This window comes from Azorhizobium doebereinerae UFLA1-100, from assembly GCF_000473085.1.
GTDB lineage: Bacteria > Pseudomonadota > Alphaproteobacteria > Rhizobiales > Xanthobacteraceae > Azorhizobium > Azorhizobium doebereinerae.
Window position 1 is genome coordinate 1 of the sequence record NZ_AXBA01000003.1, and the last position, 55,330, is coordinate 55,330.

51 protein-coding genes (1 of these 51 cut by a window edge) are annotated in these 55,330 nt (G+C 71.0%); 15 read left to right on the plus strand and 36 right to left on the minus strand.

Annotated features, from left to right (window positions below):
• The 10 genes from YU1_RS27890 to YU1_RS0104065 all read right to left on the minus strand — a co-directional run.
• The coding region (locus YU1_RS27890; protein WP_035713895.1) for a transposase at window positions 1-205 on the minus strand (205 nt) is incomplete at its 3' end.
• Window positions 206-274: 69 nt separating this feature from the next.
• Complete coding sequence (locus tag YU1_RS0104025; RefSeq protein ID WP_084539652.1) at window positions 275-1,114, minus strand: ABC transporter permease; 840 nt, start codon at window positions 1,112-1,114, stop codon at window positions 275-277.
• Entirely contained in the window at window positions 1,111-2,301 is a 1,191-nt protein-coding gene (locus YU1_RS0104030; protein WP_245263221.1) for an ABC transporter substrate-binding protein, read from the minus strand. Before YU1_RS0104030 ends, YU1_RS0104025 begins: the two co-directional genes overlap by 4 nt.
• 12 nt (window positions 2,302-2,313) lie before the next feature.
• Complete coding sequence (locus tag YU1_RS27895) at window positions 2,314-3,093, minus strand: ABC transporter ATP-binding protein (protein WP_035713801.1); 780 nt, start codon at window positions 3,091-3,093, stop codon at window positions 2,314-2,316.
• Entirely contained in the window at window positions 3,090-4,184 is a 1,095-nt protein-coding gene (locus tag YU1_RS0104040) for an acyl-CoA dehydrogenase family protein (protein WP_029002965.1), read from the minus strand. The genes YU1_RS27895 and YU1_RS0104040 overlap by 4 nt, the downstream gene beginning before the upstream one ends.
• Window positions 4,181-4,756 carry a carboxymuconolactone decarboxylase family protein gene (locus YU1_RS0104045; RefSeq protein WP_029002966.1) on the minus strand — a complete coding sequence of 192 codons (576 nt, stop codon included), beginning with the start codon at window positions 4,754-4,756 and terminating at the stop codon, window positions 4,181-4,183. The genes YU1_RS0104040 and YU1_RS0104045 overlap by 4 nt, the downstream gene beginning before the upstream one ends.
• Window positions 4,757-4,864: 108 nt before the next feature.
• Window positions 4,865-5,812, minus strand: coding sequence for a dihydrodipicolinate synthase family protein (locus YU1_RS0104050; protein ID WP_029002967.1), 948 nt, complete (start codon window positions 5,810-5,812; stop codon window positions 4,865-4,867).
• The gene (locus tag YU1_RS0104055; RefSeq protein ID WP_029002968.1) at window positions 5,805-6,929 is read right to left on the minus strand and encodes an NAD(P)/FAD-dependent oxidoreductase; all 1,125 of its coding nucleotides are present in this window, start codon (window positions 6,927-6,929) and stop codon (window positions 5,805-5,807) included. The genes YU1_RS0104050 and YU1_RS0104055 overlap by 8 nt, the downstream gene beginning before the upstream one ends.
• Window positions 6,926-8,341, minus strand: a complete 1,416-nt coding sequence (locus tag YU1_RS0104060; RefSeq protein WP_029002969.1) for an FAD/NAD(P)-dependent oxidoreductase — start codon at window positions 8,339-8,341, stop codon at window positions 6,926-6,928. Before YU1_RS0104060 ends, YU1_RS0104055 begins: the two co-directional genes overlap by 4 nt.
• Window positions 8,338-8,607 carry a (2Fe-2S)-binding protein gene (locus YU1_RS0104065; protein ID WP_029002970.1) on the minus strand — a complete coding sequence of 90 codons (270 nt, stop codon included), beginning with the start codon at window positions 8,605-8,607 and terminating at the stop codon, window positions 8,338-8,340. The genes YU1_RS0104060 and YU1_RS0104065 overlap by 4 nt, the downstream gene beginning before the upstream one ends.
• A 183-nt stretch (window positions 8,608-8,790) precedes the next feature.
• Here YU1_RS0104065 and YU1_RS0104070 point away from each other — a divergent pair, with 183 nt between their 5' ends.
• From YU1_RS0104070 to YU1_RS0104090, 5 genes are all read left to right on the plus strand, one after another.
• Window positions 8,791-9,600: a transporter substrate-binding domain-containing protein gene (locus YU1_RS0104070; RefSeq protein ID WP_029002971.1), complete on the plus strand. Its 810-nt coding sequence runs from the start codon at window positions 8,791-8,793 to the stop codon at window positions 9,598-9,600.
• A gap of 75 nt (window positions 9,601-9,675) precedes the next feature.
• On the plus strand, window positions 9,676-10,350 hold the full coding sequence (locus YU1_RS0104075; RefSeq protein WP_029002972.1) for an amino acid ABC transporter permease: 675 nt from the start codon (window positions 9,676-9,678) through the stop codon (window positions 10,348-10,350).
• Entirely contained in the window at window positions 10,350-11,045 is a 696-nt protein-coding gene (locus tag YU1_RS0104080) for an amino acid ABC transporter permease (RefSeq protein WP_035713806.1), read from the plus strand. Before YU1_RS0104075 ends, YU1_RS0104080 begins: the two co-directional genes overlap by 1 nt.
• Window positions 11,017-11,754, plus strand: coding sequence for an amino acid ABC transporter ATP-binding protein (locus YU1_RS0104085; RefSeq protein ID WP_029002974.1), 738 nt, complete (start codon window positions 11,017-11,019; stop codon window positions 11,752-11,754). The genes YU1_RS0104080 and YU1_RS0104085 overlap by 29 nt, the downstream gene beginning before the upstream one ends.
• Window positions 11,755-11,756: 2 nt before the next feature.
• On the plus strand, window positions 11,757-12,629 hold the full coding sequence (locus YU1_RS0104090; RefSeq protein ID WP_035713809.1) for a DMT family transporter: 873 nt from the start codon (window positions 11,757-11,759) through the stop codon (window positions 12,627-12,629).
• Window positions 12,630-12,642: 13 nt separating this feature from the next.
• On the opposite strand, the gene YU1_RS0104095 is transcribed toward YU1_RS0104090, so the two are convergent.
• The gene (locus tag YU1_RS0104095) at window positions 12,643-13,533 is read right to left on the minus strand and encodes an AraC family transcriptional regulator (RefSeq protein ID WP_029002976.1); all 891 of its coding nucleotides are present in this window, start codon (window positions 13,531-13,533) and stop codon (window positions 12,643-12,645) included.
• On the opposite strand from YU1_RS0104095, the gene YU1_RS33360 reads away from it, so the two are divergent.
• Together YU1_RS33360 and YU1_RS0104100 are read left to right on the plus strand one after the other, a co-directional pair.
• Window positions 13,532-13,672, plus strand: coding sequence for a hypothetical protein (locus YU1_RS33360; RefSeq protein ID WP_156921956.1), 141 nt, complete (start codon window positions 13,532-13,534; stop codon window positions 13,670-13,672). The genes YU1_RS0104095 and YU1_RS33360 overlap by 2 nt on opposite strands.
• Complete coding sequence (locus YU1_RS0104100; RefSeq protein WP_029002977.1) at window positions 13,669-14,502, plus strand: SDR family NAD(P)-dependent oxidoreductase; 834 nt, start codon at window positions 13,669-13,671, stop codon at window positions 14,500-14,502. The genes YU1_RS33360 and YU1_RS0104100 overlap by 4 nt, the downstream gene beginning before the upstream one ends.
• Window positions 14,503-14,548: 46 nt before the next feature.
• On the opposite strand, the gene YU1_RS0104105 is transcribed toward YU1_RS0104100, so the two are convergent.
• From YU1_RS0104105 to YU1_RS27905, 8 genes are all read right to left on the minus strand, one after another.
• Window positions 14,549-15,226, minus strand: a complete 678-nt coding sequence (locus tag YU1_RS0104105; RefSeq protein ID WP_029002978.1) for a GntR family transcriptional regulator — start codon at window positions 15,224-15,226, stop codon at window positions 14,549-14,551.
• On the minus strand, window positions 15,223-16,650 hold the full coding sequence (hydA, locus tag YU1_RS0104110) for a dihydropyrimidinase (RefSeq protein WP_029002979.1): 1,428 nt from the start codon (window positions 16,648-16,650) through the stop codon (window positions 15,223-15,225). Before hydA ends, YU1_RS0104105 begins: the two co-directional genes overlap by 4 nt.
• A gap of 353 nt (window positions 16,651-17,003) precedes the next feature.
• Window positions 17,004-17,876 carry an alpha/beta hydrolase gene (locus YU1_RS0104120; protein ID WP_245263222.1) on the minus strand — a complete coding sequence of 291 codons (873 nt, stop codon included), beginning with the start codon at window positions 17,874-17,876 and terminating at the stop codon, window positions 17,004-17,006.
• A 2-nt stretch (window positions 17,877-17,878) separates the two neighbouring features.
• Window positions 17,879-19,879, minus strand: a complete 2,001-nt coding sequence (fhuB, locus tag YU1_RS0104125) for a Fe(3+)-hydroxamate ABC transporter permease FhuB (RefSeq protein WP_029002981.1) — start codon at window positions 19,877-19,879, stop codon at window positions 17,879-17,881.
• Window positions 19,872-20,828: an ABC transporter substrate-binding protein gene (locus YU1_RS27900; protein ID WP_035713813.1), complete on the minus strand. Its 957-nt coding sequence runs from the start codon at window positions 20,826-20,828 to the stop codon at window positions 19,872-19,874. Before YU1_RS27900 ends, fhuB begins: the two co-directional genes overlap by 8 nt.
• Window positions 20,821-22,140 (minus strand): lysine N(6)-hydroxylase/L-ornithine N(5)-oxygenase family protein, encoded by a 1,320-nt coding sequence (locus tag YU1_RS0104135; RefSeq protein ID WP_029002982.1) that lies wholly within the window; start codon window positions 22,138-22,140, stop codon window positions 20,821-20,823. Before YU1_RS0104135 ends, YU1_RS27900 begins: the two co-directional genes overlap by 8 nt.
• Before the next feature lie 110 nt (window positions 22,141-22,250).
• On the minus strand, window positions 22,251-26,273 hold the full coding sequence (locus YU1_RS0104140; protein ID WP_029002983.1) for a non-ribosomal peptide synthetase: 4,023 nt from the start codon (window positions 26,271-26,273) through the stop codon (window positions 22,251-22,253).
• Window positions 26,260-26,478, minus strand: a complete 219-nt coding sequence (locus YU1_RS27905; RefSeq protein WP_035713815.1) for an MbtH family protein — start codon at window positions 26,476-26,478, stop codon at window positions 26,260-26,262. The genes YU1_RS0104140 and YU1_RS27905 overlap by 14 nt, the downstream gene beginning before the upstream one ends.
• A 259-nt stretch (window positions 26,479-26,737) precedes the next feature.
• Between YU1_RS27905 and YU1_RS27910 the strand changes: the two genes are divergently transcribed.
• The 3 genes from YU1_RS27910 to YU1_RS0104160 are packed head-to-tail and all read left to right on the plus strand — an operon-like array spanning window position 26,738 to window position 30,473.
• Window positions 26,738-27,868, plus strand: coding sequence for a GNAT family N-acetyltransferase (locus YU1_RS27910; protein WP_084539672.1), 1,131 nt, complete (start codon window positions 26,738-26,740; stop codon window positions 27,866-27,868).
• Window positions 27,865-29,301, plus strand: a complete 1,437-nt coding sequence (locus YU1_RS0104155) for an MATE family efflux transporter (RefSeq protein WP_245263223.1) — start codon at window positions 27,865-27,867, stop codon at window positions 29,299-29,301. The genes YU1_RS27910 and YU1_RS0104155 overlap by 4 nt, the downstream gene beginning before the upstream one ends.
• A complete protein-coding gene (locus YU1_RS0104160; protein WP_029002985.1) occupies window positions 29,298-30,473 on the plus strand; it encodes a PLP-dependent transferase in 1,176 nt (391 codons plus the stop codon). Before YU1_RS0104155 ends, YU1_RS0104160 begins: the two co-directional genes overlap by 4 nt.
• A gap of 32 nt (window positions 30,474-30,505) precedes the next feature.
• On the opposite strand, the gene YU1_RS27915 is transcribed toward YU1_RS0104160, so the two are convergent.
• The 5 genes from YU1_RS27915 to YU1_RS0104185 all read right to left on the minus strand — a co-directional run bounded on the left by YU1_RS27915 (window position 30,506) and on the right by YU1_RS0104185 (window position 36,862).
• The gene (locus tag YU1_RS27915; RefSeq protein ID WP_051356479.1) at window positions 30,506-31,198 is read right to left on the minus strand and encodes a sigma-70 family RNA polymerase sigma factor; all 693 of its coding nucleotides are present in this window, start codon (window positions 31,196-31,198) and stop codon (window positions 30,506-30,508) included.
• A gap of 52 nt (window positions 31,199-31,250) precedes the next feature.
• Window positions 31,251-32,567 carry a DUF418 domain-containing protein gene (locus tag YU1_RS27920; protein WP_035713816.1) on the minus strand — a complete coding sequence of 439 codons (1,317 nt, stop codon included), beginning with the start codon at window positions 32,565-32,567 and terminating at the stop codon, window positions 31,251-31,253.
• A gap of 22 nt (window positions 32,568-32,589) precedes the next feature.
• Window positions 32,590-35,097, minus strand: a complete 2,508-nt coding sequence (locus YU1_RS27925) for a TonB-dependent siderophore receptor (protein WP_051356480.1) — start codon at window positions 35,095-35,097, stop codon at window positions 32,590-32,592.
• Window positions 35,098-35,208: 111 nt separating this feature from the next.
• On the minus strand, window positions 35,209-36,189 hold the full coding sequence (locus YU1_RS0104180) for a FecR family protein (RefSeq protein ID WP_029002986.1): 981 nt from the start codon (window positions 36,187-36,189) through the stop codon (window positions 35,209-35,211).
• A gap of 127 nt (window positions 36,190-36,316) precedes the next feature.
• Window positions 36,317-36,862, minus strand: coding sequence for an RNA polymerase sigma factor (locus YU1_RS0104185; protein WP_035713822.1), 546 nt, complete (start codon window positions 36,860-36,862; stop codon window positions 36,317-36,319).
• Between the two features lie 363 nt (window positions 36,863-37,225).
• Between YU1_RS0104185 and YU1_RS0104190 the strand changes: the two genes are divergently transcribed.
• The gene (locus YU1_RS0104190; protein WP_156921957.1) at window positions 37,226-38,077 is read left to right on the plus strand and encodes an ATP-binding cassette domain-containing protein; all 852 of its coding nucleotides are present in this window, start codon (window positions 37,226-37,228) and stop codon (window positions 38,075-38,077) included.
• A 2-nt stretch (window positions 38,078-38,079) separates the two neighbouring features.
• On the opposite strand, the gene YU1_RS0104195 is transcribed toward YU1_RS0104190, so the two are convergent.
• From YU1_RS0104195 to YU1_RS0104220, 6 genes are all read right to left on the minus strand, one after another.
• A complete protein-coding gene (locus YU1_RS0104195) occupies window positions 38,080-39,465 on the minus strand; it encodes an MmgE/PrpD family protein (protein WP_029002989.1) in 1,386 nt (461 codons plus the stop codon).
• Entirely contained in the window at window positions 39,462-40,391 is a 930-nt protein-coding gene (locus tag YU1_RS0104200; protein ID WP_029002990.1) for an aminotransferase class IV, read from the minus strand. Before YU1_RS0104200 ends, YU1_RS0104195 begins: the two co-directional genes overlap by 4 nt.
• A gap of 9 nt (window positions 40,392-40,400) precedes the next feature.
• The gene (locus YU1_RS0104205; RefSeq protein WP_029002991.1) at window positions 40,401-41,177 is read right to left on the minus strand and encodes an amino acid ABC transporter ATP-binding protein; all 777 of its coding nucleotides are present in this window, start codon (window positions 41,175-41,177) and stop codon (window positions 40,401-40,403) included.
• A 3-nt stretch (window positions 41,178-41,180) separates the two neighbouring features.
• Window positions 41,181-41,852 carry an amino acid ABC transporter permease gene (locus YU1_RS0104210; RefSeq protein WP_029002992.1) on the minus strand — a complete coding sequence of 224 codons (672 nt, stop codon included), beginning with the start codon at window positions 41,850-41,852 and terminating at the stop codon, window positions 41,181-41,183.
• Window positions 41,849-42,520 (minus strand): amino acid ABC transporter permease, encoded by a 672-nt coding sequence (locus YU1_RS0104215; protein ID WP_029002993.1) that lies wholly within the window; start codon window positions 42,518-42,520, stop codon window positions 41,849-41,851. The genes YU1_RS0104210 and YU1_RS0104215 overlap by 4 nt, the downstream gene beginning before the upstream one ends.
• 299 nt (window positions 42,521-42,819) lie before the next feature.
• Window positions 42,820-43,680, minus strand: coding sequence for a transporter substrate-binding domain-containing protein (locus YU1_RS0104220; protein ID WP_051356481.1), 861 nt, complete (start codon window positions 43,678-43,680; stop codon window positions 42,820-42,822).
• Between the two features lie 233 nt (window positions 43,681-43,913).
• On the opposite strand from YU1_RS0104220, the gene YU1_RS0104225 reads away from it, so the two are divergent.
• The 3 genes from YU1_RS0104225 to YU1_RS0104235 are packed head-to-tail and all read left to right on the plus strand — an operon-like array spanning window position 43,914 to window position 46,842.
• Window positions 43,914-45,029 (plus strand): ABC transporter substrate-binding protein, encoded by a 1,116-nt coding sequence (locus YU1_RS0104225; protein ID WP_051356482.1) that lies wholly within the window; start codon window positions 43,914-43,916, stop codon window positions 45,027-45,029.
• 8 nt (window positions 45,030-45,037) lie between these two features.
• Window positions 45,038-46,042, plus strand: a complete 1,005-nt coding sequence (locus YU1_RS27930) for an ABC transporter permease (RefSeq protein WP_084539655.1) — start codon at window positions 45,038-45,040, stop codon at window positions 46,040-46,042.
• Window positions 46,036-46,842 carry an ABC transporter ATP-binding protein gene (locus tag YU1_RS0104235; RefSeq protein WP_029002996.1) on the plus strand — a complete coding sequence of 269 codons (807 nt, stop codon included), beginning with the start codon at window positions 46,036-46,038 and terminating at the stop codon, window positions 46,840-46,842. Before YU1_RS27930 ends, YU1_RS0104235 begins: the two co-directional genes overlap by 7 nt.
• A 97-nt stretch (window positions 46,843-46,939) precedes the next feature.
• On the opposite strand, the gene YU1_RS0104240 is transcribed toward YU1_RS0104235, so the two are convergent.
• From YU1_RS0104240 to YU1_RS0104260, 5 genes are all read right to left on the minus strand, one after another.
• The gene (locus tag YU1_RS0104240) at window positions 46,940-48,310 is read right to left on the minus strand and encodes an LLM class flavin-dependent oxidoreductase (RefSeq protein ID WP_029002997.1); all 1,371 of its coding nucleotides are present in this window, start codon (window positions 48,308-48,310) and stop codon (window positions 46,940-46,942) included.
• A 423-nt stretch (window positions 48,311-48,733) separates the two neighbouring features.
• Window positions 48,734-49,825 (minus strand): ABC transporter substrate-binding protein, encoded by a 1,092-nt coding sequence (locus tag YU1_RS0104245; RefSeq protein ID WP_029002998.1) that lies wholly within the window; start codon window positions 49,823-49,825, stop codon window positions 48,734-48,736.
• An 11-nt stretch (window positions 49,826-49,836) separates the two neighbouring features.
• Window positions 49,837-51,282 (minus strand): NAD(P)-binding domain-containing protein, encoded by a 1,446-nt coding sequence (locus YU1_RS0104250; protein ID WP_029002999.1) that lies wholly within the window; start codon window positions 51,280-51,282, stop codon window positions 49,837-49,839.
• A 295-nt stretch (window positions 51,283-51,577) separates the two neighbouring features.
• On the minus strand, window positions 51,578-52,150 hold the full coding sequence (locus tag YU1_RS0104255) for a hypothetical protein (RefSeq protein WP_156921958.1): 573 nt from the start codon (window positions 52,148-52,150) through the stop codon (window positions 51,578-51,580).
• Between the two features lie 72 nt (window positions 52,151-52,222).
• The gene (locus YU1_RS0104260) at window positions 52,223-53,275 is read right to left on the minus strand and encodes an aldo/keto reductase (protein ID WP_029003001.1); all 1,053 of its coding nucleotides are present in this window, start codon (window positions 53,273-53,275) and stop codon (window positions 52,223-52,225) included.
• A gap of 610 nt (window positions 53,276-53,885) precedes the next feature.
• Between YU1_RS0104260 and YU1_RS0104265 the strand changes: the two genes are divergently transcribed.
• Entirely contained in the window at window positions 53,886-54,743 is an 858-nt protein-coding gene (locus YU1_RS0104265; protein ID WP_051356483.1) for a nitroreductase family protein, read from the plus strand.
• A 42-nt stretch (window positions 54,744-54,785) separates the two neighbouring features.
• Here the strand turns inward: YU1_RS0104265 and YU1_RS0104270 are convergent, their stop codons facing one another.
• A protein-coding gene (locus YU1_RS0104270) for an acyl-CoA dehydrogenase family protein (protein ID WP_029003003.1) crosses the window boundary here: on the minus strand, window positions 54,786-55,330 show its 3' end. 658 nt of this gene lie beyond the right edge of the window; the window shows 545 of its 1,203 coding nt (coding positions 659-1,203); its start codon lies off the right edge, out of view; its stop codon occupies window positions 54,786-54,788.

The following is a 55,330-nucleotide window of genomic DNA, read 5'->3' on the forward strand; positions in this document are numbered from 1 at the left end:
AGCGACGGAAGACGGTGTTCCATTCTCCAAACAGCTCCGGCAGATCGCGCCAAGGCGAGCCGGTGCGCACGATCCACAGCACCGCCTCGATGAACATACGATTGTCCCGGCCCGAAGAGCCGCGCGTCCGCTCGTCGCCGATGATGTGCGGCGCTATCCGCGCCCACTGCTCATCCCCAAGCACCAGTCGATCAAGAACACCCATCGCTGCCTCATCAAAGGCAGCTTTGAATCACAGATCATTCAGCCCGGGAACCCCAAGAGTCCACACTACCTAGCGTCGGCCGGGCGCGACGCGCTCCACCAGGGCGCGGGCGAGGGCGTCGAGCGCGAAGCCGATGAGGCCGATGACCAGGATCGTGGCCATGAGCTCGGGATAGGCGAGGCGGTCCCGCGTATCGAGGATGAAGTAGCCGAGCCCTGCCGAGACGCCGAGCATCTCGCACGGCACCAGCACGATCCAGGCGATGCCGATGGCGAGCCGGACCCCGGTGAGCACGTGGCCGAGCACGGCCGGCAGGATCACCCTTGAGAGTGTCTCCCAGCCGGTGGCGGCGAGGCTGCGCGAAAGCAGCAGCCATTGCGGGTCGATCTGCCGCACGCCCGCCGCCGTGGAGAGCAGGATCGGCCACACCGTGGCGAAGGCGAGCAGGAAATAGATCGGCGCGTCGCCCACCCCGAACACCATCACCGCGATGGGCATCCAGGAGAGCGGCGAGATCATGCGCAGGAACTGGAAGGCGGGCGTGGTCGCCGCCTCCGCCCGCAGGGAACCGCCCACCATGAGGCCCACCGGCACCCCGACGGCCAGCGCGATGGCGAGGCCGACCAGCACCCGCTTCAGGCTGATGAGGATATGCAGCGGCAGATCGGAGTGGACCAGCAGCCGCCAGAGCGTGGGCAGGGCGGTCGAAGGCGAGAACTTCTGCGCGAAGCTGCCGGGCTTCGCCAGGACATCGGCGCCCAGCCACCACAACAGGAGCAGGAGGATCAGGCCCGCCGCCCCGAGCAGGGCATGGCCCACGCGAGTCTTGCCGCGCGCGGCCCCCGCGCCCTCATGGCCGGTGGCCGGGGCGGTGGGCGCGGGACGGGGCGGGTCGATCCTGGCGTTCACGCGACGATGACTTCCGTCCGGGTGAAGCTGTCCGGCAGGCCGAAGGCGGCAAGGCCGCCGGATTGGGCGAGCGCAGCCTTCACGAAGCGGTCGTCCACCAGGTCCCTGGCGGCGAAGGCGGGATCGAGCGCATCCAGGAAGCCGCGATCACCTTCCACCAGCGTGCCCTTCAGGCGCGTGACCAGTTCCTCAGTATAGCTGGGGAAGGGATAGGGCTGGAAGTCGATGCGCTTCTCGCGCCAGTCAGGATGGCGGATGGCGCCGGACTGGATATAGGCGGTCTCGTCCGCCGGGCCGGGATCGAGCACGCGCTTCAGCACCTCGACGCTGTGCGGGGTGTATTTGTTGGCATTGTCCTTGGACAGCAGTTCCGCCGTCTCGCCGCGATTGGCGCGGGTCCAGCCCTGCGCCTTCACGATGGCGTTCACCACCTTCTGCGACCATTCCGGCCGCTCGGCGAGGTCCTTCTCCTGCATGAAGACCACGCAGCAGGCATGGTCCTTCCATACGTCGCCGGTGAAGCGCAGCACCCGGCCGACCTTCAGCACCTCCGCCGCGGCATTGAACGGCTCGGCGACGATATAGCCGGCGATCTGGCTGGCGGCGAGCGCCGGCACCATGTCGGACGGGGCCATGATGAGCAGGTTCACCTCGTTGGCCGCCGGCGTGCCGGTCTTCTTGGACACGGGGGTGAGGCCGTTCTCGCGCAGCAGCGTCTGCAACACGACGTTATGGATGGAATACCAGAAGGGGATGGCGACGGTCTTGCCGCCCAGGTCCTTCACCGACTGGATGTCCGGCCCGACCGTGAGGCCTGAGCCGCTGGTGTGGTTCCAGGCGACCACCTTGGCCGGGGCCTTGCTGCCGTAGCGCGCCCACACCGTGATGGGGGAGAGCAGGTGGACCACGTTCACCTGGCCGGACAGGAACGCCTCCACGATCTGCGACCAGCTGCGGAACAGCACCGGCTTGTCGGCCTTCAGGCCTTCCGCCTCGTAGAAGCCCTTGCCATGGGCGACAAGCAGCGGCGTGGCGTCGGTGATCGGCAGGTAGCCGACCCGCACCGGCGCATCCTTGTCCTGCGCCCGCGCGGCGCCGGCCTGGATGAAGGGGGCGGCGCCGGAAGCGGTGAGCAGCGCCGAGAGCTTCAGCATGTCGCGGCGGGAGAAGAAATCGTCTGTCAGCACGGCGTGTCCCCCTCAATGATTGCGGATCGCGGCGCGCAAGGTGGTGAGGATCTCCACCCGCACCGCGCCCAATTCTGAAATGAAGCCGCCGCGCGGCTTGGGCAGGGTGAGCGACCACTGGCCGATCTCCCGCCCCGGCGATCCGCCCAGCAGCACCACCCGGTCGGCCACCAGCAGCGCCTCGTCGATGTCGTGGGTCACCAGCACGGCGGCGGTGTTGAAGTCCTCCACCACCTTCAGCAGCAGGTCCTGCATCTCCGCGCGGGTCACCTCGTCCAGCGCGCCGAAGGGCTCGTCCAGCAGCAGCACCTGCGGCTTGCGGGCAAGGCAGCGGGCCAGCGCCGCGCGCTGGGCCATGCCGCCGGAGAGCTGCGCGGGTTTCAGCCCGCGGGCATGGTCGAGGCCCACTTCCGCGATCGCCGTATCCACCCGCGCCCTGCGCTCCTCGCGCGACAGCTTCGGCTGGCGCTTGAAATCGAGGCCGAAGGCGACGTTCCGTTCCAGATCGAGCCACGGCAGCAGCCCGGGATTCTGGAAGGCCAGCGCCAGGCGGGGATGCACCGTGGTGACCGGCGTGCCCGCCATCACCACCTGTCCGCTGTCCGGCGGCTGGAGGCCGGCGAGCACGCGCAGCAGGCTGGACTTGCCGACGCCGGAAGGCCCGAGCAGCGCCACCACCTCGCCAGGGGCAAGGTCGAGCGAGAAATCCGCCAGCACGCGGGCCTGGGCGCCCGGATAGCGCAGGCAGACGGCCTGCGCCTGCAAGGCCGGGGGCACCACGGCGGGGGTCATGCCGCGCTCTCGCGCGCCTTGGCGAGCGCGGTCTTCAATTGCACCAGGCTCGGGGTGATGACCGGGATGAAGGCCGCCTCGCGACTGCGGCGGGCAAAGCCACGGCCGGGCCCGGTGAGATAGGCCTTGCCGCCCAGCGCCTGGAGTTCCAGCGACACCGCCTCGGCGACCACCTCCGCCAGCGCGATGCGCAGCTCGAACAACGGGGCGGCATTGGCTTCGAAGGCGCGGGCGCGCAGGCCGGCGAACAGGGCGGACTGGGCCGCCTCCAGCCGCTGCGTGGCGTCGGCCAGGGGGGCGGCCAGCACGCCGCGGCCGGAGCCTCCGGCGGCCCGGGTCTCGGCCAGCGCCCGCCGGGCGAGGCCGATGGACATGCCGCATTGCAGGCCGGCGAAGGCGGGCCGCACACGGGGCAGCCACGCTCTGGCGTCGGCCGCGATGATGCGCTGCGGCCCGATTCGCACCGCGTTCAGCGACAGGGCCGCCGTGTTGGTGGCGCGCATGCCCATGAGGTCGAGGTCGGCGGAGCGCGCGAGGCCGGCATCGTCATGGGCGAAGGCGGCGACGACAGGCACGCCGTCGGGCCCGTCCACGGCGGCGGCGACATGGAAGCCCTCGCGCCGCAGGTTGGTGACCCAGGGCAGGGCGCCGTCGACGCGCAGCCCGGCGTCATCCCGCCGCGCCACCACCTGAAGCGGCTCCATGCCGGCCAGGTGCTTCATCGCGTTGGACAGTCCGGTCGCGCCGGCGAGGGTGCCGTCCAGGAGGCCGGGCAGCGCTTCGTCGCCGAGCGCGGTGTTCGGGCTCTGGAGCAGGTATTCGATATAGGTGCGGTGGCCCCACAGCACGAAGGCGGCGGCAAGCGACCGGGTCGCCACCTCCGACAAGGCGTCCAGCGCGTCGACGATGGTGCCGCCCGCGCCGCCCCGCGCCGTCGGCACGCCGATCGCCGGCAGGCCGGCCGCGGCGAGGCGCGGCAGCACGTCGGCGGCGTGGTCCGCGCTTGTGTCGAGCGCGTCGGCCGCCTCGGCGAGCCAGAGGGCGCAGCCGGGATCCCCTTGGCCGGGGCGTGGAGCGGAATGGGCGGTCATTCCGCGGCGGCCGGGACGGAGCGCGGGTCCCACCGATAGGCGGCGAGCTGCGCGTTGAGGGGCGGCTGGCCGAGATTGTTGGCGAAGTTGCACAAGGTGGCGAGGCTGACGCCGAGCACCACTTCCAGCGCCTGCTGGTCGTCGAAGCCGGCCGCCTTGAAGCGCGCCAGCGCCTCGTCCGGCACGGCGCCGCGATGGGCGATCACCGCCTCGGTGAAGCGGGCGACGGCATCGAGCCGCGCATCCGGCACCTGCGCCTTGGCGCGCAGGGCGGCGATGGTCTCGCCCGGCAGGTGGGCCTTCTTTTCGGCGATGGCCGTGTGGCCGGCGACGCAGAAGCCGCAGCCATGGGTCGCGGCGGCGGTGATCTGCACCGCCTCGCGCTCGGCAAGCGGCAGCGAGGCGCGGGCGTTGATGCCGGAAACGGTCAGATAGGTCTCCAGCGCCACCGGCGCGTTGGCGAGCACGCGCAGCAGGTTGGGCAGATAGCCATTGGCCTTCTCGGCCGCTTCCAGCGCGGGCTTGGCCGCGTCGGGCGCATCGGCAGGGGTACGGAGCGGCAGGCGGGCCATGGGAGCCTCCTTGTTGATCTTCCTCCTCTATATAAAGTTTACAGAATTAGTCGCAAGCGGCCTGGGCTATACGAGTGACGCTGCGTCAGATTCTCGCAACAAGCGGCGTCAGGCGGCCGTGCGGACCTGAGCGCCGGCGGCGGCGAGGGCGGCGGCGAGGGCAGCGGTCTCGCGGGTGTCGCACGGCGGCTGGGGCGGGCGCAGGGCGTCGCTGCCGAGCCGGCCCAGCAGCTTCAGGCAGGTCTTCAGCCGCGCGGTGGCCCGCCCACCCGGCGCGTCGCGGTAGATGGCGACGGAGAGCGGGTAGAGCGCCTCGTGCACCGCCCGGGCGCGGGTCCAGTCGCCGGCTTCGGCCGCGTCCCACAGGGCGACCACCAGCTCCGGCACGACCGCGGCGAGGCTGACCTGGCTGCCGGCGCTGCCGATGACGTAGCTGGTCAGCAGATGCTCATCGCCGGAGCCGAGCACGGCGAAGTCCGGCCGCAGAGCGCGGATGAGGCGCAGGTTTTCCTCATAGGCCGCCACCTCCCAGCTGCCGTCCTTGATGGCGACGAAGCGCGGGTCCTCCACCAGGCGCGCCAGCACCCGGGGGGCGTAGGACATGGCGCCGGCGCCGACCGGCGCGCCATAGAGCATCAGCGGCAGGCTGGTGGCCTCGGCGATCAGGCGATGGTGCAGCAGCGTGCAGTCGTCCGCATGGCCAAGCGCCCAGCTGTTGGGTGGGAAGACCAGCAGGCCGTCGGCCCCGGCCTGCTCCATCTCGGCCGCCTCGCGGGCGGCCTCCAGGCTGGATTCGTGATTGACGCCGGAGACGATGAGGCAGTCCTTCGGGCTTGCAGCGCGGGCGATCTCCACCACGCGGCGCTTCTCCGCCGGGGACAGCACGAAATTCTCGCCCGCATGGCCGTTGATGAGCAGCCCGCGGATGCCGGGCACGGCGGTGACGCCGGCGATGTGCGCGGCGAGGGCCTCCTCGTCCACCGAGAAGTCCGCGCGCATGGGCACCACGGTCGCCGCATGGATGCCGGAGAGGCGTTGGACGAAGCGTTCAGTCATGGCGGGCCTCGGAGGGTGTCGCCGTGCCGAGCAGGCGATCAATGGGAAAGAGGGGCAGGTCCGTCTCGTGCCCCAGGATGCGCTCGGCCAGCAGGCGGGCGATGTAGGGGCCGCTGGTGTAGCCGGAATGGACGCTGCCGCAGACATAGGCGTCGGGGATGCCGGGGATCGGCCCGGCGGCGGGCAGGGCGTCCGCCGTCTCCGCCTCCAGCCCGGCCCAGGCGCGCGCCACGCGGGCGGCCTTCAGGTCGGGAATGGCGTGGCAGGCGAGGCGCACGTTGCCGATGACGCGGTCCGGCAGCAGCTCCACGCCGCCGCGCTCGCGGTCGCCGATCCCCTGCCAGCCGCCGCCGATGACCACCGTGCCGTGCGGATACTGCTTCAGCGACAGGAGGCCGTTGGCGATGCCCACCACGGTGCGCATCACCGGGCGCACGCGCTCGGTGACGACGAGCTGGTTGATGAGGGTCTTGATAGGCAAGGCGATGCCGAGCCAGGCCAGCATGGGCTCGATCCACACCCCGCCCGCCAGCACGATGCGCCTCGCCCGCACGACGCCGTTCGACGTCTGCACCGCGAAGCCGCCGTCCTCGCGCACAATGCCCGATGCGGGCGTGTTCTCTTGCAGCGCCACGCCGGCGTCGATCAGCGCGCGGCGGAAGGCGAGGCCGGTGAGATAGGCGTTGGCGAAGCCGTCCACCTTGCAGTAGCCGGCGAGACGCACGGTGTCCGAGACGCCGGGCTCGATCCTTCGCGCCTCGGCGCCGCTGACCAGCGAGATGGGCGCCCCCGCCTCCCGCCGCTTCCCCGCCCGGAAGGAGAGCAGTTCTTCCTCCTGCTCGGTGAAGGCGAGCGAAAGGCCGTCGCAGACCACCACGCCCACGTCGTGCCCCAGCCATTCGCGGGCGCTGGCCCACATGGCGTGGGCGCGCAGTGCATAGGGGATGAGCGCCACGCGCGTCATCTGCAGGGTGAGGGTGCCGGCATTGACGCCGGAGGCCTCGCGGCAGAGCGGGCCGCGCTCGATGAGCGTGACCTTCATGCCGCCGCGGGCGGCGAACAGGGCGACGGTGGAGCCGTGGACACCACCGCCGATGACAGCGAGATCGTGAATCATAGCGGGGCCGGAGCGGGAATGGGGATGTCCGCGTAATCGAACGCCCCCATCAGGTCGGCGAGCGGCACGGGGCGCAGCGGCGGGCGGGCGGTGAAGGCACCCACCGCCTCGCGCGAGCCCACCTTGGCGGCGAGCAGTTCGCCCGCCACGTCGCCGCAGAAGCGGCCCTGGCAGGGGCCCATGCCGCAGCGGGTGAACTGCTTCAACTGGTTGAGGTCGCGCGCGCCGTCCGCATGCGCCGCCTCGATGTCGGCGCGGGTGACGTCCTCGCAGCGGCACACCACCGTCTCCGGCGGGATGGCGGCCACCTGCGCCGGGCGCAGGGCCATCATCTCCGCCATGGCGTCGGAGAAGGCACGGGCCTGGGCGATGCGTGCGCGCGCCTGCCCGGCTGCGGCTGCGAACGCATCGGCGGAGAGGGCACCGGCGTCGTGGGCGCTGGCGAGCCCGGCCAGCCGTCCTGCCGCCTCCGCCACGAGCGCCCCCCGGATGCCGACGCCGTCGCCGCAGGCATAGAGGCCATTGAGGCTGGTGCGGCCGCACGCGTCGAGGCGTGGAATGAAGCCGCCGCGCCGGCGGTCGAAGGTCTGGGCGGTGCGGAACAGGCGTGGGATTTCGGCGCCCGGCACGAGCCCATGGCCGACGCACAGCGCATCGGCCGCGAGCGTGATCTCGGGCCCGGCGGAGAAGCCGCCGGCCGCATCCACGGGCGCCAGCCGCACCTGTTCTATCGCTTCGCCCCCGTCCGCCGCGCGCACGCCGTGGCGGAAATGGACCGGGATGCGCGCGCCGCCGATCTTCAGCGCCCAGGCGGCACCGCGCATTAGCAGGCGCGGCTGGCTGGCCAGCGCCGGCAGCGCCTTGAGCCAGTCGCCGGGGCCGGCGAGATCGGCGATGGCCGCGACCGTGCCGCCGGCCTTCAGGATGCCCGCCGCCACCACCGCCAGCAGCGGGCCGCAGCCAGCGACCACCACGCGCGTGCCGGGCAGGGCGCCGTGCGATTTCAGCAGCACCGTGGCCGCGGCAAGGCCGATCACGCCCGGCAGCGTCCAGCCGGGGAAGGGCACCACGCGCTCATGCGCGCCGGTGGCGGCGATGAGGCGCGGCGCCTCCGCATGCTCATTGCCGCCCGGCCCCACCGCATCCACGCGGAAATGTTGCCCCACCGACCAGACGGTGCGGCCGAAGCGGATCTCGACGGCGGAGGCGGCAAGACGGGCGCGCAGCGCATCGCCGCTGTCCTTTTCGGGAGAGGACGGCATGCGGAGCCCGGGCAGCGGCGCGCGCCAGACCTGCCCGCCGGCGGCCGGCTGCTGCTCGAACAGCACCACCTTCAGCCCGGCCTCGGCGGCGGCGAGCGCGGCATTGGCGCCGGCCGGGCCGGCACCGAGAACGATGACGTCGTGGGTCACAGCACCCCCCGGCGTTCCACCGCCATGCCGGCGGAAACCGGCGTCAGGCAGGCCTGGCGGATCGCGCCGTCCACGTGCAGCGCGCATTCCTGGCACACGCCCATGTGGCAGAAGGCGCCGCGCGGCGTGCCCGCGTTCGGGCTCCGGCGCAGGCGCAGCAGGCCGTGCCGGGCGAGCGCGGTGGTCAGCATCTCGCCTTCGCGCGCCCGGAGCGCGGCGCCGTCCACGGTGATGGTCACCGTGGGGCGCTGGTCCGGCTGGGTCATATGCGCACCATCATGTTCGCGGTCATCCGCACGGCTCGCTTTCGGCTCCACGAATCCCCGGGAGAGGGGCGTGATTTGGTCTTTACAGACAGCGCGTTTGTATACAAATTGTCCACCGTTTGGCAAATGGAAGTCGCGAAAACGGCGACGCCGGCCGGGTTCCAGAGGTTGGGAGAAGCACATATGCTGAAGTCTTTGCTCGCTGCCGGCGCGATCGCCATGGCGGTTGCCGGCGCGCTGCTGCCGCAGGCGGTGGAGGCGCGGACGCTGGACGAGATCATCAAGTCCGGCACCATCCGCGTGGGCGTCAACCCGACGCTGCCACCGCTCGGCAAGTTCGACGAGAAGAACGAGATCGTCGGCTTCGACGTCGACTATGCCGCCGAGATCGCCAAGATGCTGGGCGTGAAGCTGGAGGTGGTGCAGGTGGGCTCGCCCGACCGCATCCCCTTCGTCACCGCCGGCAAGATCGATTTCGTCATGGGCGCCATGACGCGCAATCCGGACCGGGCCAAGGTGATCGACTTCACCGTGCCGGTGCACACCGAGGTGCTGGGCGTGCTCACCACCAAGGACAAGCCCTATACCGACTGGAAGCAGCTCGATGATCCGTCGGTCACCTTCGTGCAGGTGCGCGGCTCGACCCCGGTGAAGTTCATCGAGGAAAACCTGAAGAACGCCAAGGTCACGCTGCTCGACAATTATCCCGATGCGGTGCGCGCGCTGTCGCAGGGCCGTGGCACGGCCATGATCGACGTGATCGACTTCATGGGCGAGCACATGGCCAAGTACAAGACGGAGTGGAAGATCGTCGATACCCCCATCGACGTCTATTACTGCGGCCTCGGCGTCGCGAAGGGCTCCACCGGCCTGAAGGACTGGCTCAACGTCGCCATCTTCGAACTCTATCGCAAGGGCAAGACCCAGGAGCTGTGGAAGAAGTGGTTCGGCATGGACATGATCAAGCCGGTGGGCGCCCAGCCCTTCTTCTGATCTGATCGTCCTTCCTCACGTGTGAGAGCCGGCGGGCGCCGCCGGCCGGCCCTTTCACCCTGCCGACGCGGTTCCATGTCCTATACCTTGCAGTTCGGCCAGATCTGGCCGTTTCTCCCGCGCCTCCTGGAGGGCGCCGTGGTCTCGCTGCAGATCGCGGTGCTCGCCTTCTGCGGCGGGCTGCTCATCGGCACGGCCTGCGCGGGGGTGAAATCCTTCGGCCCGCGCTGGCTGGCGCGGATCGTCGGCGCCTATGTGGTGTTCTTCACCAATACGCCGCAGCTGGTGCAGATCTATTTTCTCTATTTCGCGCTGCCCGACATGGGCATCCTTCTCTCCTCCTTCATGGCGGTGGTGATCGGCATGACGCTGAACGCCGGTGCCTATCTCACCGAGATCCAGCGCGCGGGCTTCGAGAGCCGCCGCGCCTCGGAGATGGAGGCGGCGGAGGTGATGGGCTTCTCGCGCCTCCAGCAGATCCGCTACGTGATCCTGCCCCATGTGGCGAAAGTGCTGTTCCCGCCTTTGTCCAACCAGTTCATCATCGTCACGCTCGGCACTTCCATGGCCGCCGTGTTCGGCGTGGAGGAACTGACCGGCGAGGCGTTCAACATCAACGCGCAGACCTTCCGCTCCATCGAGATCTTCTCGGTGACGGCCGGCATCTATGTGGTGCTGACGCTGGCGGCCTCGGTGGGGCTGGCGCTGCTCGGCCGGGTCCTGTTCCGCGCCCGCACGGAGCTGATCTGATGTGGAGCCAGATCGCCGAGGAGTGGCCGCGCTTCGCCACCTATTACAATCTCGTCTTCATCGCCAAGGCGGCGGGCACCACGCTGGCGCTTTCCGCGCTCGGCTGCATCCTCGGCACCGCCATCGGGCTGGCGCTGGCGGTGACGCGGGTGACGCGGAGCCGCTGGCTCGCGCCGCTGCGCATCCTCGCGCTCATCTTCACCGAGGTGTTCCGCCGCGTGCCCTTCCTGGTCACGCTGATGCTCTGCTTCTTTGCCTTCCAGGCGACGGGCTACGACATCCCGCTGTTCGCGGTGGCGGCGGTGTCGGTGACGGTGATCGCCGGGGCGTTCCTGGCCGAGATCATCCGCGGCGGCTTCAAGTCGGTGCATCCCAACCAGTGGGAAGCCGCGGCGACGATGAACTTCTCGCTGCTCGATACCATCCGCCTGGTGATCCTGCCGCAGGCCTGGCGCATCGTGCTGCCGCCGGCGTTCGGTTATTTCGTCATGTTCATCAAGGACACGGCGCTGGCCTCGCAGATCGGCGTCATCGAGCTGACCTATGTGGGCAAGGTGCTCAACAACAAGGGGTTCTCCGCCGCGCTGAGCTTCGGCGTGATCCTCCTGGTCTATTTCGCCATTTCCTACCCGCTGTCGCGCCTCGGCGTGCTCCTGGAGGCTCGACTTGCATCATCTCGACATCGCCGGGCTTGAAGCCCGCTACGGCGAACACACCGTTCTGTCCGGCATCGACCTGACCGTGGGCCGGGCGGACGTGATCGGCCTCATCGGCCCGTCCGGCTCCGGCAAGAGCACCATCCTGCGCGTGCTCATGGGCCTGCTGCCGCCGGTGGCCGGCATGGTGAAGCTGGACGGCGAGGGCGTGAACTATGCCGATGCCACCCAGGTGCGACGCCTGCGCGACCGCATCGCCATCGTGTTCCAGCAATACAATCTGTTCCAGAACATGAGCGTGCTGGAGAACGTCTGCGTCGCGCCGGTGAAGATCAAGAAGCGGCCGCGCAAGGAGGTGGAGGAGGAGGCCCGCGCGCTCCTCGCCAAGGTGGGGCTGGGCGACAAGCTGAAGCGCTATCCGGACGAATTGTCGGGCGGGCAGCAGCAGCGCGTCGCCATCGTGCGCGCGCTGGCGCTGCACCCGGAAATCCTGCTGCTGGACGAGGTGACGGCGGCGCTCGATCCCGAACTGGTCTCCGAGGTGCTGGACACCATCCGCCTTCTGGCCAAGGAAGGCATGACCATGCTCATCGTCTCGCACGAGATGGCCTTCATCCGCGAGGTGGCCTCCCGCGTGGTGTTCATGGCCGGCGGCAAGATCGTCGAGACCGGCGCCCCGGCGCAGATCTTCGACGCGCCGGAGCATGCCCGCACGCGGGACTTCGTCTCCAAGATCCTGCGGCACTGAGCGTGGCGCGGACGGACGCGGCGCCGGCAAGCTCCGCCGGCTCATGGGTGGCGGTGCCGATGATGCTCGGCGCCATGCTGTGCCTGACGCTGCTGGATTCGCTGCTCAAGCACCTCTCGGTGCACCATCCCATCGGGCCACTGGTGTTCTTCCGAAACCTCGTTCAGGTGACGGTGCTGCTGGTGGTGGCCCGGGCCGCCGCACCCCAGGCCCTGCGGACGCAACAACTGGGCCTGCATCTGGTTCGCGGCGCCTGCCTGTTCGCGACCACGGTGCTCATCACCCTGTCGCTCGGCCACCTGCCCATGGCCCAGACCTATGCGCTCACCTTCTCCGCCCCGCTCATGGCGACGCTCCTCGCGCTGGTGTTCCTGGGCGAGCGGCCGCGGACGGCGCAGTGGGTCTGCATGGGCCTCGGCTTCGCGGGCGTGCTGATCGCGCTTGATCCCGCCGGGGCGCTGTCGCTGGCCATGCTGTTTCCGCTCGCCCAGGCCATGGCCAATGCGGTCTTCTATGTGCTGACCCGCCATGCCGGGCGCCTGGAGGGGGCCCTCACGCTGGTGCTGTGGGCGGGCATCGGCGCGCTCGTGACCGGTTCGGTCGGGCTCGTGTCCTTCCAGCCGATGGAGCTGAATGCCTGGCTGCTGCTGTGCGCCGCCGGCCTGCTCGGTACCTGCGGGCAACTGCTGATGGCAGGTGCCTTCCGGCGGGCGCCGACGGCGGTGGTGTCGCCGCTGGTCTATTCGCAGATCGTCTGGGCGATGCTGCTGGGCTTCCTGCTGTTCGACGAGGTGCCGTCCGCCAGCGCCATCGTCGGTGGGCTCGTGGTCGCGGCGAGCGGCATCGGCGTGGTGCGCTTCGGGCGCGTGCGCTGAACGGAACGCGCCATCAGGCTGCGGCGAGGCCCTTGTCGCGTGCGAGCCGCGTATCGCGGGCCGGCGGGGTGCCGAACATGCGGCCATATTCGCGGGTGAACTGCGTGGCGCTCTCATAGCCCACGGCGAAGGCGGCGTTCGACGCGCTCACACCGTCCGCCCACATCAGGCGGCGGGCCTCGATGAGCCGCAGGTGCTTCTGGAACTGCAGCGGCGTCAGGGACGTCACCGCGCGGAAATGCTGGTGGAAGGAGGACAGGCTCATGCCGGCGGTTGCCGCGAGCCGTTCCACCGGCAGCGGGCTGGCAAAGTCGCTCCGCAGCAGCGCGACCGCCCTGGCGATGCGTCCCGCATGGCCTTCCGGCCAGCCCAGGCGCCGGATGGCCGGACCATGCCGCCCGGCCAGCAGCCAATAATGCAGCTCCCGCAGCAACTGCGCCTGCAGCACCGGCAGGGTGGCCGGCCGCTCGAGAAGCCGCAGGAGCCGCAGCGCGGCATCCGCCACCTCGGTGTCGGTGGGCTCGACCCGGACCGGGGCGGCATCGCCCGGGTCGGTCTCGCCCATTTCGGCCACCAGCGCGGCAATCAGGCTGGGATCGAGTTCCAGCACGAAGGACAGGTAGGGGGCGGCGATGCTGGCGCGCGTGATCTGGCTGACGGTCGGCACGTCCGCCGTGATCAGCAGGGAGGCGCCGGCGGAAAAGGCGAAGGCCTGCGTGCCCAGGGTCACCCGCTTGCTGCCCTGGAGGACGAGGCCGGCGATGGGCCGGGAAACCGCGTGCAGCAGGTCGCTCGGTGCCGTGGCGCGCACCATCATCACACCGGGTATCGGCGTCCGGGCAATGCCCGCCGCATCGGCGTGAATTTCCGCATGGCGGCGGACGGCGTCGAGGAGATCGCTCATGCCGCAAGCCTATCGCATGTCCAGCGACACGCAAGCCGGATTGGAGGATTGGGCAAGCTTTGCCGACCATTCGGCAACATCGGCCATCGCCTTTGAGGGATACCAACGGCGTCCCGCCAGCAAGGAGATGGACCCATGACCAAGATCTCGCTCGTGACCGGCGCCAGCCGTGGCCTCGGCCGCAACACCGCCCTTCACCTCGCGGAAAAAGGCAATGACGTTATCGTGACCTATCACAGCAGCGGCGATGCCGCGCAGGCGATGGTCGCCCAGGTGGAGGCGATGGGGCGCAAGGCCCTGGCCTTCCAGCTCGACAGCGGCGACGTGGCCGCCTTCGCGCCGTTCGCCGACCGCCTCAGGATGGCGCTGAGGGAGACCTGGGGACGCGAGACGTTCGACCATCTCGTGAACAATGCCGGCCATGGCGCATATGCGTCCATCGCGCAGACTTCCGAAGCCCAGTTCGACGCTCTGGTGAACGTGCATTTCAAGGGCGTCTTCTTCCTCACCCAGGCACTCCTGCCGCCTTCCGAAGCCCAGTTCGACGCTCTGGTGAACGTGCATTTCAAGGGCGTCTTCTTCCTCACCCAGGCACTCCTGCCGCTGATCGCCGACGGCGGGCGCATCGTGAACATCTCGTCGGGCCTGACGCGCATGAGCCTGCCGGGCTATGCGGCCTATGCCGCCGCGAAGGGAGCGGTGGAGGTGCTGACGCGTTACATGGCCAAGGAGTGGGGTGCGCGCGGCATTGCCGTCAATACCGTGGCGCCGGGGGCCATCGAGACCGATTTCGGCGGCGGCGTGGTGCGTGACAATCCGCAGATCAACCGGGATCTGGCGGACGTGACCGCGCTCGGGCGCGTGGGCCTGCCGGATGACATCGGCCGGATGATCTCCAGCCTGCTGGCCGACGACAATCAATGGGTCAACGCCCAACGGATCGAGGTGTCGGGCGGGCAGGGTCTCTGACCACGGGGCCATCCGAGCCGTCGGCGGCCGCGGCGCGGCCGGCGGCTCAGCGCACCCCGGCGAGCGTGTCCTTGCCGAGGCTGCGCAGATGGCTCTGCACCGCGCGGCGCGCCGCCTTGGCATCCTCCTGCTCCAGCGCCTCGACGATGAGCAGGTGCTCGGCGGAATCCGCCGCCAGCCGGTCGGCGAGGCGGGCGATCTCGAACAGGCGGGTGGTGACGCGCAGCGAGCGGATCATGCCGGCCAGCACGTCGTTGCCGCAGTGGCGGGCGTAGAGCTCGTGCAGGTTGTCGTCCGATCGCCAATGAGCGTCGGTGTGATAGGGCACGGCGGTGCGCAGGGTGTTGATCTCGGCCCGCACTTCGGCGATCTCGCCGCGCGGGATATGGCCGGCGGCGAGCCCGGCCGCCTCCGGCTCCAGGATCTCACGCACCCTCAGGCTCTGCAGATATTCCTTCAGGTCCACGTGCCGCACCATGTAGGAGCGGCCCGTGCCCTTCACCACCAGGCCCTCGCCCTCCAGGCGCTGGAGCGCCTCGCGCAACGGGGTGCGGGAGATGCCCAGCGTCTCGGCGAGGCGCTGCTCGACGATGACCTCGCCGCCGCGCAGGCGGCGGCGGCGGATCATCTCGGACACCGCGCCATAGGCGAGGTTGGAGAGGTTGATGCCCCCGATCCGGCCGGTTTCGCGGACCCCAGCCTCTTCCGCCTCACTCTCGCTCATGCGGCGCCGGGCTCCCGGCGCACCGCATAGGGCGACTTGGCGCGGGCGAGATGCTGGCCGAGGCCCTTCGGCCCCACCAGTTCCCCCTCGCGCACCACGGTCTTGCCGCGCAGCAGGGTCAGCACCGGCCAGCCGGTGATCTCGATGCCCTCGTAGGGGGTATAGTCGGCCCCGTCGCGGATCAGCTCGTGGGTGAGCGTCTGCTTCCTATTGGGGTCCCAAATGGCGATGTCCGCGTCCGCGCCCACCGCGATGGTGCCCTTGCGGGGGTAGAGGCCGTAGGTCTTGGCCGGATTGGTGGCGGTGAGCGCGACGAAGCGCTCCAGGTCGATGCGGCCCTTCATGACGCCTTCGGAGAACAGCACCGGCAGGCGCGCGCCGACGCCGGGGATGCCGTTCGGCACCCAGCGGAAGGAGGTGCGCCCCTTCGGCGTGAGCTTGCCCTGCGGGTCGTCATAGCGGAACGGGCAGTGGTCGGAGGAGAACACGGTGAAGGTGCCCGTGCGCAGGCCCTCCCAGCAGGCTTCCTGGCTGGCGGTGTCGCGCGGCGGCGGCGAGCAGACGTATTTGGCGCCCTCCATGCCGAGGCCGTCCATGTCCTTCTCGGTGAGCACCAGATACTGGGTGCAGGTCTCGCCGAGCACGGTGAGGCCCTTCTGCTGCGCCCAGCGGATCTGCTCCATGGCCTCGCGGTTGGAGACATGGACGATCATCACCGGCACATCCACCAGTTCGGCCAGCGAGATGGCGCGGTGGGTCGCCTCGCGCTCCACCGCGATGGGGCGGGAGGTGCCGTGGAAGCGCGGCGCGGTCTGGCCGCGCTTCTCCAACTGCTCGGTGAGGAAGCGGATGGCGTCGTAATTCTCCGCATGCACCATCACGAGGGCGCCGGTGTCGCGGGCCACCGACATGACGTCGAGGATCTCGCGGTCGTTCAGCGCCAGCCCCTCGTAGGTCATGAAGATCTTGAACGAGGTGTAGCCATCCTCCACCAGCGCCGGCAGCTCCTGGCCGAGCACCTGGTCGGTGGGGTCGGAGATGATGAGGTGGAAGCTCACGTCCACATGGCATTCGCCATCGGCCTTGGCGTGATAATCCTTCAGCGCCGTGCGCAGGCTCTGGCCCTTCTCCTGCAAGCAGAAGGGCAGGATGGTGGTGGTGCCGCCGAGCGCGGCGGAGCGGGTGCCGCTCTCGAAATCGTCCGCCATCACGATGCCCTCGCCGGAGGGCTGGGCGATGTGGACATGGGCGTCCACGCCGCCGGGCAGCACCAGCTTGCCGGTGGCGTCGATGATCTCGGCGGCGTCGGTGAGGCCGCTTCCGAGGGCGACGATGCGTCCGTCCTTGATGGCGACGTCGCAGAGGATGCGGTCGGAGGCGGTGACGACCGTTCCGCCGGAAATGATGGTATCGTAGAGTGCCATGCGCCGTATCTTCAATCCTGGATCAAGGGATCGTATACATATCGTGCGCAATTTGCATCCCTACGGATGGCTAGTGCACCGCATAGCTGCGCACGGCGGCCGGATGTTGCTCGGCAGCTTTCTTCAGGTGCGCCAGTCCGGGCGGCATGCGGGTGCGCATCGCCTCGCGATGCCTGCGTAGGCTCGCGGTCCGCGGGCAAGGTGTCTTGAGATGTCCTGAGGCAAAGCTGTCCCGCGCCGGCGTCCGGGGACGGGCCGGTCGGCTCCCATGCCACGGCGACGGGAGCAATGTCCCGCGAGGTCGTGCCGATGGACTTCCGCGCGCCCCCGCCGTGCGGAGCGGGCGCGTCAGCTCACGGCGCGTCCGGCCCCAGGGCGAAGCGGATGGCGCGGTTGATGGCGATCGGCAGCACCGACATGTGGGTCTCGCCCTCGAACAGCGCGAATTCCGCATGGACGCCGGGCAGGGCGCCGAGCCGCCCGGCCAGCTCGCGGGCATTGTCCACCACGCGGTTGGAAGCGTAGCGCGCGCGCCGCGCGTCAGGGTCCGCGAGGCGCTCGTGGAAGGGCGCCAGCGCCTGCTCATATTCCGCCGCCGCCAGGAACACGCGGGCGGGCCGCGGCGCGGCGGCGAACAGCGCCTCGCTCTTCAGCACCACCGCATCCTCCCACCAGATGGCCGGGCTGATAGCGATGAAGTGGGCGAACGCCGCCGGCCGGGTGAACAGCGCGTGCAGCACGCACAACCCGCCGAAGGAATGGCCGAAGAGCGCCTGCCGGCCTAAGTCCACCGGCAGGCGGCGGGCGATCTCCGGCTTCAGCTCATCCTCGATGAAGGCGAGGAAATGGTCGGCCCCGCCGGTCCGCACCGGAGGCCCGTCGGCGCTGTGCGGCGGATAGGTGGCGCCGGGCGGCGGCCCCATGTCCCAGGAGCGGCGCACGCTGTCATAGGCGCCGTCCGTGGGATAGCCGATGGAGATCAGCGCGCCCTCCCTGATGCCGGTGCCGGTGGGATAGTCCGCCTGCACGCGCAGCGCCTCCGCCGCCGTGCCGGCCACCGCATTGCCGTCCAGCATGTAGAGCGTCGGCCAGCCGCTCGCCGGCGCCGCGCCCGGCGGAATGCGCAGGAAGATGCGGTAGGGCGGGCCGCCCGCGCGGGGGGCGAGGTCGAACTGCACGGTCTCGGGCATCAGGGCGGGCCGTGCGTCCAGGGTGATTGCGTCCACCGTCATCTCCTTGCCAGAAGCCACATCAGCGCCGGGCCGCCGATCAGCGTCGCGATCAGCCCCGCCGGCATCTGCCAGGGGAAGGCGATCATGCGGCCGAGCCAGTCGGCCACCAGCATGATGAGCGCGCCCACCAGCGCCGCCCCGGCCATCTGCGGCAGGGCGCGGCGCAGCCCCAGCCGGGTGGCGAGATGCGGCGCCATCAGCCCGACGAAGGTGAGCGGCCCCACCACCAGGGTGGCCGTCGCCGTCAGCCCGGCGGCGAGGCCGAGCAGGATGAAGCGCACCCGCCCGAGGTCGAGCCCGAGCGCCTGCCCCGGCGCGTCGCCCAGCGGCATCAGGTCGAGCCAGCGCGTGCAAAGAGCGGTCAGGGCGATCAGCACCACGGCGCAGGCGGCGGACCATGCGGCCTGGAGACCGTCCACCTGATAGGTGGAGCCGGTCATCCAGTTGAGCAGCAGCAGGCCGCGCGGGTCGCCGCTGGCGGTCAGCGCGCCCACCAGCGCGTCGAACAGCGCGCCGAGCGCGATGCCCGCCAGCAGCACGCGCTCTGGCGTGAAGCCGGTCCTGCGGCCGAGGATGACGATGATGAACAGCACGCCGAAGGCCCCGGCGCAGGCCGAGGCGAGCTGGATCTCGCGGCCCGCCGCCGTCACCGTGAACAGCGCCACGATGAGGCCGAAGGCCGCCCCCGCGCCCACGCCCAGCACCTCGGGGCTGGCCATGGGGTTGCGGGTGAGGCGCTGGAGGATGCCCCCCGCCAGCGCCAGCATGGCGCCCGCGCACAAGGCGGCGAAGGCGCGCGGTGCCCGCCACGGCAGCAGGCCGGCGAGGTCGCTGGTGGCGATGGCCCAGCCGCCCTCGGGCGTGCGCCCGACGGCCAGCGACACGGCGAGGCCGATCAGCAGCAGGCCGCCGAGACCCGCCAGCAGCGGCGCGGCATGGTCCCGGCGCACGGCGGTGGCGGCTTCGGTGCGGGGCGGTGGCGCGGCGACGCGCAGGCGCGGCAGCAGCCAGAGCAGCAGCGGCGAGCCGAACAGCGCGGTCACCGCGCCGGTGGGCAGGATGCCGCCGGACAGGCCGCCGGTGCGCTGCACCAACTGGTCGGTCAGCCAGAGCAGGCCGGCGCCCATCACCGGCGCCCAGACCAACTGGTCGCGCAGCCGCCGCGCGCCGGCGAGCCGCGCCAGGGCCGGGGCGACGAGGCCGATGAAGCCGATGACGCCGACCCCGCTCACCACGAAGGCGGTGAGCGCCACCGCCAGCGACAGCGCCGCGAGGCGGGTGCCGTGCAGCGAGACGCCGAGGCTCTGGGCCCCGGCATCCTCCAGCGACAGCAGGGTGAGCGGGCGGATCATCAGCGCCACCAGCGCGGCCGCCGCCGCCAGCTGGAGGGCGAGGGTGGCCACCGTCTCCCAGCCCTGCTGGCTGAGCGCGCCGCTGCCCCAGATGAACAGGCCGGTGAGATAATGCTCCTTGAACAGGATGAGGGCGGCGGACACCGCCCCGCAATAGAGCCCGAGCACCAGCCCGGCCAGCACCACCGCCAGCGGCGAGAGCCCCTTGCGCCAGGACAAGGCGAACACCGCGCCGATGGCGAGAGCGCCGCCGCCAAGCGCGATCCATTCCCGGCCCAGCACGAACAGGCCGGGCGCCCACAGCGTGGCCAGCGCCAAAGCGAGCTTGGCGCCGGCCGAGACGCCGAGCGTGGTCGGCGAGGCCAGCGGATTGCGCAGCACCTGCTGGAAGATGGCCCCAGCCAGCGCCAGGGCGGCGCCGCACAGGATGCTGGCGGCCATGCGCGGCAGCAGGGCGTAATGCACCAGCAATTGCCGCAGGTCGCCCGCATCTGGCGTCAGCACCGCGTCGAGCCACAGCGCGGGCGGCAGGGCCTGGGCCAGCGCCAGCAGCGACAGCGCGGCGGCGGGAAGGACGAGCCCCGCCGCCAGCATCCAGGGCCGGGCCGGGCGGGCGGCGCGGCGGGCGAGGGCGACGTCAGCCATGGGAGCTTCCCTCAGGCGCGCCGCTTTCCGGCGCCAAAGCTGCGTCGAGCAGCCGCGCGAAGCGCAGGGCGGAGGGCACGGCGCCGAACATCAGCACGGCCGGCAGGCCCAGCACCTGCCCGGACTTGACGAACGGCTGGCTGGTCCACAGCGGGTTGCGCGCGAGCGCCTGCATGGCGCCGGCGGGCACGGGATCGAACGTGACGAGGCGGGCGCGCGGATCGGGCGCCAGCGCCTCGATGCCCAGCGTGGTGAAGCCCCAGAAATTGGTCGGGCCCTGATAGGCATTGGCGAGGCCGATGCGCTCCAGCACGTCCTGGAACAGGCTGCCCGCGCCGTAGACGCGCACATGCCGGCTGTCCATGATGCTGACCAGATAGAGCGGCCGGTCGCGCTGCGGGCGGAGCCGCGCGCGCACCGCCGCGAAGGTCGCCTCCGCCTGCTTCAGCACGGCGGCACCCGCATCCTCCCGGCCGGTCAGGATGGCGAGGCGCTCCAGCGCCTCGATGGCCAGCGCCAGCGGGCGGCCGCCCGGCACATAGATGGGAAAGGTCAGCACGGGGGCGATCTGCTCCAGCCGGTGGGCGATGCCGGCGAGATAGGGCGTGGAGAGGATGGCCTCCGGCCGGAGCTGCTGCAACAGCTCCAGATTGGGCTCGCGGCTGCTGCCCAGATTCACCACGCCCGGCGGCAGCGGCGGCTCCGCCACCCAGCGGTGCCAGTCCTGCGCGCCGACCAGCGCGACGGGCGGCTGGCCGAGCGCGATCAGCGTCTCGGCGAGGCCATAGTCGAGCGCCGCCAGCCGCCGCAGCGGCGCGGGAAAGTGCGGTTCCGCAGCAACGGCGAACCCCGCCGGCGCGAACGCCGGCGGGGCTGCGAGCGGCGCGGCCAGCAGGCCGCCCAGCAACGTGCGCCGGCTGAGCCCGGCGATTGGTGGCCTATCAGGCATCGGCGGCCGCGAGCGTGCCGGTTGCCCGGTCGCGGGGCGCCCCGGTGCTGGCCCAGGTGACCACCGGCTCGGGCAGGTCGAGGTCGAAATGCGCCCGCCCCAGCAGGGCATTGACGATGACCGAGCTGCGCCAGGCCATGACGCTCAGCTGCGGCTCGGCGATGCCGTGGCTGTGGCGGCCGGCATTGAGCGCGAAGATGCGGTTCTGCCGGGGCCCGTCCCAGGCCAGGCTGAAGTCGGCGGCGAGCTGGAAATTGCCCTTGCGGTCGCTGGGGATGCGCTCGCGCAGGGGCGCGAGGAAGTCCGGCACCTTGAAGGCATAGCCGGTGGCGAACACCACCGCGTCGGCATGCACGATCTCGATGCCGCCGTCGAAGCTGTTGCGCATGATGAGCCGGTATTCGCCGGTCTGGCGGTCCATCTGGATCACCTCGCGGCCGGGCATCAGCGCCGGGTTGAGCGTGCCGCCGTCCAGGTGGCGCAGGGCATAGATGCGGCGGTAGATGGCGAGCAGCGTCGAGGGCGAGGCGCCGTCGCTGGCCAGCTTCTGCCGGGCGAGGCTGGCGTTGCGGGCATCCTCGCCGATGCGGTGGAAATCGGTGACATAGCCGGGGGTGAACAGCTCGTTGGTGAAGGGGGTGGCGTCCAGCGGGTCGAAGTTCGGCCGGCGGCTGATCCAGGACACGTCCCGCGTCTCGCTTTCCTGGTTGAGCAGGGCCAGGAACACTTCCGCCCCGCTCTGCCCGCCGCCCACCACCGCCACCCGGCGGGCCTTGAGCGCCGGCAGGCGGCGCATGGTCTCGCTGGCATGGAAGCAGGTGTCGCCGAGCAGCCCGTTCGCCCAGGCCGGCACGTCCGGCACCAGACCGATGCCCAGCGACACGTTGCGGGCGGTGACCTCGCCGCCGTCGAGGCGCAGCACGAAGGCGCCGCGGGCAAAATCCAGCTCACGCACCGCCGAGCCGAAGCTCAGGTTGTCGAGCGCGCCCGCCGCCCAGGCGAGGTAATTGGCGAATTCCTGGCGCGGCAGCGCGTCGAACTCGGCGTTCATGAAGCTGTAGAAGCGCTTGTGGGCGACGAGATAGGCCAGGAAAGACCACGGGCTGGTGGGGTTGGTCGCCGTGACGAGGTCTTTCAGGCACGAGGTCTGCAATTCGGCGCCGGGCAGCATCATGCCCGGATGCCAGGCGAAGGACGGCTGGCGGTCGAAGAAGCGGGCCCGCGCGTCGGCCACGGAGTCGAGCTGCGCGGCGAGGCTGAGGTTGAACGGGCCGATGCCGATCCCGGCAAGGTCAAGAATCTGATCGTTCATCGCGTAAGGGCTCCATCCGGTAGATGCGTGACTTGGCGGCAGCTGTCGCGGGGCGCCGTCGGCCCGGCGAGGGAACTCGGTCTGGGCGAACTCTTGGATTTAGCGGCGGCTCATTCGGCCGCCCGGGTGAGCGGGCCCATCGCCTCGTCCAGCCGGCGGGCGAACCGGGCGTGGAAGGCGGGGGCGCCGATGATGTGGAGATGCGTCGTGCCCTCGATGATCTCGGCCGGCGCGGCCCGGCGCGAAAGCTGCCGCCAGTCGATCAGGTTGAGGCCGCGATTGAGCGAATCCGCCGCCGCCCAGGGCTGGATCGGCGCGTCGTGCGGCAGCATCCTGTGGCGGCGGAAGATCAGCGCGTTGTCGATCAGCACCCAGAAGGTGTGCTCGCGGCTGCCGATGTCCGGCCCGTCGTCGGGCAGGCCCTCGGGACTGTTGCCGACGAAGCGCAGGAACTGGTCGTAGGCGAGCGGATCCATCGCCTCCAGCAGCTCCTGCCAGCGCGCGGCCATGGGCGTGCGGGCGGCCCAGGCGCGCACCCGCAGCTCCAGTTCGTCGCGCTCGCCGGGGCCAAAGCGCGGGATGGCGCCGATGGCGAAGTCGGTGTCCATGTCGCAGACGTCGATCATGCCGATGAGCTTGAGGTCGATGTCCTCGCCCAGCATGCGCGCGGCCTCGTAGGCCAACAGCCCGCCCCACGACCAGCCCAGGAAGAAGCAGGGCTGGCCCTTGCTGTGGGTGCGCACCAGATCGGCGTAGCGGGCGGTGATCTCGGTGACCGAGACCTCGCGCGACTTGTCCTCGGCCAGCGAGTAGCAGATGAAGCCGGTGGCCGGCTGGTCGGGGCCGAGATGGTCCACCAGCTTCACATATTCGCGGGTGCTCACCAGCAGGCCGGGGAAGCAGTAGAGCATGGGCCGCGTGCCGGTGCTGCGCAGATGGATCATCTGCCCGCCGCCGGCCCCGGCCCCGCTCTCGATCGCCGCCGCCAGGGCGCGGATGGTCTGGTGGTTGAACAGGTCGGCGATGGCCACCACGGCGTCGGGCCGCGCCTGCTTGATGCGGCCGAGCACGCGCAGCGCGGCCATGGAATTGCCGCCCACCTCGAAGAAGTTCTGCCGCACCCCCACTGCCGGCAGCCCCAGCACCTCGCGCCAGATGGCGCACAGCGCGGTCTCCAGCGGCGTTGCCGGCGGCACGATGTCGAGCGGCGCCAGCGCCGGGGCGGGCAGGGCCGCGCGGTCGAGCTTGCTGTTGGCGTTGAGCGGGAAGCGGTCCAGCACCACCACGGCGGAGGGCACCATGTGCTCGGGCAGCATCCGCGCCAGGGCGCGGCGCAATTCGGCGCCGTCCGTCCTTGCGCGATCACCGGCTGTGCCCCAGCCCGCCACCACGTAGCCCACCAGGGCCGGCTGGCCGGTGTCGTGGCGCAGCAGCACGGCGCATTCGCTGACCCCCGGCAAGGTGCGCAGCGCCGCCTCGATCTCGCCGGGCTCGATGCGGAAGCCGCGCAGCTTCACCTGGTGATCCACCCGGCCGACGAATTCCACCGCGCCGTCCTCGCGCCAGCGGGCGAGGTCGCCGGAGGCATAGAGCCGCCCGCCGTCCGGGTCGAACGGGTCCGGCACGAAGCGCTCGGCGGTGGCGGCGCTCCTGCCCACATAACCGCGCGCCACGCCGTCGCCGCCGATATAGAGTTCTCCGGTGACGCCGACGGGCGCCGGGTTGAGGTCGCGGTCGAGCACATAGATGCGCCGCCCGCCCACCGCGCGGCCGATGGGGGCATACATGCCCTCGAACGAGGTGCCGGCGCGCACCTTCCACACCATGGGGGTCATGATGGTCTCGGTGGGGCCGTAGCCGTTGATCAGCCATTCAGCCTTGAGCGCGCGGGAGAACAGGTCGAAGGTCGCCTGCGCCATGCCCTCGCCGCCGAAGGAATAGAGCCGCACCGGCGGGGCGTCCCCGGTGGCGTCCGCCCATTCGGCCAATTGCTGCACATAGGTGGTGGGGAAGCTGGCGTTGTTGACGCCGTGCCGGCGCATGGCGGCGAAGGTCTCCTCCGGCGTCCACAACGGCTTGTCCGGCAGCACGATGCTGCCGCCGAGCATCAGCGGCACCATCCAGCGCTCGTGCCCGCCATCGGAGGAGAAGGGCAGGAAGGGCAGCTCGCGGGAGGTCTCGTCCATGCCGTAGACCCGCGCGGTGGCCTGGCAGTGGCGGCTGAGCGGCCCGTGCTCCACCGCCACGCCCTTGGGCGCGCCGGTGGAGCCGGAGGTGTAGATCACATAGGCCAGCTGCCGGTCGCCGATGGGGCAGGCGGGGTCGGTGTCCGGCAGGCCGGAGAGGTCGATGCGGTCGAGCTCGATCACCAATGTGTCGGCGGCGGGCTGGATCTTCCCGCGCAGGGCGCTGGTGGTGAGCACGAGCGCGACGCCCGCATCCGCCAGGATGTGGTCGTTGCGCCGCGCGGGATGGTCCGGCTCCACGGGAATGAAGGCGGCGCCCGCCTTCAGCACCGCGAGGATGGCGCCGATGGCCTCCGGCGAGCGGCGCAGCGCCACGGCGACGCAGCGCTCCGGCCCGGCGCCGGAGGCGATGAGATGATGCGCCAGCCGGTTGGCGAAGCGCTCCACCTCGCCCCGCGTCCACACCGCATCGCCGTGGAAGATGGCGGGCGTCCCGGGTTCGGCGCGGGCGTGGGCGGCGATCAGCGCATGCACCGGGCGCGGGTCGGCGGGCGTGTCGTCCGCATAGGGGGCGGAGAGCGCCGCCAGGTCCTCCGGCGCCACGATCTGGATGTCGCGCAGCAGGATGTCCGGGTCGGCGGCGGCGGCGAGGATGCGCCGGAAATGGCCGAGCGCACGGGCGCACAGCCGGGCGTCCAGCAGGTCGGCGGCGAAGGTGAACGTCGCCGCCAGCGTGCCGTCGGCGGCTTCCTGGGTGGTCAGCACGAGGTCGGCGTCGGGCCGTGCCTGCGGCCGCTCGCGGCAGGCCATGGTGACGCCTCGCGGCGTCGTCACCGGCTCCGGCGGGGCGGGGCGGTGGACATGGACGGAGGGCAGGAAGCCGCTGCCGTTCTCCTCGTTATTCTCCCAGAATTCCTGCGCCAGGGTTTCGAATGCTACATGGTGGGCGCGCGCCGCCTCCAGCGCGTCGCTCACCCGCGCCACCGCGTCGCGGAAGGTCAGGCCGGAGGCGAGCTGCACCTTCACCGGCAGCACGTCCTCATTGCGGCCGAGCACGCCGGCCGCTTCGCCGCGCGGGTCCAGCGCGGCCCCGAGCTTCAGATGGTCGTGGCCGCCGTAGCGCGACAGGAGAATGGTGAAGGCGGCGAGCAGGGCCCGCGACAGCGGCACGCCGCAGGCATCCGCGCTGGCCCGCGCGGCGTCCGCCTCGGCGAGGGAGAGGACGAGAGACACATCCCGCCGGGCGCCGCCGGCGCGGGCCTCGCGGCGGAACACGCTGGGCAGAGCGGCGTCGGCATGCTCCTGCGCCAGCACGGTGCGCCAATAGGCGAGGGCGGCGTCCTCGCTGCCGCGCGGCTCCAGCCAGGGCAGGGCGTCCGCCGGGGCGTGGGCCGGCGTGCCGGCTTCCACCGCCGCATAGAAGGCCATGAGGTCGCCGGCCAGGGTGCGCAGCGCGGCGGCGTCGCAGACGATGGGGTGGACGCTGAGGGCGAAGCGCCAGCGCATCCCGTTCCGCGTCAGCAGGGCGCGGGCCGGAAGGTCGGTCTCCAGGTCGAACTGCGCGTCGCCGGCCAGCAGGCGGGCGAATTCGGCATCCGCCTCCACGCAATCGAGGTCGGAGAGATCGACGATGCCCAGCGGTAGGACGGCGGCCGCGTCCAGGCTCTGCATCACCCGGCCGCCGGCATATTGGCGAAAGCGCAGGCGCAGCGCCGGATGGGCGGCGGCGAGGCGATCCAGTGCCGCGCGCAGCGTGGCCGTGTCGAGCGGGCCGTCGAAGGACAGTTCCACCGCTGGCTGGCCGGCGAGGGCCGCATTGCCGATTTGCGCCAGCGCCCACACCCGCCGCTGCGAGGGGGTGAGGGGAAAGCCGGTGGGCGTCTCCGCCCGCACGTCGGCCAGGCTGATCAGCGTATCGGCCTCGGTGGGCCTGTCAGCGCGGGTCATGGCCGGCCTCCGTCGGCGCGAGCGGCCGCTGGTCGCGCCAGACCTGCCCGATATGGTCGAGGCAGGCGGCGCGGCTGCCGGCGAAGCCGGCGCGGGTCCAGCCGGCGGGCAGGGCGCGGCCCTGCGGCCAGAGCGAGTGCCGCCCGTGCCGGTCGATCACGACCTCCTGCTGCCCGCCCTCCGGTGATCCGCCGCTCTGCATCATCGCCGTCTCCCTGTGGCCAGCCTCCGCCGGGGCGGGGTCGCGCTGTGGTCCTGCCCCTATGACGGAGGGGGGCGACGCAAATTTAGGGCGGCGACGCATTTGGTTCGGCGGCGGCGCATGTGCCCTTGCGGAAGGGGTAAATCGGCGCCGGCCTCGTCCGTCATCCGATGTGAGGCCGCTGCGCGCCATGCGGGCGCAGGGGCGGATGCGGCCCGGGCCTGCGCGCCGGGGCCGAATGCCGAAGGAGTTGCAAGAGGACATGACCCGCTCAGACCCTTCCCCGTGGCGCGGCGCCGGCCGGCCGGCTTTCCTGTCCTTCCAGGCCGCCGGGGCGCCCCTGGCGGTCACGCTGGCCTCCGATGCGCTCATCGTCACCGCCCGTGACGCCGTGGCCGCCGCGCTCACCGTCACCCGCGCCGGGCCGGGCGCGGTGCTGGCCGGCACCCTGCCGGAGACCGGCGTCGCCCCGGCGGACGCCATCGTGGCGGCCTGCGAGGCGCTGTTTGGCGCCGAGCCGGACCTCGCCTATGCGGACCTCGGCATGGCGCTGGACGGCACCCTTGCCGGCCATCTGCTCGCCGCCGGCATCGCCACCGCCGAGGATGGCGGGCTGCGGGTCTCGCCCGATCTGCTGTGGCAGCAGCCGCGCCCGTGGCTGGCCGGCAAGGGCGGCGTGGGCGGAGGGGCCTATCCGCAGCGCCTCGTGCTGGAGAACGGCATCCGCCACCCGCTGCGCCCGCCCATGCGCGAGGGCCTGCTCTATGCCCGCTTCATCCCCTGGCTGGGCCAGACCCTCTCCTTCCACACCGCCGATCCGGACCGGCACCTCGCGCCGTTCCACCGCTGGATGAACGATCCGCGCGTGGCGGAGATCTGGGAGGAGACGGGCGAGGAGGCCCAGCACCGCGCCTATCTGGAGGAGCGCCGCGCCGATCCGCACGCGGTGCCGGTGATCGGCTGCTTCGACGACGTGCCGTTCGGCTATTTCGAGCTGTACTGGGCCAAGGAGAACCGCCTCGGGCCGCATTACGAGGCGCAGGACTATGATCGCGGGTGGCATGTGCTGGTGGGCGAGGATGCCTATCGCGGCAAGGCCTACATCACCGCCTGGCTGCCCTCGCTGATGCACTTTATGTTCCTGGACGACCCGCGCACCCAGCGCATCGTCGGCGAGCCGAAGGCCACCCACGCCCAGCAGATCCGCAACCTGGACCGCTCCGGCTTCGCCAAGGTCAAGCATGTGGATTTCGCCCACAAGCGGGCCTTGCTGGTGATGCTGCTGCGCGAGCGCTTCTTCGGCGACCGGCTGTGGCAGCCGGCGGCGGAGGTTCCGGCGCTGGTGCCGGCCGGGGCCGGCGAACCACCCGCCGTCCGGGCGGCCTCGGCGTGAGCGCCGGGGCCTTGGAGGCGGCGGAGGGCGCGGTGGAGGGTTTCGCCGCGCCGCAGGACCTGGCCGATCCCCGGCTGAAGCGCCTGATCCTGCGGCTCGCCATCCCCTCGGTGGCGGGCCTGTCCATCACCGCCCTGCACCATGTGGCCAATGCCGGCTTCGTCGGCTTGCTGGGGCCGGAGGCGCTGGCGGCGGTGAGCGTGGCGATCCCGGTGTTCGCGCTGGTGGCGGCGCTGGGCCACGGCCTCGGCGTCGGCACGGCGGCCACCGTGGGCCGGCTGCTGGGCGCGGGCGCCGCGGGCGATGCCGACACGGCGGCGACCACCGCGCTCGCGCTCTCGGTGCTGCTCGGCATCGCCGCCAGCGTGGCGCTGGTGGCCTGGCAGGACGAGGTGCTCACCATGTTCGGCGCCACGGCGGGCATGATGCCGCAGGCGCGCGCCTATATCGGCCCGCTGGCGTTTTCCTGCGCCTTGCTGCTGTTGCAGATCACCTGCGATTTCATCGCCATCGCCGAAGGCAACAGCCGCTTCAGCATGTGGACGCTGCTGGGCGGCTTCTCGCTCAACATCGCCCTCGATCCATTGCTCATCTTCACCTTCGATCTCGGCATCGGCGGGGCGGCGTGGGCCACCATCCTGTCGCAGGTGGCCGCGCTCGCCGCCTATGCGGCCTATTTCGCCTTCGGCTGGGGCCGGGTGCGGGTGCACGCGGGGGCGCTCACCGGCGATCCCGCCATCCTGCGGCCCATGCTGGCGGTGGGCGTGCCGGTGACGCTGTCGAGCGCGCTGTCGGCTTTGGCCTTCGCTTTGGTCTATCGCGCCGCCTCCGAACAGGGCGGGGACGCGGCGGTGGCGGGCATCGGCATCGCCTTCCGCCTGCTCACCCTGGGCCTGCTGCCGGTCACCGGCTTCTGCCTCGGCGCGCAGGCGGTGCTGAGCTTCGCTTATGGCGCGGGCGATCCGCAGCGGGTGCGCGCGGCCACCGGCTTCATGCTGCGCGCGGCGCTGGGCTTCACCCTGGTCTATTCCCTGGCCATGGCGCTGTTCGCCGGGCCGGTGGTGGGCGTGTTCACGCAGGACGAGGCGACGGCCGGCATCGCGCGCGGCGCCCTCGTGCTGTTCCACATGGGCTTTGCCCTGGCGGGCCTCCAGTGCGTGCTGCTGGTGCTGCTCCAGGCCATGGGCAAGGCCCGGCTCGCCGCCGCCGTCGGGCTGGCGCCGCAGGGCTACCTGCTCATTCCGCTGCTCATCGTTCTGTCGCAGTCGTTCGGCCTCACCGGCGTGGTGATGGCCCCGGCCATCGCCACCGGCCTCACCGCGCTGATCTCCGCCGCGCTGCTGGCCCGCGAGATGGCGGATCTCGCCCGCCAGGGCCGCGCCGCGCGCCACGCCCCGTCCTCCCCGCCCGAAATCGCACGAGGTCCCGCATGAACAAGCCGTTCGCCCCCGAAGGCCAGGGCGCCTTCGAACTGCCGGCGTTGCCCGGCGAGGCCTATCCCCTGGCGGCCGCGGTGCCGCCGATCTTCCAGACCTCGCTGTTCACCTTCGAGACCTACGAGGACATGGCGGCGGTCTATGCCGGGCGCTCGCACCAATTGATCTATTCGCGCGGCGACAATCCGACCGTGATGGAGTTCGAGCGCGCGGTGGCTGCGCTGGAAGGGGCGGAGGCGGGCCGCGCCTTTTCCAGCGGCATGGGCGCCATCAGCGCCACCGTGCTGGCCCTGGTCTCCGCCGGCGACCGCATCGTCACCGTGCGCAACGTCTATAGCGACGCCTACCGGCTGTTCGAGCTGATGCTGTCGCGCTTCGGCGTCACCGTGGACTATGTGGACGGCACGGATGCGGCAGCGGTGGCGGCGGCGCTGCCGGGGGCGAGGCTGCTCTATCTGGAGAGCCCGACCTCGCTGATGTTCGAGCTTCAGGACATCGCAGCACTGGCCCGCGCCGCCCGCGCCCACGGCGTCATCACCGCCATCGACAATTCCTGGGCGACGCCGCTCTACCAACAGCCGATCGCCCACGGCATCGACCTTGTCATCCATGCCGCTTCCAAATATCTCGGCGGGCATTCCGACACGGTGGCCGGCGTGGTGGTGGGCTCGGCCGAGCTGGTCGGCCGCATCAACGCCCAGTCCTATGCCTATCTCGGCGCCAAGCTGTCGCCGTTCGAGGCGTGGCTGCTGCTGCGCGGGCTGAAGACGCTGCCGCTGCGCATGCCGCGCCACATGGCGAGCGGGCAGGCCATCGCCGCCCGGCTCACCGCCCATCCTGACGTGGAGCGGGTGCTGCACCCGGCCTATTCCACCCATCCCGGCCGGACCACGCTGGCCGGCTTCGGCGGGGTGTTCTCGTTCGAGGTGAGCGATGCCATCGACGTGCCGGCCTTCGTCGATGCGCTGCGGCTCATCCGCCTCGGGGTGAGCTGGGGCGGGCCGGAGAGCCTGGTGGTGCCGGCGCTGGCGCCGCTGCAATTGCAGAAGGCCAATTGCTTCAGCCGCTTCGGCATCAGCCCGCGTCTCGTCCGGCTGAATGTCGGCATCGAGGAGGTGGAGCCGCTGTGGGCGGACATCGCCCAGGCGCTGGAGCACGCCCGCCGCTGAGCGGGCGAAGACACGCGGCGGGGCTTCGGACGTCAGGCGGCGTCGGAGGCTTCCAGCAGCGCCTTGCGCCGCGGCGCCGCCAGCCGGGCCGCCGCGGCGGCCGTCTCGCGGGGCGCCTTCGCGGCCGCGGGCAGGGCGCCGAAGCGCAGTTCCGCCCCGGCCTCCAGGACATCGGCGGGGCGGCGCGTCCGACGCGGCTTCGGCGCCAGCACGGCGTCGAGCTGGGCCCGGCAATGCTCCTGCGCCTCGCGGATCATGAAGTGCACCAGCGTGGGCGACACGCCGAGCGAGGCGGCGATGTCCTTCTGCGGCACGTCGTGGATGCGGTTCAGCACGAAGGCGAGGCGGGTGCGCGAGGGCAGGCCGGCCAGCGCCCGCAGCACGCATTGCAGCGCCTGCCGGTGCTCCAGCGCCCGGTGCGGGTTCTCCAGCGGGGCGGCCATGTCCTCGGCCTGCGCCAGGGGGGCGGCGTGGCGCTGCTCCAATTGGCAGCGGCGCAGCCGGTCGATGGCGAGGTTCCGCACCATGCAGCAGGAGAAGCTGAGCGGCGAGTCCAGCGCCGTCGGCTCCATCTGGCAGGCCTTCAGCGCCGCGTCCTGCACCACGTCCTCGGCCTGCTGGCGGCAGGCCAGGATGCGGTTCGCCACCGACACCAGGGTCGCGCGGTGGCACATCATGGTGCGCAGCAGATCGCTCGCTGCCGCGCTCGCTCGCTTCGTCGACATCGCATGCTCCGCACTATGGGCAAGGAAGGGCGGGCCTGAGCCCCGCCGGCCGTCAGCCGCGCATCGGCCCCGCCTCCGGCCGGGCTTGTCCTGCCGCGCGCGCGGGGGCGTGCGGCCGGGCGGCGGCCCGATCTGTGGCCCGATTTGTGGCCCACGAGAGAATGCGCGCCAGCACCGCCTCCAGCGGCCCGGCGCCGAACCGCGCTGACCAGCCGGCCGCAGCCAGGGCGAGGGCGAGGAACAGCGCCAGCGAGAGGGCCAGCACCCCCTGGAGGCTGACCTCGGCATAGAGGCCGGCGCCGTAGCCGAAGAACAGCAGGCTGCCGATGACGCCCTGGAGCATGTAGATGGACAGCGACATGCGCCCGCTGGCGGCGAAGAAGTCGCGCCCCCCCCGCCAGCGCGGCTGCGCCAGCAGCGCCATCAGGCCGGCGAACACCACGAAGCTGACCAGCGGCGCGAACACCGGCCGCAGCGCCAGCGTGACGAGGAAGACGTTGCCGCCCGCCCAGTCGGCGGGGGCGAGGCACAGGGCGCCATAGGCGAGGTTGCCGACGAGGGCCGGCCACACCACCACCCGCGCCGCCGCCATCAGCGGGCTGTCGCCGGTGGCCAGCAGCGCGTCCTTGTGGCGGAAGGCGCAGATGCCGAGGCAGAAGGCGCTGGCGGTCATCGGCCACAGCGCCGGCACGCTCATCTGCGAGAAGGCCAGCCAGTCCCTGAGCCGCTGCGCGGCGATGGGCAGGAAGCCGCCGTCGCGCATCAGGGCGATGCGCCCGGCCTCGCTCAGCCCGAGGTCGGGCGTGGCGGTGGCGATGTAGATGGCGAACAGCGCGTGGTTGAGGATCGCCACCGCCCACAGCACGCCGGCCACGGTGACGAGCGTGCGCGTGCGCCAACCGAGCGCCGGCAGCAGCACGAGGCCGAGGATGGCGTAGGGCAACAGGATGTCCGCCTCGAACACGAAGGCGGCGTTCAGCACTCCGAGGCCCGCCAGCACCGCCATGCGCACCAGGAAGCGCCGGCGCCCGCCGGCGGCGATCTGCCCGGCGGCGCCCATGCCGAACAGGAAGGCGAAGATGAGGATGAACTTGCTCTCGAACAGCGCCTGGATGAGGAAGGCCGAGAGGGTGCCGAGGTGGAGCGCGTCGGCCTGCCGCCACCACCCGCCGGCGAAGCCGTAGGGCATGGCGAAGAACGGCAGGTTGACGATCAGGATGCCCATGAGCGCGATGCCGCGCAGGGCATCGATCCGGGCATCGCGCCGGCGCGCCTTCGGCGCCGGCGCGGCGGACCTCCGCTGGTCCTCGGTCGTCCGCTGGTCCACGATCGTCCGCTGGTCTTCGGTCGTCCGCTGGTCCTCGGTCATGCGGTGTTCCTTCCGGTCCGCCTTACCACTGGTACTTGAGGGTCCCGAGCACGGTGCGCCCCTGGCCCAGGTAGCAGAGCCCGGCGTTGCAGACTTCGGGCATCACATTGAAGACGTTGGTGGCGTTGAGCGCGGCGCTGAGGCCGGTCAGCTTCGGGTTGGTCTTGCCGAAGTCGTAGCGCAGCGCAGCGTCCACCATGGTGTAGGCAGCGTTGATCACGGTGTTGGTGTTGTTGCCGTAGGTCTGGCCGGTGTAGCGCAGGCCGAGGCCGCCGCTGGTGCCGTAGAGCAGGCCGGGCTGGACGGTGTAGTTGGCCCACAGCGAGGCCACGTTGCGCGGCGTCACCGCCGGCACCCGGCCGATCTCGGTCGTGGTGGCGGAATTGACGATCTCGGCGTCCGAATAGGTGTAGGCGGCGATCGCCTCCAGCCCGTCCGCCAGCCGGAACCGGCCTTCCACTTCCACGCCCTTGGTCGAGATCTCGCCGATGGACTGGTAGTAGGAGATGCCGGTCGTGCCGTTATAGCCGGCGTATTTCGCCGCATTGGTCTCGTCGAGCTTGTAGAGCGAGACGGTGACCAGCATGCGGTCGCCGGCTGGCTGGTACTTCAGGCCCACTTCGATCTGCTTGCCCTCGGCCGGCGGCAGCACGGCGCCGTCCTGGCTGACGTTACTGGTGGGCTGGAACGAGGTGGAATAGCTGACGTAGGGCGCGACCCCACTGTCGAACAGATAGAGCAGGCCGGCGCTGTAGGTGAAGGCGTTGTCGTCGCGGTCGCCGGTCACGGTGTCGGTCAGAAGGTTGGTCTGGGTGCGGCTGGTCCAGTCCTGCCGGCCGCTCAGCGAGAAGCGCCAGTTGCCGAGCTTCATCTGGTCCTGGGCATAGAGGCCGAGCTGGTCGAAATCGGTGCCGGTGCGGGTGGTGACGGCGGGCGTGGTGCCGCTCAGGCCGTAATAGGGATAGAGGATGTTGAGCGCATAGGCGGCGTTGGCCGCGCTGGTGCCGGTGCCCAGATTGTCGGTCATGGTGCCGTAGTCGAGGCCGAACAGCACGGTGTGGCCCACCTCGCCGGTGGCGAAATTGGCCTGGAGCTGGTTGTCCACCTGGAACGAGGACAGGCTCTCGTCGATCACCGCCGCGCCGCGCCGGTAGATCAGCGAATTGGTGCTGGCGAAGCCGCCGCCGGTCACGCTGCCGGTGAGATAGCGCCCATCCACGTCGGCGGTGCCGTAGCGCAGGTTCTGCCGGAACTGCCACATGTCGTTGAACGTGTGCTCGAACTTGTAGCCGATCTGGTACTGGGTCTGCTTCTGGTAGTCGTAGTCCGGGTCCGAGGCGCGCAGCTTGGTGGTGTGGCTCAGGCGGTTGATCATCGCCACATTGGCGTCGGTCTCGTCCTTCTGGGCGAGGGCGATGACGGTGAAGGAGGTGTCCTCGTTGCGCCAGGTGAAGGAGGGCGCCAGCATCAGCTCGTCGTCGGCGATGTCGTAATTGGTGTCGCCGGTCTTGCCGAGGCCGACGATGCGGTAGAGGAAGTTCTTGTTGGTGTCGCCAGCGCCGCCGAGGTCGAACGCCGCTTCCAGATGGCCGAAGCTGCCGACCTGCGCGACCACCTCGCGGATCTCCCGGGTGGTGGGCAGCTTGGAGATGCGGTCGATGATGCCGCCCGGCGTGCTCTGGCCGTAGAGCACCGCCGCCGGCCCCTTCACCACGTCGATGCGCTCCAGGCCGTAGGGCTCGGTGGAGAAGGTGGTGTAGGCGCCGGAATACTGCCGCAGGCCGTCGCGATAGTCGCCCAGCGTGGTCTCGGCGAAGCCGCGGATGTAGATCTGGTCGAAGCGCGGATCGTAGCCGAACGCGCCGGTGGTGACGCCGGCGGTGTATTGCACCGCCTGCGGCACGCTCTGCACGCCGCGGTCCTCCATCTCCTTCTGGGTGATGACGGTGATGGAGCGCGGGGTCTCGATCAGCGGGGTGTTGGTCTTGGTGCCGGCGTCGCTGCGGGTGGCGATGTAGCCGAAGGTGCCGTCGCCCTGCACGTCGATGGGATCGAGCGCGATGGCGCCTTCGGACGAGGCGCCCGCCACCGGTACCACGTCGGTGGCGCGGCGGATGGCGACCGTGGTGGCGCCGGTGAAATTGTAGCTCAGCCCGGTGCCGGACAGCAGCCGGCTGAGCGCCTGATCAGGCATCATGGTGCCGCTGACGCCGTTGGTGCGCAGGTTGCGCACCACCTCGCTGGAGAACAGCACCTTGAGGCCGGTGGCCCGCGCCCACTGGGTGAGCGCCGGGCCGAGCGGCCCGCCGGGGATGGCGAAGGCGACCGCGCCGCGGCTGGCGGTGCCGGCGGGCTGCGCCGGGGCGCCTTGCGCGAGCGCCGGGCTGGCGAAATGCAGGGCGGCCGCCGCGGTGGAGGCCAGCAGCAGGGCGCCGCGCCAGGAGGCGCGCCGTTGGCCCTGCGCGAGGCCGCGCCGCGAGGTGTTCCGTGCCCGGCCCTGCCGGCTGTTCTCCTTGCCCGACGTCGTCACCAGCAGATCCCCTTCCCATGCCCAGATCCGGCGTCTCTTGAACGCCACTCGATGGGGAAGACGACGGCGGGCGGAGATATGACAGCGCCGGGGCGTAGACTGGAGACGTTCTTATTTCTGCGGCTGGAACGGTTCCAGCGGGCGGGCCGGATCGCGCCGGATGACGGTGAGCAGGGGCAGCTTGTCCACCTTCAGCGGCAGCGCCTCGGCGAGGGCGTCGAGCAAGGCGTCGGTGTCGGCGGTCTCGAACATGCCGCTGACCGGCAACTGGCGCAGCGCGCCGTCGACGATGAGGATGCGGCCGCGCCGGTAGCGCTCGATCTCGCCCACCACGTCGCCCAGCGGCCGGCTGTCGAACAGCATCAGCCCGCGCCGCCAGGAGGTGCGGTTGGCGAGGTCCGTGGGGTGCGGCCGGGCGAGCCCGGTGGCGGGGGCGTAGCTCACCTCGCTGCCGGCCTCCACCTCGACGCTGGTGCCGCTGGCCGCGTCCGGATAGGCGACGCGCACCGCGTGCTCGCTCACCACCACGTCCACCAGGTCGCGGTCGCGGCTCACCTCGAAGGCGGTGCCGAGCGCGCGGGTGGTGCCGCCGGCGGCCTCCACCAGGAACGGGCGGGCGGGGTCCGGCGCCACGGCGACGAAGATGCGCCCGCCGAACAGGGTCAGCCGGCGCTGGCCGGCGGTGAAATGGATGTCGAGGCTGGTGGCGGCGTCGAGCTCCAGCTGCGAGCCGTCGGCCAGGGTCAAGGTGCGGCGCTCGCCCACGGCGGTGCGCGCGTCGGGGAAATAGGAGGCGGGCGGGCCGAACACGCCGGCCGCGAAGCCGCCGGCGAGCAGCGCCAGCAGGCCGAGGGAGAGCAGGGTGGCCCGCGCCGCCTTCGCCCGGCGCTTGCGGTTCAGCGCCGTGCCCAGCCCGTCCCAGAGCTGCTCGGCGGTCTCGGCCGCCTGCCGCTGCGCCGGGGTGGCGGCCTTCCAGTCATGGAAGGCGCTCCAGTCGGCGTCGGTCTCGGCGCCGGAATGCAGGTAGACGAGCCATTCGAGCGCCCGCTCGGTCAGCGGATCGAGCGGCGCGTCGAGTGCGTCGGGCGTCATCGGAGGGTCTCGTCGAGATGCCATGGGTTCGCCGTGCGGAATCGCTCCCTCGCACGGAAAGACGACGGCGCAGGCCGGAACGATACCAAAAAGTGCATCGGACGATAGAAAATCGGGATGCTGCCCGTCAGGCGCGCAGGCTGGAAAGGCCGTTCATGCAGCGGCGCAGCGCGGTGACGATGTATTTGGACACCATGCTCGGCGACACCTCCAGGCGCTCGGCGATCTGCGCGTGGGTGAGGCCCTCGATGCGGTTGAGCAGCAAGGCGGCGCGGCACTTGAAGGGCAGCGAATCCAGCGCGCGCTTCACCAGCAGGAAGTCCTCGCGCGATTCCAGCAGCCGGTCGGGCATGGGCATGGGATCGACCAGATGCTCGGAGACGTCGTCCAGCGTGGCGTGGATGCCGCGCCGGCGGTCGCGCCGCGCGCCGTCGATCATCAAATTGCTCACGATGCGCCAGAGGAAGAAGCGCGGGCTGGCCGGGGCCTGGCGGTCCTGCGCCGCGAAGTCCGAGGCGAGGTAGCGCACGAAGGCGTCCTGCACCACGTCGGCCGCCGCCTCGCGGTCGCCCAGCTTGCGATAGGCGAAGCGGTTCAGCTCCTGATAATAGAGCCGGAAGATGGCATCCAGATCGGAGGCAGCCGCAGTCTGTTCGGAGCTGATGCTTGTCATGCCGGCCCGCGGGTCTGCGACGAGCCGCCAAGCTCGTCAGGTGTGGCACTGGCCTGACGGCAGGGTCGGCCATCAAGCCAAGGTCAACAACCGTCCATAACTCAAGAAAAATTTACTTGCAAACACAATGATTTATATTGGTTCCAAGGTATAGTCGGCGCCACTCTGCAAGTGTCTGACATTGCCGCCGTCTTCGTCGCCGGGCAAGAGGGGGGCGAAGGCGGGTTGGTGCCGGCTTTGCTCCGGCCAAGGCGTGGCGGCGGGTTTTTTTTACCCGCGCGCGGTGGGAAAAACGCCGGCCGCGTCGTCTTATCTTGCAAGCCGTGCGTCCCGGCCGGGAGCGCGCCGCCGTGCAGGAGAGCGATGCTGACCCGCGTGCCCGATGCCGTGCCGGACCCGTCCGCGCCCCTGCCCACGCCCGTCCTCCCGCCGGTTCCCGGCGCGCCGCTGTTCGCGCTGGAAGGCGTCGGCTTCGCCGTGCCCGGCCGCGACCTCGTCAAGCCGGTGACGCTGGAGCTGCCGGCCCGCCGCGTGGTGGCGCTGATCGGCCACAACGGCTCGGGCAAGTCCACGCTGGTGAAGCTGCTGGCGCGCCAGCTCGCGCCGAGCACCGGGACGCTCAGGCTGGAGGGGCGGCCGCTCGCGGACTGGAGCCACCGCGACTTCGCCCGCAAGGTGGCCTACCTGCCGCAGCAGGTGCCTACCGGCGAGGGCATGCTGGTGAAGGAGCTGGTGGCGCTCGGCCGCTATCCCTGGCACGGCGCGCTCGGCCGCTTCGGCGCCGCCGACCGGGCCAAGGTGGACGAGGCGCTGGCGCTGACCGGCACCGACGCCATGGCGGATCGCCTGGTGGAGACGCTCTCCGGCGGCGAGCGCCAGCGCGCCTGGATCGCCATGCTGATCGCCCAGGACGCGGAATGCCTGTTGTTGGACGAGCCCACCTCGGCGCTGGACATCGCCCACCAGATGGAGGTGCTGACCCTTGTGCGGCGGCTCGCCCGCGAGCGCGGCCTCGGCGTGGTGGTGGTGCTGCACGACGTGAACATGGCGAGCCGCTTCTGCGACGAGATCATCGCCCTGAAGGCCGGCGCGGTGATCCGGCGCGGCACGGCGGCGGACATCGTCACCCCGGCCGCGCTGGCGGAGATCTACGGCGTCGCCATGACCGTGCTGCCCCATCCCGCCTCCGGCCTCCCGGTGGGGATCGTCGCCTGAGCCTAAGCCGCCCCGAGCACGGCGGAGAGGTCGCCCTGGCGCTCCAGGTCGAGCACCGCCGCCTCGATCCGCGCCACCGTGGCGGGCGGCACGGCGCAGGCGGCGTTGGCGCGGAACTTGGCGATCACCGCCTCCGGTGTCATCGGGCGCTCGGTGCAGCCGAGCGGGTAGGAGAGGCGCGGCCCCTCGATCCAGCGCCCGAACGCCATCACCCGCACCTGCCCGGCGGGCCGGCGCGCCGGGCCGCTCATCTGGGCGTCGATCTCCGGGTCCATGCGCACCCAGACGCGGGCGGCTAGCGCCGCCCGGTCGGCGTCCGTGGACGAGAGATTCGCGTACCAGCGCGCCTTCGGCCGCCCGAGCGCGAGGCTGGCGAGGGCGAAGGGCAGGCTGAACTGCGCATCCACCTGCGTGCGCGGCGCCACCTCCATGAAGTCGCGCGCCAGCCCAGCGGAGGTGAGCACCTCGATGGCCTCGATGGCTTCCGCCGCCAGCGGGCGCGCCGCGTGCACCTGCTCGAACGATTCCAGCGCCGTGTGCATCCAGCGGCAGGTGGGATAGGGCTTGAAGCTGGCATGGCGGGCCCACCACACCGCGCCCAGCCCGTCGCCCAGCACTGCGGGGTCGAACTGGTCCGAGCCCATCATGCGCCAGAAGCCGCTGTCGCCGTCCAGCACGTCCACGGCGCCGATGAGGCCGGCGCGGTCGTGCTGCACGGCGCGCACCCCGGCCTCGGCGGCGGGGGCGTTGAAATCCTTGAAGGAGACCAGCGGCCGGGCCTCCCAATTGTACTTGCGCAGGCTGGGCACCGGGGCCAGCGTGCCGGCGAAGCCGAGCGCATTGGCCATCCGCGCGCCGTCGAGGCCGACCAGCCGGCCATAGGCCGCCGCCGCGCCCAGCGCCTGGTGCTGGCACACCCCATAGACCTGCCGGAAGCGGGCGTAGCTGGGCTGCATGGAGAGGATGACGCGGGCGTTCAGCTCATAGGCCGCCGCCAGGGCGGCGAGCAGGGTGGCGCCGTCGCTGCCGGCCATGGCGGCGCCGCTCAGCGCCGCCGCCACCAGCGTCGCGCCGGGATGGCCCATGCCCTTGCCGTCCACCTCGAAGCCGTCGTCATGGTCGAGCGCGTTGATCGCCGCCGCATTGGCGAAGGCGGCGCCCGCCGGCGCCAGCGCCACCCTGGTGCCGAGCACGGGGCAGGGGCCGGGCGCATGCTCGGCCTCAACGCTCGCCAGCGCGCGGCGGGCAAGGTCCGAGCCCGCCCCGGCGAGGCCGCAGCCGATGCTGTCCAGCAGGTGCAGCTTGAGCTTCTCGGCCAGCGCGCGCGGCACGTCGGCGAGCGTCAGGCCGGCGGCGAAATCGGCGAGCCGGCGGGTGCGGGTGGTCATGGCGTGCGCGGGCTTGGCGCGCGGGTCAGCGCGTCATAGAGCGCTGACAGGCGCTCGGTGACCGGGCGCTCACCCACTGCGCCGATGGCCCGGCCATCCAGGCGCGCCACCGGGGTGACGCCGCCGAAGGTGCCGGTGACGAAGGCTTCCGCGCTGTTATAGGCCTCCGCCAGGGTGAAGTCGGCCTCGCGCACGGGGATGGCGTGGGCGGCGCACAGGTCCAGCACCTTCTGCCGGGTGATGCCCTTGAAGCAGTAGCGCCCGGTGGAGGTGAGCACCGCGCCGTCGCTGACGAAGAACAGGTTGGTGGAATTGCAGCTCGACACGAAGCCGTGCGGGTCCAGCATCAGCGCCTCGTGCGCGCCGGCGGCGATGGCCGGCAGCAGGGCCTGGATGAGGTTGAGTCGGCTGTGCGAATTGAGCCGGAGGTCGAAGCTGTCCGGCGCGCTGCAGCGGACCGGGGAGGTGGCCAGTACCAGCCCCTGGCGCTTGATCTCCGGGTCGGGCCGCTTGTGCTCGGCGACGATGGCGATGGTGGGCCGGCCCAGCGCGTTGCGCGGGTCCTGGTGGATGGTGGTCTTCTCGCCCCGCGTGACCATCAGGCGGATGTGGACGCCGTCGCTCATGGCGTTGGCGGCGACCAGCTCGTCCAGCGCCGCCGCCAGCCCGGCGCGGTCGAGGCCGATGTCGAGGGCGATGGCCCTGGCGCCCGCCTCAAGGCGCTTGAGGTGGTCGTCGAGGAAGGCGAAGCGCCCCTCCACCAGGCGGATGCCTTCCCACACCCCGTCGCCGAGGCCGAAGCCGGCGTCGAAGATGGAGACCATCGCCTCGGCGCGCCGCACCAGCTTGCCGTTGAGCCAGATGAGCACACCGTCATTGCGGGCGTCGTGGTTCGGCGTCTGGGCGCCCTTGCCTGTGAGTTGCATGCTGCGCATTCAGATCCGGAAGGCGGTGAAGCGGTCGAGGAAGCGCCGGGTGCGCTCCTCGCGCGGGGATTTCAGGACCTGCTCGGGCGGCCCGTCCTCCAGGATCGCGCCCTCGTGCAGGAACAGGACCCGGGTGGCGAAATGATAGGCGAAGCCCAGCTCGTGCGTCACCAGCAGCATGGTGCGCCCGCTCTCGGACAGATCGCGGATGACGCCCAGCACCTCGCCCACCAGCTCCGGATCGAGCGAGGAGGTGGGCTCGTCGAACAGCAGCACCTCCGGGTCCATGGCCAGGGCGCGGGCGATGGCGACGCGCTGCTGCTGGCCGCCGGAGAGGCGCGCGGGATAGGCGTCCGCCTTGTCGGCAAGGCCCACCTGGGCGAGGTGCTTCAGCGCCAGCGCCCGCGCCTCGGCCTTCTTCCGGCTCAGCACCGAGACCTGGCCTTCCATCACGTTTTCCAGCGCCGTCATGTGCGGGAACAGGTTGAACTGCTGGAACACCATGCCGACGCGCGCCCGCAGCGCGTTCAGCTCCGCCTCGCGATAGCGCGTGCCGCCGTCGGGGCGCTGGGTGCCGATGGCTGCGCCGTCCAGGAACAGGCGGCCCTTGCTGGGCATCTCCAGCACGTTGAGGCAGCGCAGCAGCGTGCTCTTGCCCGAGCCGCTGGAGCCCAGGATGGCGATGCGCTCGCCCCGGCGCACCTCCAGGTCGATGCCCTTCAGCACCTCGTTGGGGCCGAAGCTCTTGTGCAGGTCCGCGACCCGCAGCACCACGTCCTCGCTCATCGCTCAGGCTCCGCTCGCGGCAAACCGGCGCTCAAGCGCGTAGGAGGCCAGCGTGAAGGGATAGATCAGCACGAAATAGATCACCGCGACCACGGTGAAGGTCTCCAGCGGCAGATAGTTCTGGCTGCTGAACAGGCGGGCCGTATACATCAGCTCGTGCACGGTGACGATGGAGGCGACCGAGGTGTTCTTGGCCAGCTCCACCGCCCGGTTGGTGAAGGCCGGCACCATGCGCCGCACCGCCAGCGGCAGCACGATGCGCCGCAGCAGCCGCAGCCGGCCCATGCCCAGCGCCCGCCCGGCCTCCCACTGCCCCGTGGGCACCGCCTGGATGCCGCCGCGATAGATCTCCGCGCAATAGGCGCAGGCATTGAGGCTGAGCGCCAGAGCGGCGGCGGCGAAGGCGGGCAGCTGGATGCCGGTGACCACCGGCAAGGCGTAATAGAACCAGATCAGCTGGACCAGCACCGGCGTGTTGCGGAAGGTCTCCACGAAGGCGCGCGCCGGCCAGGCGATCCAGCGGCGCTGGGCGATGCGGGCGAGGCCGAGGAGGAGCCCACCGCCGAGCCCGGCGGCCAGCGCAATGGCCCACAGCGCCAGCGTCAGCCCGCAGGCCTTGAGCAGCAGGTCGATATTGGCGAAGACCTCGCCGAATTGCAGCTCGGGCAGGCTCATCGCGTGCCCGCCCGGCGCCCGCGCGCCTCCAGCCATTCCGCCACCTGGCTGGCGGAGAACAGGATGAGGAAGAACATCACCGCCACCACGGTATAGACCTCCAGCGGCCGGTAGGTGGTGGTGACGATCACCATGGCGCTGTAGATGGTCTCGTGGAAGGCGAGCGCGGCGGCCAGCGTGGTGGTCTTCACCAGTTCGAAGCTGCGCTCCACGAAGGGCGCCGCCATGCGCCGGGCGGCCTGGGGCAGGATGATCCGCCGCATCAGCCGCGCCCGGCCCATGCCGAGCGCCCGGCCGGCCTCCCACTGGCCGCGCTCCACCGAATTGATGCCGCCCCGGAACACCTCGGCGAAGAAGGCGCTGGACTGGATGCCGAGCGCGGCGAGCGCCGCCGCGAACGGCGGCAGGGTGAGCCCGAAGGCCATGGGCAGGCCGTAGAAGAACCAGAAGAAATGCACCAGCGGCGGGGTGTTGCGGTAGAATTCGATGAAGCCCAGCGCCGGCCAGGAGAGAACGCGCCGGCCGGACAGCCGCATGGCCGCCAGCACGCCGCCGCAGGCCACCCCGACAGCGATGCCGCTGAGCGACAGGATCACCGTGTTGCCGAGCCCTTCCAGCAGGATGTCGGCATTGCGCGAGACGGCGGAGAAATCCCAGACATAGGCCATCGTCGGGTCTGCTTTGCTCCTGTGGATGGACGGCGCATGTGGACGGCGTTGGACTCGCCTCAGTAACGGGCCGGTCGAGGGTGGGCGACCGTTTCACCCCCCTCCCTCGCCCTCCCCCGCAAGGGGGGAGGGGACCCCGCTCCTAAGTCTCGCGCCGCACTCGTGCTCGCGCGCCGTGCTCCCTCCCCCCTTGCGGGGGAGGGGTGGGGAGGGGGGTGAAGCGCTCTCCCCCTTCCCGTCATCGGCGAGAACGCCCGCCTGATCGAATGATCAGCGAGCCTGCGCCGCCGAGCCCGCGCTCAGGTGCGCGCCCACTGCTCGCGCAGCAGGGCCGGGGCCTGCTTGGGGTCGATGCCGCGATAGGTGAGGAATTCCTCGTAAATCTTCTGGATCTGCCCGCTCTCATAGAGCGAGTTGACCGCCACGCCGATCCAGTCGCGCCAGGACTTGTCCACGTCGCGGCGCACGCCGGCGCTGGTGGAGGCGGCCTTGATCGGCTCGGGCAGCAGCACGGTGCCGCGCTTGACCCGGCTGCGCAGCATCACCAGGGCGGGGTGGAACAGCGACACCGCATCCACCCGGCCGGACATGTAGGCCGCGCCCACCTCGTCGATGTTGGGGAAGCGCTCGATCTTGGCATTGGCGAGGCGCACGCTGAGGTCGCGGTCCGGCGAGGTGCCGAGCACCACGCCGATGCGCACGTCCGGCTTGTCGAGATCGGCCCAGGTCTTGGCGGCGAGGCCGTCGCGGGCCAGCACGCCGAGGGCGTAGTAGAACATGGGCTGGACCGGGAAATCGATGGCCAGCGCCCGCTGCGGCGTGGCGTCCATGGCGAACAGCACGTCGAACTGCCCGGCCTGGAGGCCGGCGACGGCGGTGCCCCAGGTGGTCTCCACCGCCACCGGCTTGACGCCCAGCTCCTTGGCGATGGCGACGCCGGCGCCCCAGCCGATGCCCTTCCACTCGTCCGAGCGCTGGTCCTTGTAGAACCACGGCTCGCCCGGCGGGGTGCCGATGCGCAGCTCGCCCCGGTCACGCACCTGCTGGAGCGTGTCGGCGCCCTGCTGGGCCTGGGCGGCGGTGGCCACCAGCGTGGCGCCCGCCCCGGTGAGCATGATCGCGCCGAGGGCCTTGCGCCGTTCCATCCTGGTGTCCGTCATCTCAAGATCTCCCGCCTCTCCAACGAGTAACAGCCGATGTTCCGCGGCGCAATAATTCGCGCTGGTTTCCAGTGGAATGCATCTGCACGCCAGGGTGGTAGTCCCGTCCCGCCCGGTGACGGACGGGCCGCCCGGCCGAGGCGCCCGCCGCGGACCCAGCCGCATATGCCCGAAGATAGTTGACTCAATCTAGTGATTTAATGAAATTAAGACTCGCGAACTGGGAGAGCATCATGGGCGACGGGAATGATGGGGCGCAGGGTGACGGGGCGCGTGGCCTCTCGCGGCGGAGCCTGCTGCGCTACGGCGCGGCGGCGGGGCTGGCGGTGCCGGTGGGCGTGATCGGCGGCCACGGGCTGGCGGGCAGCCTGCTGGCGCCCAGGGCGCCGGAGCTGCCGGACTTCCCCATCTGCCGCACCGGCGCGGATGGCCAGCCGGCGGCCACCGGGCCGCTGAAGCCCATCAAGCTGGCCTGGAACGCCACCGGCATCTGCACCGCCGCCGCCCCGGTGGCGAAGGACTACGGCATCTTCGCCGCCCATGGGCTGGACGTGGACTTCGTCAATTTCGGCGGCTCCACCGAGACGCTGCTGGAGGCCATCGCCACCGGCAAGGCGGACGCCGGCATCGGCATGGCGCTGCGCTGGCTGAAGCCGCTGGAGCAGGGCTTCGACGTGCGCGTGACCACCGGCCTGCACGGCGGCTGCATCCGCCTGCTGGGCGCCCCGGCCACCGGCGTCACCAAGCTGGAGGACCTGAAGGGCAGGACGGTCGCCATCTCCGACCAGGCTTCGCCCGCCAAGAACTTCTTCTCGCTGCTGCTGGCCAAGCGCGGCATCGACCCGGACAGCGTGCAGTGGCGCAACTATCCCGCCGAGGCGCTGCCGCTGGCCATCGACAAGGGCGAGGCCCAGGCGCTGGCCGACAACGACCCGCGCACCTGGATCTTCCTGAAGGAGAGCAACGGCAAGCTGATCGAGGTGGCGAGCAACCTCACCGCCGAGTTCCAGACCCGCTCGTGCTGCATCCTGGCCATCCGCAACACCCTGATCCGCGACGACAAGGCCACCGCCACCGCGCTCACCCGCGCGCTGCTGGAGGCCGCGCACCGGGTGGCGACCCGGCCGGAGGACGGCGCCAAAGCATTCGCCAATTACGGCGGCAAGGGCTCGCCGGAGGACCTCGCCGCCATGCTGCGCAGCCATACCCACGCCCACAACCCCACCGGGGCGGCGCTGAAGCAGGAGATCGCCGACTATACCGACGAACTGAAGCTGGTGAACGTCATCAAGCCCTCGACCAATTCGGCGCGCTTCGCCGAGAAGGTCTATGCCGACGTGCTGAGCTGAGGCGCATCATGAGCGCCACCGCCGAAACCCTCTATGCCCGGCCGCGCGCGGCCGGGCGACCCGCCGTGTCGCCGCTGGCGGTCTCGGGCCTGCTCTGGCTGGGCGCGGCCGCGCTCACCCATGGCGTGCCCGACCGCAACACCGGCATCACCGACATCGCCTATACCCCGCAGCTGGCCGCGCTCCAGGCCGGGCTCGGCGGCGCGCTGCTGGCGGCGGGCCTGCTGGGCGGCCGCCTCGGGCGGCCCGGCGCGGCGCTGCGGCGGGCGGGGCCGTGGTTCGCGCTCATCGCCGTCCTGCTGGCGGCGTGGGAGCTGCTCACCGCCAAGCTGGCCGTCCTGCCCCTGCCGTTCTTCGCCCCGCCGCAGGGGCTGCTGGAGGTGTATCTGGACGACTGGGCGCGGCTCGGCCTCAGCCTCTGGCATTCGGTGAAGCTGCTGGCCTGGGGCTATCTGATCGGCGCGGCGCTGGGCGTGCTCACCGGCATCTCCATCGGCTGGTGGCAGCAGGCGAGCTACTGGATCCACCCGGTGCTGCGCTTCATCGGCCCGCTGCCGGCCACCGCCTGGCTGCCCGTCGCCTTCTTCGCCTTCCCGTCCAGCTGGAGCGCCAGCGTGTTCCTGATCGCGCTGGCCACCGGCTTCCCGGTCACCATCCTCACCTGGTCCGGCATCGCCGGGGTGAACAAGGACTATTACGACATCGCCCGCACGCTGGGCGCCTCCGAGCGCTTCCTGGTGCTGAAGGTGGCGGTGCCGGCCGCGCTGCCGCACATCTTCGTCGGCCTGTTCATGGGGCTCGGCGCCTCGTTCGCGGTGCTGGTGGTGGCGGAGATGCTGGGGGTGAAGGCCGGGCTCGGCTGGTATCTCTCCTGGGCGCAGGGCTGGGCGGCCTATGCCAACATGTATGCCGCGCTGCTCGTCATGGCGGTGATGTGCTCCAGCCTCATCACCCTGCTGTTCCGCCTGCGCGACCGGGTGCTCTCCTGGCAGAAGGAACTGGTCCGGTGGTGACGTCAGCCTCCCGCATCCTCGCGACCCCGCCCGCCGCCCCGGTGGAGGGCATCCGGCTCGATGTGGAGGACGTCTCCCACGCCTTCCAATTGGAAGGCCAGCCGCTGCCGGTGCTGAACCAGGTGAGCTTTTCCGCCGCGCCGGGCGAGTTCGTCGCCTTGCTCGGGCCGAGCGGCTGCGGCAAGTCCACCCTGCTGCGGCTGGTGGCCGGCCTCGAACACGCCACCGCCGGCGCGGTGCGGGCGGACGATGCCCCGATCCGCGCGCCGGACCCCTCGCGCATCCTGGTGTTCCAGGACCCCACGCTCTATCCCTGGCGGACCGTCGAGGCCAACGTCGCCCTCGGGCTGGAGGCGCGGGGCCTGATCAAGAACCAGCGCCACCGGGTGGCGGAGGCGCTCGATCTTGTCGGCCTCACCGGTTTCGAGAGCGCCTATCCGCGCCAGCTTTCAGGGGGCATGGCGCAGCGCGTGGCGCTGGCCCGCGCGCTGGTCAACGAGCCGCGCCTGCTGCTGCTGGACGAGCCGCTGGGCAAGCTGGATTCGCTCACCCGCATCACCATGCAGGGCGAACTGCTGAAGCTGTGGCAGCAGGCCCGCTTCACCGCGCTGCTCGTCACCCACGACGTGGAGGAGGCGCTGTTCCTCGCCGAGCGGGTGATCGTGTTCAGCGACCGGCCGGCCCGCATCGTGGCGGACGTGGCGGTGGACGTGGCCTATCCGCGCCATCGCGGCGATCCGCGCCTCGCCGAACTGCGCCACCGGATCCTGCACCTGCTGGGCCTCGACGAGACCTGGTGAGGGGGATCCGGCGCGGCAGGGGACGCCCGGCGGGGGACGCACGGCGGGCGCGGGGGGCTTGCCGTGCGTTTCGCCGGGCGTTCGTGTCGGCGCGGTTCTAGCCGGCCGGCGGCCGGCGGAACTGCGCGCCGGGGTGGCTCGCCTTCAGCTTCGGCCCATCGCCGAACAGTTTCTCGCGCAGCGTGCCGTCCCCATAGGCCGTCTTGAAGGCGCCGCGGTCCTGCAATTCCGGCACCAGCAGGTCGACGATGGCTTCCAGCGATTCCGGCATCACCGTGCGCACCAGGTTGAAGCCGTCCACGTCCGCCTCGTCCGCCCAGGCCAGCATCTGGTCCGCCACCTCGCCCGCCGAGCCGACGAACACCGGCGCCCGCGCCCCGGCGGGGGAGAAGTCCAGCAGGTCGCGCACCTGCGGCGCCTTGGCCCGCAGGGTGAGGTTCTCCAGCGCCGACTGGATGGCGTTGCTCTTGGTGAAGGTCAGCGCGTCGTCCAGCGACAGCGCGGCGAGGTCCACCCCGGTCCAGCCGGAGACCAGCGCCAATTGCCCGGCGGCGTCGATGTGGCGGGCGTAGTCCGCCTTCAGCGCGTGCGCCTCCGCCGAGGTCCTGGCGACGATCACGGTGGCGCCCAGCAGGGTCAGGACGTCGCGCGGCCCGCGCCCGGCGGCCACCGCCGCCTCGCGCACCGCCTTGACCGCCTGCGCCGCGATGGCCGGGGTCTGGCCGTTGAGGAAGGTCGCCTCCGCATGGCGCCCGGCGAACACCCGCCCCCGGCCGGAGGTGCCGGCCTGGTAGAGCACCGGCGTGCGCTGCGGCGAGGGCTCGGCCAGCGCCCGGCCGTCCACCTTGTAGTAGGGCCCGTCATGCACCACGCGGTGCACCTTGGCGGGATCGGTGAACACGCCGGCGGCCTTGTCGCGGCGGGCGGCATCGTCCTCCCAGCTGCCTTCCCACAGCTTGTAGACGGCGGCGAGGAAATCCTCCGCCGCCTCGTAGCGCTCGTCATGGTCGCGGTTGACCGCGAGGCCCATGCCGCGCGCGCCGCTGTCCAGATAGCCGGTGACGATGTTCCAGCCGAGCCGGCCGCCGGTCAGGTGGTCGAGCGTCGAGAAGCGGCGGGCGAACTGGAAGGGATGGTCATAGGTGAGGTTGGAGGTGACGCCGAAGCCGATGTGCTGCGTCACCAGCGCCATGGCGGAGATGGCCAGCGTCGGGTCGGCGTTGGGCGCCTGCGCCCCGGCGGCGAAGGCGGCATCGCCCGAGCCGCCATAGACGTCGTAGAGGCCGAACACGTCGGCGATGAAGATGCCGTCCAGCAGCCCGCGCTCGGCGGTCTTCGCCATCTCGGTCCAGTAGGTGAGGGTGTTGTAGGCGCTCTGGTTGTCCCGCGGGTGGCGCCACAGCCCGGCCCAATTGTGCGAGGGGGCGGCCATCTGGAAGGTGTTGAGACGCAGTTCGCGGCGGGGCATGGGCGTGCGGTCCTTCGGGGATGCGGTGCCGGCCGGGCAGGATAGCGCGGCGGGCGGCGGGATGGGGAGGGGGCTGTGGGAGGGCGGGGGGCGGAGTGGAGGGGGCGCGCGGGGCGGAGAGGGCTTCACCCCCCTCCCTAGCCCTCCCCCGCAAGGGGGGAGGGGATATGTCCGGCGGAGGGGATATGGCCGGCGGGCTGGTGAGCACGCGCGCAAGAAATGAGAGCCCTCTCCGGTGCCGATGCGCCTCCCCCAAAAGCGGAAAACCCTCCCCCCTTGCGGGGGAGGGCAGGGAGGGGGGTGACGCGGCCGGGGACGAGCGCGGCGTCGGTGGTCACCCAATGCCCGTCGTCCATGTCCTTGGCCGCTCCGAAGACGCGCGCCGAAAGCGCTGCCCCGCCACGCACCACGGCCGGCTCCCCCTCAGCTTCCCAGCGGCTTGCCGTCGGCGCCGTAGGGCGTCCAGTACCCCTCCAGCTTCAGTTCCTTGAGCGCCGCGTCCAGGTAGCGCGTGTCGGCCCAGCCGGTGAGGTCCACGTCCCGCCGCAGCAGGCCGAACGCCTTCGATTGCGCCGCCGCCTGCCGGTACTGGTCGAGGAACAGCGCGTCGATCAGCGGCGTGTTGCGGTATTTCAGTGTCTCGCCGGAGAAGAATTCCGCCAGCACCGATGTGGCGGTGCCGGACTTGCCCCACAATTCGATCAGCGCCGCGCGGTTGGCCTCCTCGGAGGACCAGTGGGCGGCGCGCACGAAGGCGGTGGTCACGCTCTGGGTCAGGTCGGGATGGGCGGTGGCGAAGGCCTCCGTCACCAGCACATGGGCATAGCGGCCGAGGCGCGGGTCGTCGCCCTTGGTGGTGTAGACCACCTTGGCGAGCCCTTTCTCGGCCAAGGTGATGAGCGTGGTGTCGCCCACCGCCGCGTCGATGTCGCCGCTGGCCAGCGCCGCATTGGCCGAGGCGCTGTCCATGTTGATGATCTGGAGGTCGCGCTCGGTGAGCCCGTAGGCCTTCAGGATCTTGGCGAAGGCGAGATGGTTGTTGGTGCCGAGCTGCACCGCCACCTTCCGGCCCTTCAAATCCTTCACGCCGGTGATGGTGGAATTGAGCGGCGCGGCGATATAGCTCGGCTTATGGGCGCCGCTCGCCAGCAGCAGCCGCGTCTTCAGGCCGTTGGCCCGGCCGATGATGGAGGGCAGGTCGCCCTGGTAGGCGAAATCGAGCTGGCCGTTGGCGATGGCCTCGTTGACCGCCGGGCCGGCGCCCTTGAAGAAATACCATTCCACCTTGATGTCGGGATTGCCCGCGAAGGCGTCCTCCACATAGCGCCCGGCGCGGGCGGTGGCGGCGGAGGTGCCCTCGGCGAACGGCCGGTTGTCCACGCCGATGGCGGCATAGCCGATGCGGATGGTGACGGGCGCGGCGGCGGCCGGCAGCAGGGCCGCCGCCAGCAGCAGGGCCGCGGCGGCAAGCGGGGCGGCGGCGCGGCGGGCGAAGGCGGGAAACAGGGTGCGCATGGCGGCGGCTCTCATTCGGCGGCGAGGGCGGGGGCGCGGTGGACCGCGCCGCCATAGAGCGACAGGCCGAAATCCGGCGCCACGGGCGCGGTGATCTTCTGCTCATGGAGCGCGAGGTCGGCCAGGAACAGGTCGCGGCTGATGCCCGCCACCACGGCGGGGATCTCGCGGCGGAAGCTCGGCACGTCGCCCACCGGCAGGCCGGAGGTGACGAAGGCGCCGGGATTGAAGGCATGGATATTGGACAGATAGGGCGCCAGCCCCGGCGTCTTCTCCTGGAATTCCAGCGCCCTGCCGAGATAGGGATGGCGCGCCAGCACGGCGTCGCGCGCATCCGGGGGCGGCTGGTAGCGGTCCTGCCACAAGGCGATGCGGTCGGCGAAATCCGCCAGCTCCGGGCGCTGGCCGAGATCGACCACATAGCCGGTGCCGGCGATGACGAAGTCGAAGGCGTGGGTCTCGCCGCCCAGCTTCACGCTCACCTTGCCGTCCGCGATCTCCGGCACCGGCCAGCGGGCGTTAAGGTGGATGCGGAAGTTCGGGTGGCGGATGGCGCGCTCCACCGTGTCCTGCGGCGCCGTGGTGCCGAGCCGGCGATAGCGGGCGGCGAGCGCCCAGCGCAGGGCATCGGGAAAATCGTGGAAATTGTCATAGGCGCCGGGATAGGCGCGGGTCTTGTTGACGGCGGTGGCGGACAGTTCCGGCCGGCGGCTGAACAGGTGCACCGCCTGCGCGCCCGCCTCCAGGGCGGTGGCCGCCGCATCGAAGGCGGAGGCGGCGGCGCCGATCACCGCCACCGTGCGGCCCTTCAGCGCCGGAAAATCGATCGCTGCCGTGGTGTGGGCGAGGTGGGTGGCGGGCAGGGCCTTCAGCATGTCGGGCACATAGGCCCCGCCGGAGCCGCCGAAGCCGTTGGCCAGGATCACCTTGCGGGTGGTCTCGACGCGCGGCGCGCCGTCGACCGTCAGATGCAGGCGGAAATGGTCGCCGGCCGGCGCGATGCGGACAAGCTCGGTGCGGTAGCGGATGGCGATGCCGAGCGTGCGGCGATACCAGGAGATGTAGTCCGCCCAGGCGAGGCGCGGAATGGCGGGCAGCGCCGCATAGGCCTCCCGCCCGTGGCGTGCCTCATACCACGCCTGGAAGCCGAGGCCCGCGTGGCCAAGCTCGGGGCCGACGAGGTTCTTCGGCGTGCGCAGCTGGGTCATGCGGGCGATGGTGCGCCAGATGCCGGAGCCGGCCTCGTCCGCTGAGCGGTCGATCACCGACACCTGGCCGATGCCGGCGCGCCGCAGGGCGAAGGCGAGGGCGGTGCCGGTGTGGCCGCCGCCCACCACCACCACATTGTGGTCCACGCCCTCGCGCTCGGGCACCCAGTTGGCCGGATCAGGGCCGATGAGGCGCAGGGTCTCCTCGGCGAGAAAATCGGCGGCGGCGGGCGTGAGGCGAGAGGACATGGGCGGCTTCCCGGAGGATGGAGTGCGGCACGTCCCGAACTCAAACCGACGTAACTTAGTAAGTCAATTAAAATAGTATAATTAAGTGCCGCAGAGAGCGGGCTGCCTAGTGGCGCGGTGACGAACCCGCCGAGCATGGCGCTCTCACGCGAGATGTCGGTACGTCTTCATCCGCCTATAGGGGGGCTGAGCGGCGCCTGGGAATTACCATCGGGGTCGGCCGCCAGCCCGAAGCGGCGCGTGCGCTCCACCGGCACCGCGCTATGCGGGTTTCAGGGGTAATGCCGGACACGAGTTACCGCTTTGAGAGGAATGCGAATGCCGGGGCTGGCGTAAAGACGTCCGAACCCTGGGCAGAAATGGGGAAGCCACAAACGAACTGGGAAACGCGCTTCGTGGAAAATATCCCGGGCTCCTTTCCGCCGCCGATTGCGAAATGAAGAACATGCCCACCTATGACACCGACTCTGTCGTCCGAAGCGGGAAGCTTCACAGGCCGATCCGCAAGCCGGATGCGAAGGAACAGGGTCTTTGTCCAGCCCTTCTCAAGGCGATGGGGGGCATATTCATTCGAGAATTCAGCTTCAATACTGACCACGTCCGACCACGCCGCCGTGCCGAGAGGCTTGCAGACGGCACGAAAGGCCTCCAGCGCCTGGTCAAAATCGGCTTGTGTGAAGCCCGGAGTGTTGAACTCGACTTTGCGCGTCTCGGCGCCCGCCGCAGATGCCCCGACCAGCAGGATCAAGGTGGTAAGCGTGGTTATCCGAAGCATATTTCCCCATCCGATTGATCGGCGCAGACGCTGCAGTTCATGCTCCTCTTGCCGCATCGTCAACCCGCCCGATGGCTGTTGGTTGACGAGCATCGCGACTGCGGCGGAGCGTTGCCGCCGCAGTCTCCTTGGCCGGGGCGCGGGTTCGCCGCGCCCGGTGCGCGCTCAGGGCGCCGGGCTGCCGCGCAGCTGGTGGACGGCGTTCACCCGCGCCTCGATCTCCGGCGTGATCACTACCTCCAGCGTCGCCAGATTCTCCTCCAATTGGGCGAGGCTGGTGGCGCCGATGATGTTGGCGGTGACGAAGGGCCGCGAGGTCACCCAGGCCTGCGCCAGCTGCACCAAAGAGAGGCCGAAATCGGCGGCGATGGCGGCATAATCCTCGATCGCCTCGGCCGTGCCGGGCTTCTCGTAGCGCGCGCCGCGATTGAACAGCGCCATCCGCGACCCGGCGGGGCGGGCGCCGTGGCGATACTTGCCGGTCAGGAAGCCCTGGGCGAGCGGGGAATAGGCCAGGAGCCCCACCTGCTCGCGGCCGGCGAATTCGGCGAGGCCGGTCTCATAGGTGCGGTTGACCAGGTTGTAGGCGTTCTGGATCGAGACGATGCGCGGCCCCCGGCCGAGCTCGGCGTCCAGCAGGAAGCGGTGGGCGCCCCAGGCGGTCTCGTTGGACAGGCCCACGTGGCGGATCTTGCCGGCCTTCACCAGATCGTCCAGCACGCCCAGCGTCTCGGCGATGGGCACCTCGGTGCCGTCGCCGCCGCCGCGCGCCCGGGCGGTGTCGCCATGGCCGAACAGCGGCACCGGGCGGTCCGGCCAGTGCAGCTGGTAGAGGTCGATATGATCGGTCTGGAGGCGCTTCAGCGAGCCGTCCAGCGCCTCGACGATATTGGCGCGGTCGAGCTTGGTGCCGCCGCCCGAGGCGCGGATATAAGCGGTGTCGCTGCGGCCCAGCACCTTGGTGGCGAGCACCACCTTGTCGCGGTTGCCCCGGCTTCTGAGCCATTGACCAATGATGCGCTCGGTGGCGCCCTGGGTCTCCGCCTTGGGCGGGATGGGATACATCTCGGCGGCGTCGATGAAATTGATGCCGTGGTCCAGCGCGTAGTCGAGCTGGACGTGGCCTTCGGCTTCGGAATTCTGCTGACCGAAGGTCATGGTGCCGAGCGCGATGGACGACACCTTGAGGCCGGTGCGTCCGAGCGTGCGATACTCCAGCATGAACGAGCAACTCCATGAAGATCGCCGGGGCCGGCGTCCGGGCCCGCCCGGGTGGGCGGGGCGCCGCGGGCAGGGCGCCCCGGAGCCGGGCCGCGACCGGGTGGCCGATCGGCGGAACGGGGGGACCGGGCTGCGGGCGGAAGACGTCCGGCGGCCGCCCGGGGAAGGCGACCGTCAGAAGCTCTAGCAGCTTTGCGGCCGGACGGGAGGATGGGGCAGGGGGTGCGCGGCGGAAAATGCGCCCGGCGCGTCGTGTCGCATGACGGCGTGTCGCATGCGCCGCCATCCGGGACCGGCGCGGTGTCGCATGACACGGTGTCTTATAGCGTGAATCGCGGGGAAGTCCGTGTCGATGACGTCATGTGTGTCGCATCCGCCCGGCGCGGACGGCGCGGGGGGCGCCGATGCGCATCCCTCGGGCGGGGTTTCGCGGCGGCCGGGGTCCGGCATCTCTCGTTGATTTAGAAAATCGAATTAATACCATGTAGTGGACGGCACCGTGCCGATGCCCGCCGGGCGCCGCTCGCGGCCGCCGGGACGCACATGCTAAGCTTCTGTTTTTGCGTGCCTCTCTGGGCATGGACCTGGTTTTCTGGAGCAGCCCCACATGAGTGACAGCTTGAACGCCGAGACGCCGACCCGCCCGGTCCCCGCCGCGGAGGCGGCGCTGGAGCGGCGCTATCGCGAGGCCCTGCCGGCGGCGGATCGGCCGTGGAACGCCACCATCGCCAAGCTCCTCGACCACCGCTCCGTGCGCGCCTACCTGCCCACGCCGATTCCCGATGCGACGCTGCAAGTGCTTGTGGCGGCGGCGCAATCCGCGCCCACCTCGTCCAACATCCAGGCCTGGAGCGTGGTGGCGGTGCGCGATGAAGCCCGCAAGGCCCGCCTCGCCCATCTGGCCGGCGACCAGAAGCACATCCTCCAGGCCCCCCTGCTGCTGGTCTGGATCGCCGACCTGTCGCGCATCGCCGGCCTCGGCGCGGCCCAGGGCGTCACGCTGGAAGGGCTTGATTTCACGGAAGGTTTCCTCATCGCCGCGCTGGATGCGGCGCTGGCGGCGCAGAATGCCCTGGTGGCGGCGGAATCGCTCGGCCTCGGCACCGTCTATATCGGCGCGCTGCGCAACCACCCGCTGGACGTGGCGCAGACGCTGGGTTTGCCGCCCCGCGCCTTCGCCGTCTTCGGCCTTCTGGTCGGCCATCCCGACCCCGCCGTGCCCACCGACGTGAAGCCCCGCCTGCCGCAGGAGGCGGCGCTGCACCAGGAGGTCTATGCCGCCGGGGGCCAGGCGGCGGCGATCGCCCGGCACGACGCCCACAGCCTCGCCTTCCGCCGCGAGCAGAAGCTGGACGCCACCCCCTGGAGCGCGCAGGTGCTGGAGCGCTGGCGCACGGTGGCCATCCTCAAGGGCCGCCACCTGTTGCGGGAAGCGGTGGAAACACTGGGCTTCCGGCTGAGATGAGCCCCGGCCGGGCGCCTCCCGGCCGGGGGCGCCCGGCGCGGCTCAGCTATAGAGCGGGGTCGCCGTGATGGTGCCGTTGAGGGCATAATTGCCCACCTCCCGGGCCTTGTAGAACACCGGGTCGTGCAGCGTGTGGGTGCGGATGTTGCGCCAGAAACGGTCGAAACCATAAGAGGTTGCGGTCGCCCGCGCGCCCATCAGCTCGAAGATGCGCGAGGTGATGTCCAGCGCCGCGCGGCTGGACTGCACCTTGGCCGCATAGATGGCCGCCGCCGCCGCATGGCGCTCCGGCACGGTGAGGTCGTGGCCGCGGGCGATGGCCCCCTCCAGCGCCGCCCCCGCCACGTCCGCCAGGGCCGCCGCCGCGCGCGCCTGGACGTCCAGTTCGCCATAATGCTCAAGGACATAGGGGTCCTGGCGCGCCTCCGAAACGCCCGAGGCCTGCCACGGCCGGGCGGTGCTGCGGAGATAGGCATTGGCCTCCGCCAGGGCGCCTTCGGCGGTGCCCACATAGAAGTTCACGATCAGCAACTGGTGCAGCGGCACCACCAGCGAGACGCGGGGCGACAGCGGCGCCGCGCTGCCCG

What these genes read in the sequence shown, in the direction of transcription:
- fhuB (WP_029002981.1), bottom strand. Translation starts at nt 19,879, where the DNA reads ATGGCTGACGTCGCCCTCGCCCGCCGCGCCGCCCGCCCGGCCCGGCCC.
- YU1_RS27905 (WP_035713815.1), bottom strand. Translation starts at nt 26,478, where the DNA reads ATGATGCAGAGCGGCGGATCACCGGAGGGCGGGCAGCAGGAGGTCGTG.
- YU1_RS0104040 (WP_029002965.1), bottom strand. Translation starts at nt 4,184, where the DNA reads ATGACCGCCCATTCCGCTCCACGCCCCGGCCAAGGGGATCCCGGCTGC.
- YU1_RS0104075 (WP_029002972.1), top strand. Translation starts at nt 9,676, where the DNA reads ATGTCCTATACCTTGCAGTTCGGCCAGATCTGGCCGTTTCTCCCGCGC.
- YU1_RS27930 (WP_084539655.1), top strand. Translation starts at nt 45,038, where the DNA reads ATGAGCGCCACCGCCGAAACCCTCTATGCCCGGCCGCGCGCGGCCGGG.
- YU1_RS0104240 (WP_029002997.1), bottom strand. Translation starts at nt 48,310, where the DNA reads ATGCCCCGCCGCGAACTGCGTCTCAACACCTTCCAGATGGCCGCCCCC.
- YU1_RS0104205 (WP_029002991.1), bottom strand. Translation starts at nt 41,177, where the DNA reads ATGAGCGAGGACGTGGTGCTGCGGGTCGCGGACCTGCACAAGAGCTTC.
- YU1_RS0104140 (WP_029002983.1), bottom strand. Translation starts at nt 26,273, where the DNA reads ATGACCCGCGCTGACAGGCCCACCGAGGCCGATACGCTGATCAGCCTG.
- YU1_RS27895 (WP_035713801.1), bottom strand. Translation starts at nt 3,093, where the DNA reads ATGACCCCCGCCGTGGTGCCCCCGGCCTTGCAGGCGCAGGCCGTCTGC.
- YU1_RS0104265 (WP_051356483.1), top strand. Translation starts at nt 53,886, where the DNA reads ATGAGTGACAGCTTGAACGCCGAGACGCCGACCCGCCCGGTCCCCGCC.
- YU1_RS0104055 (WP_029002968.1), bottom strand. Translation starts at nt 6,929, where the DNA reads ATGATTCACGATCTCGCTGTCATCGGCGGTGGTGTCCACGGCTCCACC.
- YU1_RS33360 (WP_156921956.1), top strand. Translation starts at nt 13,532, where the DNA reads ATGCCGCAAGCCTATCGCATGTCCAGCGACACGCAAGCCGGATTGGAG.
- YU1_RS27900 (WP_035713813.1), bottom strand. Translation starts at nt 20,828, where the DNA reads ATGCCTGATAGGCCACCAATCGCCGGGCTCAGCCGGCGCACGTTGCTG.
- YU1_RS27910 (WP_084539672.1), top strand. Translation starts at nt 26,738, where the DNA reads ATGACCCGCTCAGACCCTTCCCCGTGGCGCGGCGCCGGCCGGCCGGCT.
- YU1_RS0104200 (WP_029002990.1), bottom strand. Translation starts at nt 40,391, where the DNA reads ATGCAACTCACAGGCAAGGGCGCCCAGACGCCGAACCACGACGCCCGC.
- YU1_RS27915 (WP_051356479.1), bottom strand. Translation starts at nt 31,198, where the DNA reads ATGTCGACGAAGCGAGCGAGCGCGGCAGCGAGCGATCTGCTGCGCACC.
- YU1_RS0104185 (WP_035713822.1), bottom strand. Translation starts at nt 36,862, where the DNA reads ATGACAAGCATCAGCTCCGAACAGACTGCGGCTGCCTCCGATCTGGAT.
- YU1_RS0104225 (WP_051356482.1), top strand. Translation starts at nt 43,914, where the DNA reads ATGGGCGACGGGAATGATGGGGCGCAGGGTGACGGGGCGCGTGGCCTC.
- YU1_RS27920 (WP_035713816.1), bottom strand. Translation starts at nt 32,567, where the DNA reads ATGACCGAGGACCAGCGGACGACCGAAGACCAGCGGACGATCGTGGAC.
- YU1_RS0104210 (WP_029002992.1), bottom strand. Translation starts at nt 41,852, where the DNA reads ATGAGCCTGCCCGAGCTGCAATTCGGCGAGGTCTTCGCCAATATCGAC.
- YU1_RS0104195 (WP_029002989.1), bottom strand. Translation starts at nt 39,465, where the DNA reads ATGACCACCCGCACCCGCCGGCTCGCCGATTTCGCCGCCGGCCTGACG.
- YU1_RS0104135 (WP_029002982.1), bottom strand. Translation starts at nt 22,140, where the DNA reads ATGAACGATCAGATTCTTGACCTTGCCGGGATCGGCATCGGCCCGTTC.
- YU1_RS0104070 (WP_029002971.1), top strand. Translation starts at nt 8,791, where the DNA reads ATGCTGAAGTCTTTGCTCGCTGCCGGCGCGATCGCCATGGCGGTTGCC.
- YU1_RS0104215 (WP_029002993.1), bottom strand. Translation starts at nt 42,520, where the DNA reads ATGGCCTATGTCTGGGATTTCTCCGCCGTCTCGCGCAATGCCGACATC.
- YU1_RS0104190 (WP_156921957.1), top strand. Translation starts at nt 37,226, where the DNA reads ATGCTGACCCGCGTGCCCGATGCCGTGCCGGACCCGTCCGCGCCCCTG.
- YU1_RS0104160 (WP_029002985.1), top strand. Translation starts at nt 29,298, where the DNA reads ATGAACAAGCCGTTCGCCCCCGAAGGCCAGGGCGCCTTCGAACTGCCG.
- YU1_RS0104105 (WP_029002978.1), bottom strand. Translation starts at nt 15,226, where the DNA reads ATGAGCGAGAGTGAGGCGGAAGAGGCTGGGGTCCGCGAAACCGGCCGG.
- YU1_RS0104045 (WP_029002966.1), bottom strand. Translation starts at nt 4,756, where the DNA reads ATGGCCCGCCTGCCGCTCCGTACCCCTGCCGATGCGCCCGACGCGGCC.
- YU1_RS0104245 (WP_029002998.1), bottom strand. Translation starts at nt 49,825, where the DNA reads ATGCGCACCCTGTTTCCCGCCTTCGCCCGCCGCGCCGCCGCCCCGCTT.
- YU1_RS0104100 (WP_029002977.1), top strand. Translation starts at nt 13,669, where the DNA reads ATGACCAAGATCTCGCTCGTGACCGGCGCCAGCCGTGGCCTCGGCCGC.
- YU1_RS0104065 (WP_029002970.1), bottom strand. Translation starts at nt 8,607, where the DNA reads ATGACCCAGCCGGACCAGCGCCCCACGGTGACCATCACCGTGGACGGC.
- YU1_RS0104250 (WP_029002999.1), bottom strand. Translation starts at nt 51,282, where the DNA reads ATGTCCTCTCGCCTCACGCCCGCCGCCGCCGATTTTCTCGCCGAGGAG.
- YU1_RS0104050 (WP_029002967.1), bottom strand. Translation starts at nt 5,812, where the DNA reads ATGACTGAACGCTTCGTCCAACGCCTCTCCGGCATCCATGCGGCGACC.
- YU1_RS0104180 (WP_029002986.1), bottom strand. Translation starts at nt 36,189, where the DNA reads ATGACGCCCGACGCACTCGACGCGCCGCTCGATCCGCTGACCGAGCGG.
- YU1_RS0104220 (WP_051356481.1), bottom strand. Translation starts at nt 43,680, where the DNA reads ATGACGGACACCAGGATGGAACGGCGCAAGGCCCTCGGCGCGATCATG.
- YU1_RS0104095 (WP_029002976.1), bottom strand. Translation starts at nt 13,533, where the DNA reads ATGAGCGATCTCCTCGACGCCGTCCGCCGCCATGCGGAAATTCACGCC.
- YU1_RS0104255 (WP_156921958.1), bottom strand. Translation starts at nt 52,150, where the DNA reads ATGCTCGTCAACCAACAGCCATCGGGCGGGTTGACGATGCGGCAAGAG.
- YU1_RS0104080 (WP_035713806.1), top strand. Translation starts at nt 10,350, where the DNA reads ATGTGGAGCCAGATCGCCGAGGAGTGGCCGCGCTTCGCCACCTATTAC.
- hydA (WP_029002979.1), bottom strand. Translation starts at nt 16,650, where the DNA reads ATGGCACTCTACGATACCATCATTTCCGGCGGAACGGTCGTCACCGCC.